56 protein-coding genes, 1 tRNA gene and 1 pseudogene (1 of these 58 only partly in view) are annotated in these 52,890 nt (G+C 66.9%); 31 read left to right on the forward strand and 27 right to left on the reverse strand.

Annotation, left to right across the window (positions count from 1 at the left end; genetic code table 11):
- Positions 1–483 (forward strand): annotated as a pseudogene (locus tag H1S04_RS17660) (RNA pseudouridine synthase); the annotation flags it as partial.
- Here the strand turns inward: H1S04_RS17660 and hemP are convergent.
- On the reverse strand, positions 484–660 hold the full coding sequence (hemP, locus tag H1S04_RS17665; protein ID WP_181746808.1) for a hemin uptake protein HemP: 177 nt from the start codon (positions 658–660) through the stop codon (positions 484–486).
- 72 nt (positions 661–732) lie between these two features.
- A complete protein-coding gene (locus tag H1S04_RS17670; RefSeq protein ID WP_181746809.1) occupies positions 733–1,644 on the reverse strand; it encodes a zinc ABC transporter substrate-binding protein in 912 nt (303 codons plus the stop codon).
- Positions 1,645–1,722: 78 nt separating this feature from the next.
- Between H1S04_RS17670 and H1S04_RS17675 the strand changes: the two genes are divergently transcribed.
- The 4 genes from H1S04_RS17675 (at position 1,723) to H1S04_RS17690 (ending at position 4,184) form a co-directional block, all read left to right on the forward strand.
- The gene (locus tag H1S04_RS17675) at positions 1,723–2,199 is read left to right on the forward strand and encodes a Fur family transcriptional regulator (protein ID WP_181746810.1); all 477 of its coding nucleotides are present in this window, start codon (positions 1,723–1,725) and stop codon (positions 2,197–2,199) included.
- Positions 2,196–2,981 carry a metal ABC transporter ATP-binding protein gene (locus H1S04_RS17680; RefSeq protein WP_181746811.1) on the forward strand — a complete coding sequence of 262 codons (786 nt, stop codon included), beginning with the start codon at positions 2,196–2,198 and terminating at the stop codon, positions 2,979–2,981. The genes H1S04_RS17675 and H1S04_RS17680 overlap by 4 nt, the downstream gene beginning before the upstream one ends.
- Complete coding sequence (locus tag H1S04_RS17685; protein WP_181746951.1) at positions 2,974–3,762, forward strand: metal ABC transporter permease; 789 nt, start codon at positions 2,974–2,976, stop codon at positions 3,760–3,762. The genes H1S04_RS17680 and H1S04_RS17685 overlap by 8 nt, the downstream gene beginning before the upstream one ends.
- A gap of 197 nt (positions 3,763–3,959) precedes the next feature.
- A complete protein-coding gene (locus tag H1S04_RS17690; RefSeq protein WP_370470502.1) occupies positions 3,960–4,184 on the forward strand; it encodes a hypothetical protein in 225 nt (74 codons plus the stop codon).
- 159 nt (positions 4,185–4,343) lie between these two features.
- Here H1S04_RS17690 and H1S04_RS17695 read toward each other — a convergent pair whose 3' ends face one another.
- From H1S04_RS17695 to H1S04_RS17705, 3 genes are all read right to left on the reverse strand, one after another.
- Positions 4,344–5,054, reverse strand: a complete 711-nt coding sequence (locus H1S04_RS17695; RefSeq protein WP_181746813.1) for a YjbF family lipoprotein — start codon at positions 5,052–5,054, stop codon at positions 4,344–4,346.
- Positions 5,051–7,180, reverse strand: coding sequence for a YjbH domain-containing protein (locus H1S04_RS17700; protein WP_181746814.1), 2,130 nt, complete (start codon positions 7,178–7,180; stop codon positions 5,051–5,053). Before H1S04_RS17700 ends, H1S04_RS17695 begins: the two co-directional genes overlap by 4 nt.
- 163 nt (positions 7,181–7,343) lie before the next feature.
- A complete protein-coding gene (locus H1S04_RS17705) occupies positions 7,344–7,949 on the reverse strand; it encodes a COG3650 family protein (RefSeq protein ID WP_181746815.1) in 606 nt (201 codons plus the stop codon).
- A gap of 308 nt (positions 7,950–8,257) precedes the next feature.
- Between H1S04_RS17705 and dusB the strand changes: the two genes are divergently transcribed.
- From dusB to H1S04_RS17730, 5 genes are all read left to right on the forward strand, one after another.
- Complete coding sequence (gene dusB, locus H1S04_RS17710) at positions 8,258–9,307, forward strand: tRNA dihydrouridine synthase DusB (RefSeq protein ID WP_255435690.1); 1,050 nt, start codon at positions 8,258–8,260, stop codon at positions 9,305–9,307.
- The gene (locus tag H1S04_RS17715; protein WP_181746816.1) at positions 9,304–10,425 is read left to right on the forward strand and encodes a nitrogen regulation protein NR(II); all 1,122 of its coding nucleotides are present in this window, start codon (positions 9,304–9,306) and stop codon (positions 10,423–10,425) included. Before dusB ends, H1S04_RS17715 begins: the two co-directional genes overlap by 4 nt.
- A gap of 4 nt (positions 10,426–10,429) precedes the next feature.
- The gene (locus tag H1S04_RS17720) at positions 10,430–11,836 is read left to right on the forward strand and encodes a sigma-54 dependent transcriptional regulator (protein WP_181746817.1); all 1,407 of its coding nucleotides are present in this window, start codon (positions 10,430–10,432) and stop codon (positions 11,834–11,836) included.
- An 82-nt stretch (positions 11,837–11,918) separates the two neighbouring features.
- Positions 11,919–14,183 carry a PAS domain-containing sensor histidine kinase gene (locus H1S04_RS17725; RefSeq protein ID WP_181746818.1) on the forward strand — a complete coding sequence of 755 codons (2,265 nt, stop codon included), beginning with the start codon at positions 11,919–11,921 and terminating at the stop codon, positions 14,181–14,183.
- On the forward strand, positions 14,180–15,565 hold the full coding sequence (locus tag H1S04_RS17730) for a sigma-54 dependent transcriptional regulator (RefSeq protein ID WP_181746819.1): 1,386 nt from the start codon (positions 14,180–14,182) through the stop codon (positions 15,563–15,565). The genes H1S04_RS17725 and H1S04_RS17730 overlap by 4 nt, the downstream gene beginning before the upstream one ends.
- Before the next feature lie 85 nt (positions 15,566–15,650).
- On the opposite strand, the gene H1S04_RS17735 is transcribed toward H1S04_RS17730, so the two are convergent.
- Complete coding sequence (locus H1S04_RS17735) at positions 15,651–16,907, reverse strand: lytic murein transglycosylase (protein ID WP_181746820.1); 1,257 nt, start codon at positions 16,905–16,907, stop codon at positions 15,651–15,653.
- Positions 16,908–17,023: 116 nt separating this feature from the next.
- On the reverse strand, positions 17,024–17,362 hold the full coding sequence (locus tag H1S04_RS17740) for a hypothetical protein (protein ID WP_181746821.1): 339 nt from the start codon (positions 17,360–17,362) through the stop codon (positions 17,024–17,026).
- Between the two features lie 41 nt (positions 17,363–17,403).
- Between H1S04_RS17740 and H1S04_RS17745 the strand changes: the two genes are divergently transcribed.
- Both H1S04_RS17745 and recO read left to right on the forward strand, forming a co-directional pair.
- The gene (locus H1S04_RS17745; protein WP_181746822.1) at positions 17,404–17,871 is read left to right on the forward strand and encodes a YbaK/EbsC family protein; all 468 of its coding nucleotides are present in this window, start codon (positions 17,404–17,406) and stop codon (positions 17,869–17,871) included.
- Complete coding sequence (gene recO, locus H1S04_RS17750) at positions 17,871–18,584, forward strand: DNA repair protein RecO (RefSeq protein ID WP_181746823.1); 714 nt, start codon at positions 17,871–17,873, stop codon at positions 18,582–18,584. The genes H1S04_RS17745 and recO overlap by 1 nt, the downstream gene beginning before the upstream one ends.
- On the opposite strand, the gene H1S04_RS17755 is transcribed toward recO, so the two are convergent.
- From H1S04_RS17755 to rpsU, 4 genes are all read right to left on the reverse strand, one after another.
- Entirely contained in the window at positions 18,571–18,942 is a 372-nt protein-coding gene (locus H1S04_RS17755) for an META domain-containing protein (RefSeq protein WP_181746824.1), read from the reverse strand. The genes recO and H1S04_RS17755 overlap by 14 nt on opposite strands.
- A complete protein-coding gene (locus H1S04_RS17760) occupies positions 18,929–19,345 on the reverse strand; it encodes an META domain-containing protein (protein ID WP_181746825.1) in 417 nt (138 codons plus the stop codon). The genes H1S04_RS17755 and H1S04_RS17760 overlap by 14 nt, the downstream gene beginning before the upstream one ends.
- A gap of 17 nt (positions 19,346–19,362) precedes the next feature.
- The gene (locus H1S04_RS17765) at positions 19,363–19,821 is read right to left on the reverse strand and encodes a carboxymuconolactone decarboxylase family protein (protein ID WP_220185289.1); all 459 of its coding nucleotides are present in this window, start codon (positions 19,819–19,821) and stop codon (positions 19,363–19,365) included.
- A gap of 165 nt (positions 19,822–19,986) precedes the next feature.
- Positions 19,987–20,193 carry a 30S ribosomal protein S21 gene (rpsU, locus tag H1S04_RS17770; RefSeq protein ID WP_166330881.1) on the reverse strand — a complete coding sequence of 69 codons (207 nt, stop codon included), beginning with the start codon at positions 20,191–20,193 and terminating at the stop codon, positions 19,987–19,989.
- 96 nt (positions 20,194–20,289) lie between these two features.
- Here rpsU and H1S04_RS17775 point away from each other — a divergent pair, with 96 nt between their 5' ends.
- Genes H1S04_RS17775 through H1S04_RS17785 form a run of 3 tightly spaced genes read left to right on the forward strand, consistent with a single transcriptional unit; the run spans position 20,290 to position 22,858 of the window.
- Positions 20,290–20,937, forward strand: a complete 648-nt coding sequence (locus H1S04_RS17775) for a COQ9 family protein (RefSeq protein WP_181746826.1) — start codon at positions 20,290–20,292, stop codon at positions 20,935–20,937.
- Positions 20,934–21,920, forward strand: coding sequence for an NAD(P)H-quinone oxidoreductase (locus H1S04_RS17780; protein ID WP_181746827.1), 987 nt, complete (start codon positions 20,934–20,936; stop codon positions 21,918–21,920). The genes H1S04_RS17775 and H1S04_RS17780 overlap by 4 nt, the downstream gene beginning before the upstream one ends.
- Before the next feature lie 8 nt (positions 21,921–21,928).
- Entirely contained in the window at positions 21,929–22,858 is a 930-nt protein-coding gene (locus H1S04_RS17785) for a hypothetical protein (protein WP_181746828.1), read from the forward strand.
- A gap of 3 nt (positions 22,859–22,861) precedes the next feature.
- On the opposite strand, the gene H1S04_RS17790 is transcribed toward H1S04_RS17785, so the two are convergent.
- Complete coding sequence (locus H1S04_RS17790; protein ID WP_181746829.1) at positions 22,862–23,509, reverse strand: ribonuclease T2; 648 nt, start codon at positions 23,507–23,509, stop codon at positions 22,862–22,864.
- A gap of 241 nt (positions 23,510–23,750) precedes the next feature.
- Between H1S04_RS17790 and H1S04_RS17795 the strand changes: the two genes are divergently transcribed.
- The gene (locus H1S04_RS17795; RefSeq protein WP_181746830.1) at positions 23,751–24,491 is read left to right on the forward strand and encodes a DUF1013 domain-containing protein; all 741 of its coding nucleotides are present in this window, start codon (positions 23,751–23,753) and stop codon (positions 24,489–24,491) included.
- Positions 24,492–24,585: 94 nt separating this feature from the next.
- Here the strand turns inward: H1S04_RS17795 and H1S04_RS17800 are convergent, their stop codons facing one another.
- The 6 genes from H1S04_RS17800 to H1S04_RS17825 form a co-directional block, all read right to left on the reverse strand.
- Positions 24,586–25,770: an SH3 domain-containing protein gene (locus H1S04_RS17800; protein WP_181746831.1), complete on the reverse strand. Its 1,185-nt coding sequence runs from the start codon at positions 25,768–25,770 to the stop codon at positions 24,586–24,588.
- A gap of 146 nt (positions 25,771–25,916) precedes the next feature.
- Positions 25,917–27,389: an NAD-dependent succinate-semialdehyde dehydrogenase gene (locus tag H1S04_RS17805; protein ID WP_181746832.1), complete on the reverse strand. Its 1,473-nt coding sequence runs from the start codon at positions 27,387–27,389 to the stop codon at positions 25,917–25,919.
- Between the two features lie 202 nt (positions 27,390–27,591).
- Entirely contained in the window at positions 27,592–28,581 is a 990-nt protein-coding gene (locus H1S04_RS17810) for a P1 family peptidase (RefSeq protein ID WP_181746833.1), read from the reverse strand.
- Positions 28,582–28,591: 10 nt separating this feature from the next.
- Positions 28,592–29,332, reverse strand: coding sequence for an SDR family oxidoreductase (locus H1S04_RS17815; RefSeq protein ID WP_181746834.1), 741 nt, complete (start codon positions 29,330–29,332; stop codon positions 28,592–28,594).
- A gap of 572 nt (positions 29,333–29,904) precedes the next feature.
- Entirely contained in the window at positions 29,905–30,534 is a 630-nt protein-coding gene (locus tag H1S04_RS17820) for an alpha/beta hydrolase (RefSeq protein WP_181746835.1), read from the reverse strand.
- Between the two features lie 12 nt (positions 30,535–30,546).
- Positions 30,547–31,476 (reverse strand): VOC family protein, encoded by a 930-nt coding sequence (locus H1S04_RS17825; RefSeq protein WP_181746836.1) that lies wholly within the window; start codon positions 31,474–31,476, stop codon positions 30,547–30,549.
- A gap of 73 nt (positions 31,477–31,549) precedes the next feature.
- Between H1S04_RS17825 and H1S04_RS17830 the strand changes: the two genes are divergently transcribed.
- The gene (locus tag H1S04_RS17830; protein WP_255435691.1) at positions 31,550–32,500 is read left to right on the forward strand and encodes a LysR family transcriptional regulator; all 951 of its coding nucleotides are present in this window, start codon (positions 31,550–31,552) and stop codon (positions 32,498–32,500) included.
- 440 nt (positions 32,501–32,940) lie between these two features.
- Here H1S04_RS17830 and H1S04_RS17835 read toward each other — a convergent pair.
- Positions 32,941–33,017 (reverse strand) — tRNA-Arg (locus tag H1S04_RS17835).
- 97 nt (positions 33,018–33,114) lie between these two features.
- On the opposite strand from H1S04_RS17835, the gene H1S04_RS17840 reads away from it, so the two are divergent.
- From H1S04_RS17840 to H1S04_RS17850, 3 genes are all read left to right on the forward strand, one after another.
- Positions 33,115–34,137 (forward strand): LacI family DNA-binding transcriptional regulator, encoded by a 1,023-nt coding sequence (locus tag H1S04_RS17840; protein ID WP_181746837.1) that lies wholly within the window; start codon positions 33,115–33,117, stop codon positions 34,135–34,137.
- A 362-nt stretch (positions 34,138–34,499) separates the two neighbouring features.
- Positions 34,500–35,258, forward strand: coding sequence for a DeoR/GlpR family DNA-binding transcription regulator (locus H1S04_RS17845; protein ID WP_181746838.1), 759 nt, complete (start codon positions 34,500–34,502; stop codon positions 35,256–35,258).
- Positions 35,251–36,441 carry an MFS transporter gene (locus H1S04_RS17850; protein ID WP_181746839.1) on the forward strand — a complete coding sequence of 397 codons (1,191 nt, stop codon included), beginning with the start codon at positions 35,251–35,253 and terminating at the stop codon, positions 36,439–36,441. The genes H1S04_RS17845 and H1S04_RS17850 overlap by 8 nt, the downstream gene beginning before the upstream one ends.
- Here H1S04_RS17850 and H1S04_RS17855 read toward each other — a convergent pair whose 3' ends face one another.
- Positions 36,442–37,062: a hypothetical protein gene (locus H1S04_RS17855; RefSeq protein ID WP_181746840.1), complete on the reverse strand. Its 621-nt coding sequence runs from the start codon at positions 37,060–37,062 to the stop codon at positions 36,442–36,444.
- 126 nt (positions 37,063–37,188) lie between these two features.
- Between H1S04_RS17855 and H1S04_RS17860 the strand changes: the two genes are divergently transcribed.
- Positions 37,189–37,821, forward strand: a complete 633-nt coding sequence (locus H1S04_RS17860) for a LysE family translocator (protein WP_181746841.1) — start codon at positions 37,189–37,191, stop codon at positions 37,819–37,821.
- 72 nt (positions 37,822–37,893) lie between these two features.
- Entirely contained in the window at positions 37,894–38,343 is a 450-nt protein-coding gene (locus tag H1S04_RS17865; protein WP_181746842.1) for an SRPBCC family protein, read from the forward strand.
- A gap of 42 nt (positions 38,344–38,385) precedes the next feature.
- On the opposite strand, the gene H1S04_RS17870 is transcribed toward H1S04_RS17865, so the two are convergent.
- The gene (locus H1S04_RS17870) at positions 38,386–39,246 is read right to left on the reverse strand and encodes a D-amino-acid transaminase (RefSeq protein WP_181746843.1); all 861 of its coding nucleotides are present in this window, start codon (positions 39,244–39,246) and stop codon (positions 38,386–38,388) included.
- A gap of 374 nt (positions 39,247–39,620) precedes the next feature.
- Here H1S04_RS17870 and H1S04_RS17875 point away from each other — a divergent pair, with 374 nt between their 5' ends.
- Positions 39,621–40,034 carry a VOC family protein gene (locus H1S04_RS17875; protein WP_181746844.1) on the forward strand — a complete coding sequence of 138 codons (414 nt, stop codon included), beginning with the start codon at positions 39,621–39,623 and terminating at the stop codon, positions 40,032–40,034.
- 120 nt (positions 40,035–40,154) lie between these two features.
- Complete coding sequence (locus H1S04_RS17880) at positions 40,155–40,751, forward strand: outer-membrane lipoprotein carrier protein LolA (protein WP_181746845.1); 597 nt, start codon at positions 40,155–40,157, stop codon at positions 40,749–40,751.
- Positions 40,752–40,886: 135 nt separating this feature from the next.
- Here H1S04_RS17880 and H1S04_RS17885 read toward each other — a convergent pair whose 3' ends face one another.
- The 3 genes from H1S04_RS17885 to H1S04_RS17895 all read right to left on the reverse strand — a co-directional run bounded on the left by H1S04_RS17885 (position 40,887) and on the right by H1S04_RS17895 (position 42,374).
- Positions 40,887–41,336: a DUF411 domain-containing protein gene (locus H1S04_RS17885; RefSeq protein ID WP_181746846.1), complete on the reverse strand. Its 450-nt coding sequence runs from the start codon at positions 41,334–41,336 to the stop codon at positions 40,887–40,889.
- A gap of 49 nt (positions 41,337–41,385) precedes the next feature.
- Positions 41,386–41,709, reverse strand: a complete 324-nt coding sequence (locus H1S04_RS17890; protein ID WP_181746847.1) for a hypothetical protein — start codon at positions 41,707–41,709, stop codon at positions 41,386–41,388.
- Positions 41,710–41,798: 89 nt separating this feature from the next.
- Positions 41,799–42,374, reverse strand: coding sequence for a lytic transglycosylase (locus H1S04_RS17895; RefSeq protein ID WP_181746848.1), 576 nt, complete (start codon positions 42,372–42,374; stop codon positions 41,799–41,801).
- Positions 42,375–42,576: 202 nt separating this feature from the next.
- Between H1S04_RS17895 and H1S04_RS17900 the strand changes: the two genes are divergently transcribed.
- Genes H1S04_RS17900 through H1S04_RS17915 form a run of 4 tightly spaced genes read left to right on the forward strand, consistent with a single transcriptional unit; the run spans position 42,577 to position 46,518 of the window.
- On the forward strand, positions 42,577–43,983 hold the full coding sequence (locus H1S04_RS17900; RefSeq protein WP_298948219.1) for a circularly permuted type 2 ATP-grasp protein: 1,407 nt from the start codon (positions 42,577–42,579) through the stop codon (positions 43,981–43,983).
- A 10-nt stretch (positions 43,984–43,993) separates the two neighbouring features.
- Positions 43,994–44,941, forward strand: a complete 948-nt coding sequence (locus tag H1S04_RS17905; protein ID WP_181746849.1) for an alpha-E domain-containing protein — start codon at positions 43,994–43,996, stop codon at positions 44,939–44,941.
- A gap of 2 nt (positions 44,942–44,943) precedes the next feature.
- Complete coding sequence (locus H1S04_RS17910; RefSeq protein ID WP_181746850.1) at positions 44,944–45,759, forward strand: transglutaminase family protein; 816 nt, start codon at positions 44,944–44,946, stop codon at positions 45,757–45,759.
- Between the two features lie 30 nt (positions 45,760–45,789).
- Positions 45,790–46,518, forward strand: coding sequence for a proteasome-type protease (locus H1S04_RS17915; protein ID WP_181746851.1), 729 nt, complete (start codon positions 45,790–45,792; stop codon positions 46,516–46,518).
- 6 nt (positions 46,519–46,524) lie between these two features.
- Here the strand turns inward: H1S04_RS17915 and H1S04_RS17920 are convergent, their stop codons facing one another.
- Together H1S04_RS17920 and mutS are read right to left on the reverse strand one after the other, a co-directional pair.
- Positions 46,525–47,160, reverse strand: a complete 636-nt coding sequence (locus H1S04_RS17920) for a LysE family translocator (RefSeq protein ID WP_181746852.1) — start codon at positions 47,158–47,160, stop codon at positions 46,525–46,527.
- Positions 47,160–49,793, reverse strand: coding sequence for a DNA mismatch repair protein MutS (gene mutS, locus H1S04_RS17925; protein ID WP_181746853.1), 2,634 nt, complete (start codon positions 49,791–49,793; stop codon positions 47,160–47,162). Before mutS ends, H1S04_RS17920 begins: the two co-directional genes overlap by 1 nt.
- Before the next feature lie 92 nt (positions 49,794–49,885).
- Here mutS and H1S04_RS17930 point away from each other — a divergent pair, with 92 nt between their 5' ends.
- From H1S04_RS17930 to H1S04_RS17940, 3 genes are all read left to right on the forward strand, one after another.
- Positions 49,886–50,722, forward strand: a complete 837-nt coding sequence (locus H1S04_RS17930) for a hydratase (RefSeq protein WP_181746854.1) — start codon at positions 49,886–49,888, stop codon at positions 50,720–50,722.
- A 105-nt stretch (positions 50,723–50,827) separates the two neighbouring features.
- Entirely contained in the window at positions 50,828–51,187 is a 360-nt protein-coding gene (locus H1S04_RS17935) for a helix-turn-helix transcriptional regulator (protein ID WP_181746855.1), read from the forward strand.
- Positions 51,165–51,683, forward strand: a complete 519-nt coding sequence (locus H1S04_RS17940; protein WP_181746856.1) for an SRPBCC family protein — start codon at positions 51,165–51,167, stop codon at positions 51,681–51,683. The genes H1S04_RS17935 and H1S04_RS17940 overlap by 23 nt, the downstream gene beginning before the upstream one ends.
- A gap of 7 nt (positions 51,684–51,690) precedes the next feature.
- Here H1S04_RS17940 and mtaB read toward each other — a convergent pair whose 3' ends face one another.
- On the reverse strand, positions 51,691–52,890 hold the 3' portion of the coding sequence (mtaB, locus tag H1S04_RS17945; RefSeq protein ID WP_181746857.1) for a tRNA (N(6)-L-threonylcarbamoyladenosine(37)-C(2))-methylthiotransferase MtaB. 51 nt of this gene lie beyond the right edge of the window; the window shows 1,200 of its 1,251 coding nt (coding positions 52–1,251); its start codon lies beyond the right edge, outside the window — the gene reads right to left on this strand; its stop codon occupies positions 51,691–51,693.

Genomic DNA, 52,890 nt, shown 5'->3' on the forward strand with positions numbered 1-52,890 from the left:
TTCGCCCGTCGCGAGGACGGCGACCGCAAGCCCTTCGCGCGTCGCGAGGATGGTGATCGCAAGCCCTTCGCGCGTCGCGAGGATGGTGATCGCAAACCCTTCGCCCGGCGCGAGGACGGTGACCGCAAGCCCTTCGCCCGTCGCGAGGATGGTGATCGCAAGCCCTTCGCCCGGCGCGAGGATGGCGACCGCAAGCCCTTCGCCCGCCGCGACGACGGCGACCGCAAGCCCTTCGCCCGCCGCGAGGACGGCGACCGCAAGCCCTTCGCCCGCCGCGAGGATGGTGATCGCAAGCCCTCGGGGCCGCGCGGCTTTGGGGGGGTGTCGGATCGGCCCGGTTCGGGGCCGCGCGGTGGCTTCAAGCCGGGCGGAAAGACATCGGGCGGAAAGGGACCGGGGGGCGGCCGTCCCTTTGCGCCGCGTGGCGGCAAGCCCGGTGGTGCGGCGGGTGGACCGAAGGGGCCGCGCCGGCCGAAGGGGTAATCACTTCGTCAGGATCAGCTTGCCTGCGCGGGTCACGCGCAGGTTATAGACCTGATCGTTCAGAACGATCAGCGCCTGATTGCCGCCTTTCGTCAGATCGATCGCGTCGTGAACGGGAAGGCCGTTCACGGCGGTAATTCCGGTCAGGCCGAATTCGGCGGGGCGGGTCGCGGTCATGGCGCATCCTTTGCTGAACTGTCGCCAGTAACCTGCGCGACGCGCCGACTAATGTCAAAGTATTTTTGTCAGCTATTGCGACGGGGCCGTCAGACAGGCGGTGAGCCGCTGCCCCAGCTGGTCGAGAAGTTGGCCGTAAAGCCCGGCACCGGCATCCAGTTCGGTGCCTTCCGGCGATAGCGGCTCCCCGATGCGCAGGTCGGTGCCGGCGGTCAGGTCCTCGATCAGGCGGTTGGGTTGATTCGCCTCTGGAAAGGCGCAGACGGCGCCGGCGGCGATGATCTGGTCCTGCACCTCGCGGATGCGCGCGGCCGAGGGGGCGGAGGCGTCGCCAAGGGTGACGGCGATGCCGGGCGCCAGCCCGTAATGGTCGGTGAAATAGCCATAGGCATCGTGGAAGGTGACGAAAGCCCTCCCCTTGGCGGGCGTCAACAACTGTGTCAGCGCCGCGTCGCGATCCGCCAGCGCCGTCCGGGCGGCCGTCGCATTGGCGCGATAGGCGGGGGTATGTTCGGGATCGGCCTCGGAGAGGCGCGCGGCGATCGCGTCCAGCCAGGCAGCGCCATTCTGGGGGTCGAGCCAGGCATGAGGGTCGAGGCCGTTATGATCGTGATCTGCCGAGGTGTGGGTGTCCTGCTCTTGCGCGGCGTCTGTGCCATAGCTGCGCCTCACCGGGCTGGCGGGCAGCAGCGGCAACTGTTTTTGCGGCGCGATGCGGGTGGCGGCGCGGTCCAGCCATGGGGTCAGTTCCGGGCCGACCCAAATCAGCAGATCGGCGCCCTGCAAGGCCCGCGCCTGACTGGGCCGCAATTGGAAATCATGCGGATCGGCCCCCTTGTCCAGCAGCAGCACCGGCTGGCCCAGATCGCCCATCACCTGCTGGACGAGCGATGCGGTGACCGGGGTGTCGGCCACGACAGCGGGCACCTCGGCCAGGGCAGGGGCGCCCAGCAAGACAAAGCTCAGCAGAAAATCGGGGCGCATCGCGGTTCCTTCCTTGAGAATGCGGCTGGAAGATGTATGTAATAACGTAACAGGTCAACCGAAATGTGATACAGTAACATGAAAACCGCCTTCGAACGCCATGACCACAGCGCCTGCGCCGATGCCGCCATGGCCCGCGCCACCGATCTGGCGGTGGCGCGGGGCCTGCGCCTGACGCCGGTGCGCCGCCGCGTGCTGGAGATCCTGCTGGAGCGCCACCGCGCATTCGGTGCCTATGAGGTGCTGGAGCGGCTGGCGGCGGAAGGTCTGGGCAAGCAGCCCCCGGTGGCCTACCGCGCGCTGGAATTTCTGGTCGAGAACGGCCTTGCCCACCGGATCCAGCGGCTGAATGCCTTCACCGCCTGCCAATCCGCGCATGCCGACGGTCAGGCCCCGGCCTTCCTGATCTGCCGCGAGTGCCAGACCGTGGACGAACTGGATGCCGCCACGCTGCGGGCCGAACTGTCGGCGGCGGCCGGGCAGGCGGGCTTTGCCGTCGAACGCGCCACCATCGAGGCGCTCGGCCTCTGCGCCGCCTGCGCGGGCCGCGCATGAGGGCCGAGATCACGCGCCCCGCGCCGCTGATCGAGGCGCGCGACCTGACCGTGCGCCTGCGCGGGGCGGATCAGCCGATCCTGAAAGATGTCAGTTTCAACGTCCTGCCGGGCGAGATCGTGACCGTGGTCGGGCCCAACGGCTCGGGCAAGTCGACACTGGTGCGCGCGGTACTGGGCCATGTCGCGGCGGAATCGGGCGAGGTCATCCGCCGCAAGGGCCTGCGCATCGGCTATGTCCCGCAACGCGTCCATGTCGATGACCGCATCCCGATGAGCGTGCGCCGCTTCCTGTCCCTGCCCGAACGTGTCAGCGATGCCGAGGCCGGCGCCGCCTTGGCGCGCACCGGCGTCGACGGGCTGCAGGATCGCCAGATCACCCGCTTGTCGGGCGGACAGTTCCAGCGCGTGCTGCTGGCGCGCGCGCTGCTGCACCGGCCCGAATTGCTGGTGCTGGATGAACCTACGCAGGGCCTCGACCAGCCCGGCATCGTCGCCTTCTACCGCCTGATCGAGGAGATCAGGCGCGCGACCGGCGCGGCGGTGCTGATGGTCAGCCATGACCTGCTGGTGGTGATGCGAGCCTCGGATCATGTGATCTGCCTGAACGGGCATGTCTGCTGCCATGGCACGCCGCAGGCGGTCAGCGAAGCGCCGGAATATCAGGCGCTGTTCGGGGCCGATTCGGCACAGACGCTGGCGCTGTATCGCCATCACCACGACCACGACCACGACGGGCGTGGCCACCATCGCCACCACGGGGACGCCCATCATCATGCTTGACGATTTTCTGGTGCGGGCGGGTCTCGCGGGCCTGGGCGTGGTGCTGGCGGCGGGGCCGCTGGGATGTTTCGTCGTCTGGCGGCGCATGGCCTATTTCGGCGATGCGACTGCCCATGCGGCCATTCTCGGGGTGGCGCTCAGCCTCGGTTTCGGGGCGCCGGTCTATCTGGGCACGCTGGGCGTGGCGATCGTCATGGCGTGGCTGGTCGCCCATCTCGCCGGGCGCGGCGAGGCGGTGGATACCGCGCTGGGGGTGCTGGCCCATGGGGCACTGGCGGTCGGGCTGGTCGCGGCCAGCTTCGTGCCGGGCCTGCGCAACGACCTGAATGCCTGGCTGTTCGGCGATATCCTGCTGGTGCAGCCGACGGATCTGGCCTGGGTCTGGGGCGGGGCGCTGCTGGTGCTGGGGCTGCTGATATGGCGCTGGCAGGCGATGGTGACCGCGACCGTGAATGAGGAACTGGCCATGGCCGCCGGCATCAATCCCGCGCGCGAGCGGCTGATCCTGACGCTCGCGATGGCGATCATCGTCGCGGTCGCGATTCGTGTGGTGGGCGCATTGCTGGTTTCGGCCCTGCTGGTGATTCCCGCCGCCGCTGCGCGGGGAATCGCCCGCAGCCCCGAGCATATGGCGGTGATGGCGACCCTGATCGGGGCGGTTTCGGTCGGGCTAGGGCTGATCGCAAGCCTTTACGCCGACACCCCTGCAGGTCCTTCGGTCATTGTCGCGGCGACGGCGATATTCCTGTGTTTGCTGCCTCTCAGGCGGGGGCTGGCATAACTGCCACAGGGCCTTTCAGAGCGCCAATCACGGGGGGAACCCTATCCCTCGGAAGGTGTTGTGAAATATGCAACAGTCGGGGCAAACCCGCGCGGCAAGGGAATTAATCCGGCTTTCAAAGCCCCGCGGATTGTGAGACTGTCGCCTCGATGTTGCTGGATACGGCAGCTTTCAACAAGACCTAACGGAGCATGATCATGACCAAATTTGCTACCTTCGCACTGGCCCTCGGCCTGACCGCTTCCTCGGCTCTGGCCGGTGGCTACGTTGCCCCCGTCGTGGAAGTCGAGCCCGTCGTCGTTGACGCCGCCAAACCGGCTTCGTCGAACGCTGGCCTGGTTGTCCCGGCTCTGCTGCTGCTGGGCGTCATCGCCGCCGTCGCTTCGGACGACGACGATGATGATGACGACTCGACCAACTAATCATTGTCCGCAAGGACTTGATTTGGAAGGGCTGGCGCTTCGCCAGCCCTTTTCCATTGTTCCTCCGGCCGGGTCAGCGCCGGGTGCTGGCCTCCCCCGGTCACAAAAAAACGCCCGACCGCTGAGGCCGGGCGTCATGGGTGCATCGCGTCCCGACGATCAGGGGCGGATGGTCTGGATCGTCACATAGCCGAGCGCCGGGCTGATCCACTGGCGTGAAACGGGGATCTGCCCCGAAGCGCTGACCAGATAGGAGTTCTGCACCTCGACGCCGCCACCCTCGCAGGTCTCGACCACCTGCGTGGCGTTCCAGCTGGTGCCGGCGAAGGCGAAGCCCTTGCCGCCGCCGATGGCGACGGTGCAGGTCATCTGCAGCGGGCGCTCAACCCCGTCGCCGCCCAGATAGCGGTTGATCCGCGTCGTCTGACCGGCGCGGCGCGACCGGATCAGGGCGGCAACATTGTCGACCTCGGCCACGGACAGATCATGTCCCAGCCCCTTGGTGCCGGTCAGCATCCCGCCGCGGATGATCAGGGCCTGCTCGTTCGGGGTCATGTAGGTGCGCATGCCGCTATTGTCGCCCACCATGGCCATGACCTGGGTGGCGCCGCTGCTTTCCAGCCCGACCAGGATCAGCGGGGCCGGGTTGGCGGCAAGCGCGCGTGCGGCCATTTCATCGGCGCTGAGGGGCGCTGCGGCGGCAGCCGGGGCCTCGGCGCCGCGACCGGTGGCGCGGGTCACCGTCGGGCCGACGGCCTGGCGCAACTGGCCAAGAATGGTGCCCTGGGCTTCGTCGTTCGGCGTGCCGCAAGCAGCCAGCAACAGCGCAGTGGCCATCAGCCCCGCCACGTTCTTCATCACGCGAGTCATCGCCAGAATTTCCCCCATCCGTCGTAGAGTTTGTTGGTTTGGTTCTGGCGCACCAGTTCATACAGCCGCCCGTCGACCCGCACCCGCGAGCCGCCGTCGCGCGACAGCGAACGGATATCGCCGCCGATGCGTCGGGTCGAGGGCTGCCCGATCGCCCAGGTCAGCGGGATCGACAGCTTTATGCCCTTGTCGAACGAGCCTTCGCCGTATTCTTCCTCGCTGAGGTCGGTCTTGCTGGCATAGGCGCCGACGCGCCAGCCGTTCTCGAATTCACGGTTGAGCGCCACGGTGGCGCCGACATCGCCCGCAAGGTATTGCCCCACGTCTATCTGGCCCCAGATCCCGCTGCCAAAGTCGTAATAGGCCGAGACATGGCCGGTGGTGACCTCGTAATCGCGGAATTCAAAGGCCTTCTCGAAGTCGCGCTTGCGCACGCGGTTGATCTCGGCACCAAGCGCCAGGCGACTGTCGACCGGCTTCCACAGGATTTCGCCCGAGACCCCGCCATAGGCGCGTTCCAGCAGGCCGACGGTGACGCGCGAATAGGTGGTGGGGGTCGGCTTGGCATACCAGGCAAGGGTCAGCCTCGGCACGGTCGGGCGGTTATTGCCCGCATACATGCGGCTGTCCGAACGCACGCGCGGCACGCCATATTCGTTTTCATCGATGCCGAGATCATCATATTCGTCCGGCGTCATGTTGCCGGGGGCTTTCTGGTCGCTGTTGCCGAAGGCGCGCTGGCGGATGGTACCCGACAGGATCAGGCCCGGCGCGATCTCGTATTTGGCCGAGAGCTCGGCGCCGACCTCGTAGCGGAGCGGGTCGTCGGGATCGAACATCCCCAGCGACAGATAGGGTTTGATTCCCCAGTTGAATTTCGGATAGATTCCGGGCGAATAGACCAGATCGGCCGGGCGCGGCTCGCCGTCAACGATCTGGGCGCGCTGCGCAATATGGGCCGAAGCGGTGTTTTCCAGCCGCTCGATATCCGAGCGTCGCAGCACCACCGACGAGGTGGCCAGCCCGTTTTCCATCGAGGTGATCACGAAGGTCTCGACCGAGGGCGGCAGCGCGCGGGTCATCAGTCGTGCGGTGCGGCCAATGGCCTCGGCCTGCATGTTATAGCGCAGGTTGCGGATGCGGACCTCGGCCCGATTGGACGACAGCGCCATCGATTCCAGCACCTGACCCTCGCCCTTCAGCGCCTTGCTCAGCGCGGTCTGGATGGCGGGCTGCGCGGTCGGATCGGCGGACCATGCGCCCGACCAGCCCTCGGGATCGGCCGAAGGCGCCGGGCGCGGGCGCACCGGCGCTGGCGCCGGTTCCAGGCCGGAAGGGAAGGCAGATTTGCGGGCGTTCAGCGCCACCGTGCCCTTGATGCCGAAGGTCTTGCCGCCGATGGTATAGGCGCCCAGTTGATAGGTGTCGCCGATACGGTAATTGATGCCGAGATTCAGCTTGCTGTCGACCTCATCGGCACCGCCCTCGACCTCGGGGAGGTAGTCGTCATAGGAATATTCGGCCAGCACCGACAGGTTGTCCGTGGCCTGCCACTCGACCGAGGCGAAGGGCTTGGCGCTGCCGGTGAACCAGTCGTCGACATTCGGCTTGCCGCCTTCGTCGGTGTAGTCGGTGCGCCGCCACGCTCCCGCCAGCCGGCCCCAGCCGATCCCCGCCGAGACCCGCACCCGCGGGGTGACGGTCTTGGTGGCAACCAGGTATTCGCCCGAATAGACGCCCGTGCCCATGAAATCGCGCAGACCGATCGCCAGCGAAGGCTGCCAGCCCGGCTGTTCGTTCAGCAGCTGGAACTGCAGGTCGAAGCTGCGGTCGTACAGCGCGTCGCGCTTGGGATCGATACCGTCGATCTTCGCATAGCGCAGCGCCGTGGTCAGGCGCGGCACCGGCTGGAAGCTCAGCGTGACGCGGCGGCCGTAATCGCTGTTGCTGACGGTCGCCGACAGCTCGCCCTCGGGCGGGGCGACGGCGGTAGGGGTATCGATCGCGCCGGGCATGCCGTAGCTGTTCAGGGTCTGCCCGAATGTGGGCGCGGCGACCCCCACGGCCGTCACCGAAGCGGACAGCAGCGCGGTAGAGGTCAGTAGCAGCGGGCGGAAGCGGCGCATGAATGGTTCCTCGGCATCTTTTTTGTTGCGGGGACTATAGGGCCGTGCCCCGGTCGCGCCAATGGCAGGTGGCCCGATTGCGGCGGGATTTCGCAACCTGTTGCTCTGCTGCCTGCGCGCAGAAAGGCCGGCCCCGGAAGTGGGGCCGGATTATGCCGCGATATCAGCTGCGTGCGGGCTTCGAAGCCGGGGATTTGTCAGCGGCGGCCGGGGCCGATGCCGTAGCGGCAGGGGCGACTTCTGCCGGGCTTGCGCAACCGCTGGTTGTGCGCGAGCCGATCCGCAGCGATGCCGTCATCGGGAATTTCTCGCCCGACATGTTGTCGACGCAATCCTTGCCGTTGATGTTCAGCGAGAAGGGCGCCCCGTCCAGCACGCCGATATATTCGACGCCCCCAGCATAGACCAATCGGTTGACCTTGATATTGCGGCCCTTCTGGTTTTCCGGGGTCTGGTATTTGGCGGTGCCCGCGGCGACGTCGATACGCCAGAAGGGTTCGTTGCCGCGGGCGACGAAGGCGGCGGTGTTCAGCGTCTCGGATTCGGCGGTGGCCACGGCCTTCTGATCGCCGGCGGTCTCGATCGGGACATCGCGCGGGGACACGGCCGGATCGACCAGCGGCGTCTTCATCGGATCGACCGGCGGTGTGGTCGCGGCCGGGGTCGCGTCCAGCGGCTTGTCCCAGGGCATGCGCAGGTCTTTCATGGCCTGTTCGTCACAGGCTGCCAGCGCCAGCGGCAGCAGCACCAGGGCGAGACGGAGTTTCATCGAGCTGTCCTTCATTCTGTTTGGGGTCATATCGGACTTGGGCGGCGGGCGCCGATCCTGTATCCGACCCGGATCGGAGCGTGCAAATTGGCCCTGCAATAACCCATCGCCCCCTGACCCGGCAAGCGTCGCGCCTGATCGCGGCAAATCGCAGGCGCCGAAGGCAGTCGTGATCCGCTGATATTCTAGTCAATGGGCGGTTATGTGCCTATTATATGGGCAAGCGCTGCGGTTTTTCCGCGCCACTCCGCCCCAATCTGCTTGAGAAAACCGCAGCCGCGCATTCTGGAAGGCATAAGGCAATAATGATGACGATGCAGAAAACCGATGAAAATAGCCCCGCACTCCACCTGCCGGACGCGATCCGGCTGGGGGCGGTGACGCTTGGCGCACCGGTTTTCCTGGCGCCGATGGCCGGCATCACCGACCTGCCGTTCCGCCGCGCGGTGGCGCGCTTTGGCGCCGGGCTGGTGGTGAGCGAGATGGTCGCCTCAAGCGAGATGGTGACGGCCCGGCCCTCGCCCAAAGCCTCGGTCCGGGCGCGGGCACTGACCGAGGGCGCGACGCCGGTTTCGGTCCAGATCGCCGGGCGCGAGGCCGGGCCGATGGCGGAAACAGCGCGGATCGTCGCCGGAATGGGTGCGCGGATCGTCGATATCAACATGGGCTGCCCGGCCAAGAAGGTGACGGGCGGGTTGTCGGGGGCGGCGCTGATGCGCGACCTCGACCACGCGCTCGGGCTGATCGACGCCGTCGTGGCGGCGGTTGATCTGCCGGTGACGCTGAAGATGCGGCTGGGCTGGGACGGCGATTGCCTGAACGCGGCCGAGCTTTCGGCGCGGGCGCGCGATGCGGGGGTGCGGATGCTGACCGTCCACGGACGCACGCGGGCGCAGTTCTATACCGGCAGCGCCGATTGGGCGGCGGTGCGGGGGGTGGCGAACCTGCCCGGCCGGCCGCCGCTGGTCGTCAACGGCGATATCGTCGATGTGGGCAGCGCGCGGGCGGCGCTTGCGGCCTCGGGTGCCGAGGCGGTGATGGTCGGGCGCGGCGCGCAGGGGGCGCCCTGGCGGCTGGCGCAGATCGCGCATCAGCTTTACGGCACGCCTGCGCCGGTGGTCCCGGAAGGCCAGGCGCTCGCCGATCTGGTGGCCGGGCATTACGAAGACATGATGTCCTTCTATGGCACCGATCCGGGCCTGCGCGTGGCGCGCAAGCATCTGGGCTGGTATGCCGAGGCGACGGGCGCCACTGGTCGCGAGCTGCTGTTCCGCGCCCCCAGTCCGGCGGAAACGCTGCGCCTGATCCGCAGCATCTTCGCCGATGCGCCCGGCCCGGAAAACAGGGCCGCGGCATGAATGTCGTTCCCGCCTTCGCCCCCGGTCCCAGCTTCGATGCGCTGCCGCTGCCGGGGCTGATGCTGGACGGGCATAACCGGCTGGTGGGGGTGAATGACGCGGCCGAACTGTGGCTGAACCTGTCGCGCCGCACCGCCCTTGGCCATCGCCTGGACGAGGAGGTGATCCAGTCCCGCCTGCGCATCGATCCGCCGATCTGTCCGCTGATCGACCGGGTGCGACTGGCGCAGGGCGCGCTTGGCTTGCCGCGCGTCCGCTTTGATCTGGGCGACCGCTCGGGCGGGCACCAGCCGCGTTTCGGCGACATCCATCTGGGTCCCGCGCCCGAGGCGCTGGCGGGCGGCGTCACCGTGCTGATCGCGCCGACCGAACCGGCCGAGCGGATGGAGCCGGGCCACGCCGCCCGCAAGGCCGCCCGTCAGGCGATCGGCATGGCCGAGATGCTGGCCCACGAAATCAAGAACCCCCTTGCCGGCATTCGCGGGGCGGCGCAGCTTCTGTCGATGAACGCGACCGAGGAGGATCGCGAGTTCACCGATCTCATCGTCGAAGAATCGCGGCGGATCGTGGCCTTGCTGGATCAGGTGGAACGCTTCGGCGACACCACCGCGCCCGATCTGCGGCCGGTCAATCTTCACGACATCCTCGAACGTGCCCGCCGCTCGGCCGAACTGGGATTTGCGCGCAATGTCGAGGTCATAACCGAATACGACCCCTCGCTGCCCGACGCTCTGGGTGATGACGACCAACTGATGCAGGTGGCGCTGAACCTGCTGAAGAACGCGACCGAGGCACTGGCCCGTGGACAGGCCGAAGGCACCGGCGGGCGCACCATCCGCATCCACAGCTTCTATGACGGCGCCCTGCGCGTCGACCGCAGCGAGACCAGCCCGCAAGGCCGCGTGCTGCCGCTGCAGATCGAGATCGAGGATGACGGTCCTGGCATCCCCGAAGGCATCGCCGGCCAGATCTTCGAGCCCTTCGTCTCGGGCCGCGAAAACGGCACCGGGCTGGGGCTGGCGCTGGTGTCGAAGATCGTCACCGACCACGGCGGCTGGCTGCGGGTGGATTCGCGCCCCGGTCGCACCGTTTTCCGCATTTCATTACCGAAGGCTTGACCCCATGGACGGAACCATCCTGATCGCCGACGACGACCGCAGCATCCGCACGGTGCTGACGCAGGCGCTCAGCCGGGCGGGGTGCCGCGTTCATGCCACCGGCAGCCTGCAGCAGCTGCTGAAATGGGTCGAGGAGGGACGCGGCGATCTGGTTGTGACCGACGTGATGATGCCCGACGGCAATGGTATCGAGACCATTCCGGCCATTCGCCGGATGCGCCCGGACCTGCCGGTGATCGTCATCTCGGCCCAGAATACCATCGTCACCGCCATTCGCGCGACCGAGGCCGAGGCCTTCGACTATCTGCCCAAACCCTTCGATCTGCCGGATCTGCTGACCCGCTCGCGCGAGGCGCTGTCGCGCCGGCCGCGCAAATCCGATCTGGTGCCCGAGGCGCGCGCGATCCCGAGTTCGGTGGGCGGCGCCGATCCCGAACTGCCACTGATCGGGCATGCCCAGGCGATGCAGGCGCTGTTCCGGCTGGTGGCCAAGGTGCTGAATGCCGACCTGCCGGTGATGGTGACCGGGCAGGCCGGGGTTGGCAAATCCACCATCGCGCGGGCGCTGCACGAATATTCCGACCGCTCCAGCGGGCCGCTGGTGGTGGTGACGCCGGCCGATGGCGGCGCCGAAAGCCTGTCCCGCGCCGTGCAGGACGCGCAGGGGGGCACCCTGCTGATCGAAAACCCGGCGGGCTTCGATGCCATCGCCCAGACCCGGCTGCTGGCGCTGCTGGAACAGGCCGATGGCGCGGGCGAGGCGCCGCGCCTCGTCTCGACCAGCGGTCCCGCCCCGCAGGAGGACATGGACGAAGGCCGGCTGCGCCCGGACCTCTATTATCGCCTCGCCGGGGCAACGATTGCGGTGCCGCCGCTGTCGGCGCGCCGCGACGACATCCCGGCCTTGGCGCGGCATCTGATGGCGCGCACGGCGGGGCAGGGCCTGGCCGAACGTCCGCTGCCCGAGGATGTGCTGGCCGATCTGCGCGGCCAGGATTATCCGGGCAATGTGCGCCAGCTGGAAAATCTGGTGCGCCGGCTGGCGCTGACCGGCGCCGGTCCGGTGACGCTGGCAGAGTTGCGCGACGCCCCCGGACCGGCGACACCGGCGCAGTCCGCTGCGGGGCGCCCGGCCAATCGCGGTGCTGCGGGGGGGGCGGGGCAGCTTTCCGCTTCGGTTGCGGATCACCTGCAGCGCTATTTCGACCTGCATGGCGATCAGCTTCCGCCGCCCGGCCTTTACGACCGGATCCTGCGCGAAATCGAGGTGCCGCTGCTGGAAATCGCGCTGGATGCGACCGGCGGAAACCAGTTGCGCTGTGCCGAACTGCTGGGCATCAACCGCAATACGCTGCGCAAGAAACTGTCGGACCTGAATATTCAGGTGACACGCCGCCGCCGGGTGATGTAAAACGGTCACAGCGACGCGCATTTCGTCGCGTCGAAGCAACAGAGACGCCGCTCCGAACGGCGCAGGACCGAGCAGAACGAGCATGTCGGCACCCGGCCTGACATCCCTACGCGCCTCGCGGCTGGCCGACCGGCTGGCCCGGCTGACCGCACGCCGCCGCTGGCGGACGGTGGCGACGCTGGCCGTTGTCATGGCCGCGCCGGTTCTGGCGATGCTGACCGTCATCGTGCTGGGCACGGTGGGAGTCACCGGCGGCTCGCGCGGGCTCAGCCTGGTTCTGGTGCTGGATTTCGTCTATCTGCTGCTGCTGCTGGGACTGGTGCTGATGCGGCTGGCGCAGATGATCGCCGCGCGCCGCCGGGCGCGGGCGGGCTCGCGTCTGCATGCGCGGCTGGTCGGCATCTTCGCGCTGATCGCCATGGTGCCGACGGTGCTGGTGGCGCTGTTCGCCGGCGTGGTCATCAATATCGGGCTGGAGGGCTGGTTCTCGGACCGGGTGCGCGAGGTGGTGGGCAATGCCCAATCCGCCGCCGTCGCCTATCAGGAGGAACACCGTGTCGACCTGACCGAGGATGCCACCACCATCGCCATCGTGCTGCGTCAGGCGGCAGCGGCCGATCCGCTGATCGACGACGGCGACCTGCGCCTGATCCTGACCGATCAGCAGGCGCGCACCCAACGCGGCCTGCGCGAGGCCTATGTCATCGACGGCGCCGGCGCCATTCACGCCCGTGGCGAACGTTCCTATGATTTCTGGTACGAACGCCCCGATCCGGCACAGTTTGACGCCGCCCGCAGCGATGGGGTGATCCTGATGGAGGACTGGTCGCAGAACGAGTTCCGCGCGCTGGTGGCGCTGCCGCCGCTCGCCGATCGCTTCCTGTATGTGACCCGCGATGTCGATGGACGACTGCTGAGCCTTCTGGACGACACCCGCGAGACCATCGGCGAATACCAGCAGCTGGAACGCGATCGTGGTCGGGTGCTGTTCGAATTTTCGCTCGTCTATCTTGGCTTTGCGCTGCTGCTGATCGCCGCCGCGATGTGGCTGGCGCTGTGGTTCGCCGAGCGTCTTTCGCGCCCCATCGGCCATCTTGCCGAAGCGTCCGAGCGCGTGGGCCAGGGCGATCTGGACCTGCAGATTCCCGAGGCCGATACCGGGGACGAAATCCAGACGCTTGGCCAAAGCTTCAACCGCATGACCCGCCAACTGAAACAGCAGCGCGAGGAACTGGTCCAGAGCCATCGCGCCAGCGACGAACAGCGCCGCCTGTTCGATTCCGTGCTGTCCAGCGTCACTGCGGGGGTGATCGGGCTGGATGCGGAGGGGGATGTCGATTTCCTGAACCGCTCGGCCGTGCGGATGCTGGGGGTGGACCCGGCCCGCGCCCATGATCGCCCGCTGGCCGAGGTGGTGCCGGAATTCGCCCCGCTGCTGGCGCGTCTGGAAGGATCGGTGGCCGAGGCGGTGCAGGACGAGATTCGCCTCGCGCGCGAGGGGCACATGGAAAACCTGCTGGTCCGGCTGGCGGTGCGGCGCAGCGCCGATGGCGGGCTGGAAGGCTATGTCGTGGCCTTCGATGATGTCACCGACCTGGTCAGCGCGCAGCGCATGGCGGCATGGGGCGACGTGGCCCGGCGCGTGGCCCATGAGATCAAGAACCCGCTGACGCCGATCCAGCTTTCGGCCGAACGGCTGCGGCGCAAATTCGCCAAGGCCGTGCCCAACCCCGAGGAACGCGAATCCGTCGACAGTTATGTCGATGTCATCATCCGCCAGACCAACGACCTGCGCCGGATCGTCGATGAATTCTCGCGTTTCGCGCGGATGCCCGAACCCGACCGGCGCGAAACCGACATCGCCAAACTGCTGCGCGACACGGTTCTTCTGCAACAGGACGCCGTCAAGGCCGACATCATCGCCGATATTCCCGCCACCCCGGTGCGGGTCGATTGCGACGCCACGATGATGGCGCAGGTCTTCACCAACCTGCTGAAAAACGCCTCGGAAGCGATCGACGAATGCCGCGATGACCCGCCCGAGGGCTGGCGCCCCGAAATCCGCGTGGCCCTGGCCGAGGATCACGACGCCGTCACCATCACCATCGCCGATAATGGGCCGGGCCTGCCCGAGGACCGCTCGCGCCTGTTCGAACCTTACGTGACGCTGAAGCCGGGGGGCACCGGACTTGGCCTGCCCATCGTCAAGAAGATCGTCGAGGAACATGGCGGCAGCTTCACCCTGACCGACGCCCCCGGCACCGGTGCCTTGGCTGAACTGCGCCTTCCCCGCGAACGCCACCCCATCCGAATTGCAAGAAAAAACAAAGAGCAGGACGTGACATGAGCGACATTCTGATCGTCGATGACGAACGGGACATCCGCGAGCTGATCGCCGATATCCTTCAGGACGAGGGTTTTCCCACACGCACGGCCGCCAATTCCGACGAGGCGATTGCGGCGCTGAACGAGGCCGAACCCGCGCTGATGATCCTCGACATCTGGCTGAAGGACAGCCGGATGGACGGGATCGACATCCTCAAGCAGGTCAAGCGCAACAATCCCGATGTGCCGGTCATCATCATTTCGGGGCACGGCAATATCGAAATCGCCGTCGCCGCGATCAAGCAGGGCGCCTACGACTTCATCGAAAAGCCCTTCAACATCGATCAGCTGATGGTGGTGCTGAACCGGGCGCTGGAAACCAACCGGCTGCGGCGCGAAAACGCCCAGCTGAAGCGGGGCGAGGTGAAGGCGGCGGAGATGCTCGGCGGCTCGGCGGCGTTCAAGCGCATGCGCGACCAGCTCGACAAGCTGTCGAAATCCAACGGCCGGGTGATGCTGACCGGCGAGCCGGGGGCGGGCAAGGAATTGGCCGCGCGCTATATCCACGCCCACAGCCCGCGCAGCAACGCCCCCTTCGTCGTCGTCCCCTGCGCCACCATCGAGCCGGAGCGCATGGAGGAGGTCCTGTTCGGCCGCGAAAGCACCGATCGCGGCGTCGAACCGGGGCTGCTGGAACAGGCCCATGGCGGGTCGATCTATTTCGACGAGGTTTCGGACATGCCGCTGGGCACCCAGCCGAAGATCCTGCGGGTGCTGACCGAACAGCAATTCGCCCGCGCCGGCGGCTCGGACAAGGTGCGGGTGGACCTGCGGGTGATTTCCTCGACCAACCGCGACCTGCCGGCCGAAATCGCCGCCGGCCGCTTCCGGCAGGAATTGTATGACCGGCTGAACGTGGTGCCGCTGGCGGTGCCGTCGCTGGCCGACCGGCGCGAGGATATCCCGATGCTCGCCGCCTATTTCATGGCGCAGGTCCATGACGAACAGGGCCTGCCGATCCGCGATCTGTCCGAAGAAAGCGCCGCCGCCCTGCAGGCGATGGACTGGCCGGGCAACATTCGCCAGTTGCGCAATGTCATCGAACGGGTGCTGATCCTCGCCGAGGATAACGGCCCCATCCGTCCCGAAGAATTGCAGGGCCAGGGCGCGCCGCAGGGCGAGGGGGCCGATACCCTGACGCTTGGTCCCCGCATCACCGCGCTGCCGCTGCGCGAGGCGCGCGAGCTGTTCGAGCGCGAATATCTGCTGAACCAGATCAATCGCTTCGGCGGCAATATCAGCCGCACCGCGCAATTCGTGGGGATGGAGCGCAGCGCGCTGCATCGCAAGCTGAAATCGCTGGGCGTGGTCGGCGGCCGCGCCATCGACGACGAGGACGAATAAGCAGAAGGGCGCGGCTTCTACACCGCGCCCTTCCCAACTTCAGTGTCCAAATACCTTTGGGGTCCGGCGGCAAGGCGCCCGGTCGTCAGCTCGCCGCCTGCAGTTGCTTCAGCAGCGTCGCATTGGCATAGCCGTCCGGGTTGACCCCGATCCGCTGCTGGAACGACTTGATGGCCGCCATGGTCTTTTCGCCGATGGCGCCGTCGGGCTCGCCCACGTTATAGCCCATGCGGTTCAGCAGGCGCTGCACTTCCTCTTTCTGGTTATGGGTCAGCGCCCCCGCCTCGCGCGGGAAGGCGCCGACGATGCCCGGTCCGCCGCCGATGCGGTTGCCCAGCATCGCCACGCCAAGCGCATAATTGTCCGAGGCGTTATAGGCGCGGATCGCCATGAAATTCTTGGTCACCAGGAAGGCCGGGCCCTGTGCGCCCGCCGGCGCGATGATCCCGCCCGCCGGCAGGCTGCGCCCATTGACCGCAACCACCCCTTGCGAGGCCCAGGTCGCGCCCGATTTCACATTGCTGCGCCCGGTCTGGCCATAGTTGAAATTGCCGGGAAGGCGCACTTCGACCACCGCCGGCAGCCCCGGCACCCAGCCCGAGCGCGCCAGATAGGCTGCGGTCGAGGCGAGCGAGTCCGTCGGATCATCCGACCAGATGTCGCGCCGGCCGTCGCCGTTGAAATCCACCGCATAGGACAGATACGAGGTCGGCATGAACTGGGTATGCCCCATTGCGCCCGCCCAGCTGCCCAGCATGTGCTGGGGATCGGTATCGCCCGCCTGCAGGATCTTCAGCGCCGCGATCAGCTGGCCCTGGAACATCTCGCCGCGCCGCCCGTCATAGGCCAGCGTGGCCAGCGACGGAATGATCTGCATCTTGCCGCGATTGGCGCCGAAGTTGGATTCCATCCCCCAGACCGCCATGACGATATTTCGGTCGACGCCGTAGCGCCCCTCGATCTGGCTCAGCACGCCGCCATAGGTGCGTGCCAGCCCGCGCCCCTTGGTGGTGCGGCTGTCCGAGGCGGCGCTGTCCAGATACTCCCACACGGGGCGCGAGAATTCCGCCTGCTTGCGGTCCAGCCGGATCACTTCGGGGTTGTAGCGCGCGATGCGCATGGCGTTGTCATAGGTGGCCGCGCTGATCCCCTGCGACAGGGCGCGCGGGCGGAAGGACTGGATCCATGCCTGCAGGCCCGCCTCGGATGCGGGCGAGGCCGCCGGGATCGGCGCCACCGTGACGGAGGATCCGGTCGAGACCGATCCGACCGGCGCCCCACAGGCTGCGAGGATCGCGAGCGCTGCGGCCGAAAGGGTGAGTTTGGTGAATCTGCTGCTCATTCTGTCCCTGCCTTTTGGGTGATTTGCAGCGAAGATAGCGCAGCCGAGGGCCGAGGAAAACGGGGTGATTCGCGGCCCCCGGCATCGGCGGAAATCCGCACAATCTTGGGGCGAGTTCACTCCTCGTCCGCGTCGCTCACCGTTTCGCCGTCGAAGAAGGGCTGCATCTGGGCGACGATCACCGCGTTTTCCGCCAGCGCGCGGGCCATCAGGTCGCGGTCCTCGTCGCCGATTTCCTCGCCTTCGGCCTCGCGCTCGGCCAGGGTGCCGTAGCCGGTGACATCCAGCGGCGCCAATTCCGCCTGTTTCAGGATCGCCACGGTCTCGCGCACGGCCTCGGCCTCGTCCGCGCCGGCGGCATAGACCAGCAGCCCCGCGCCGGTCGCGCCCTCAGGCAGGCCGTCGCCTTCGCTCCGGCCGACCTGCACCAGCAGCGTATAGACTTGTTGCGCCATCCCGGCCCCCTTACAAAATCCCTAAGAAACGGGAGTGCGCGATGAGCAAGAGTTTGGCAAGGGTCGAAGCGGCCCTGCGCGATGCGGGGCTGGACGCCGAGATCCGCGAGATGGGCGATACCCGCACGGCGGTGGACGCGGCCACGGCGGTGGGTTGCGAGGTCGACCAGATCGCGAAATCCATCATCTTCCGGGGCGAGGAGAACGGCCATGTGGTGCTGTTCCTGACCGCCGGCGGCAACCGCGTCGATGCGGCCAAGGCCACCCTGCTGGCGGGCCAGCCGCTGGGCAAGGCCGATGCGAACCTGATCCGCGCGGAAACCGGCTTCGCCATCGGCGGGGTGGCTCCGGTCGGTCATCTGACCGAGATCACGGCCTTCATCGACCCGCGCCTGCTGGAATTCGGCACCGTCTGGGCCGCCGCCGGCACGCCCCGGCATGTCTTCGCCATCGCCCCCGCTGATCTGGTCCGGGTCAGCGGCGCCCAGGCGGCGGATTTCACCCTCTGATGGATTGGCGGGGCGCGGGCACGGTGATCGCGCGCCGCCCGCATGGGGAACATGCGGTCATCCTTGACATTCTTTCGTCCGAGGCGGGGCGCATCTCGGGCATGGTGCCGGGCGGGGCGAGCCGCAAAAGGGCGGCGATGCTGCAACCGGGCAACCGCGTCGCGGCCACATGGCGCGCCCGGCTGGAGGATCAGCTGGGCACCTTCACCGTCGAACCCGAGCGCGCCCGGCCGGGGCTGCTGACCAGTGCCGCAGCGCTTGACGGAATGAATGCCACGGCGGCGCTGCTGCGCGTCGCGCTGCCCGAACGCGACCCCCATCCGCGTCTGTCGGCGGCCTCGGAGGCGCTGTGGGACGCGATGGATGCAGGCGCCGACTGGGGCGGCGATTATGTCCGGTGGGAGCTGTTGTTGCTGGACGAGATGGGGTTTGGGCTGGACCTGTCCAGCTGCGCCGTGACCGGTGCGCGGCAGGGGCTGGCCTATGTCAGCCCGACCTCGGGCCGGGCGGTGACGGCGGAAGGGGCGGGGGAATATGCGCCACGCCTGCTGCGGCTGCCCGCCATGCTCGGCGGCACGCCCAGCAATGATGATCTGGCGCATGCCCTGGCGCTGACCGGGCATTTTCTGGACGCCTGGCTGGCCCGGACCCATGTCGGGCGCCCCCTGCCTGCCGCCCGTGACCGGCTGGTGGCCCGGCTTACTCGGCGGTGAAGCGCAGCTTGTGGTCGGGACCGACCAGCACCAGCCCGTCCGCATTGCGTTCGGCCGTCGTGACCTGCCCGAGCGCAGCATGGAACGCGCTTTCGCCGCCTTCGATGATGCAGGCGCGCCGGGTCGTGGCCAGGGGCGACAGATCGACCGCAGGCCAGACGGCACGGTTCTGGCCGTGATAGGCATTGCACGGCCCCTGACCCGAGATCTTGTTGCCCGCAATCTCCAGCGTCGCCGTGCCGGGAATGGCCGCGCCGTCGATATCGACCAGCCTATAGCTGCCATCCATGCCCGGTGCGTCCTGCGCACAGGCCGCCATCAACAACAGCCCCAGAACCGCCACATCAGAAAACCTCATCGCCGCGCGCCTCTCGTTTCGCGAAAATCATCTCGGTGCCCGGACCGGTCAGCACCAGGCGGGAACCGTCCCGCCGCATCGCCTCGACCCGGCCCAGACGGTCGATATACTCGGCTTCGGCCCGGCGCCGTTCGGAATCCGCGCAGGGCAGGTCGGTCGGCTCGATTCCCCGCGCCGCAAAGCCGGGCGGCGTGGCCGCCTGCGCCGCCGCATAGGCGTTGCACGGCCCGACCCCGGTCAGCCGGTCGCCGTCGATCCTGAGCGACACATCTGCCCCCCAGGGCAGGCCGTCCATCTCGACAAGAATCCAGTCGACGCCGTTGATCCGCTGCGCCTCGGGCAGTTCCGGGGTGCTGCACGCGCTCATCAGCAGAAGCGGGATCAGTTTCGGCCAGGATGTCATCAGCCTGCCTGCCACGATCAGGATTCTGTGGATTCGTTGCGGATCGGATGGACGGCACGGAAGCTCACCGCGAAGCGGTTCCAGGTGTTGATCGAGGTGATGACGAAGGTGACTTCGGCGCGCTCCTGTTCGGAGAACACCGCCGCAAGGGCCTCGTAGTCGGCATCGGGGGCGCCGGTGGCCTCGATCCGGGTCAGCGCCTCGGTCCAGCCGAGTGCGGCGCGTTCGCGGGTGTCGAAGGCGGGGCTTTCGCGCCATGCCGCCAGCACGTCCAGCTTTTGCTGGGAAAGCCCGGCGCGCCGCGCGGCCGGGGCATGGATGTCAAGGCAATAGGCGCAGCCGTTGATCTGCGAAGCCCGCATCTTGATCAGCTCGCGCAGGGCGACGGGGATCGACAGGTCCTTTCCGGCCTCATCCATGGCCATCAGCGCTTTTGCGACCTTCGGGGCCGCGCGGAAATAGTTCATCCTCGCCATCGCCGGATCCTCTCCTCGGGGCATGGGGAATTATAGGGTGGCGCGGACGGCGGCGCAAAGGTCCAGGAACGGCGGCCAAAATAAAACCCCCGCAGATCGAAACCTGCGGGGGTTTTGAACCTCATCCGGTTCGCTTTTGCCTAACAGAGCGCTTCCGCGCGACCGTCAGAGCGCGCCTTCGCGCTGTGCCTTCTTACGCGCCAGCTTCCGGGCGCGGCGGACGGCCTCGGCCTTTTCACGGGCCTTCTTGACGGACGGTTTCTCGAAATGTTGCTGAAGCTTCATCTCGCGGAACACGCCTTCGCGCTGAAGTTTCTTCTTCAGTGCGCGCATCGCCTGTTCGACGTTATTGTCGCGAACGTTCACCTGCATGTGGTTGTCACCACCTTCCTAGGTTAGAGTTGATCGAAATTGCAGGAAGCCGCCCTATATCGGCCGCTTGCCCATTTGTCCAGCCCGGAGGCGAAGATGACCGACACGCGTGACAGACTGGCCGAGGCCGCCATCCCCCATATCCCCTTCGACGGCATGAACATGGCCAGTCTGCGCGCCGCTGCTCGCGATCTGGGCCTTTCAGAGGATGTGGCGGTCGCGTTTTTCCCCGGCGGCGGCGCCGATCTGGCCGCCTGGATCCACAAGCGCGGCGACGACAGCCTGGCGCTGTGGCTGGCCGATGCCCCGTCCGAAGGCCGCTTCCGCGACCGCATCGCCGCCGCCATCTGGCAGCGGCTTGCCTTCGCCGATGCGGAACTGGTGCGCGCAGCCTCGGCGGTGCTGGCGCTGCCGCAGAACCAGCCGCTGGCGGCGAAGCTGCTGTGGGGAACCGCCGATGTGATCTGGTCGGGGCTGGGGGACAGTTCGCGCGATGTGAACTGGTATTCGAAACGCGCCACCCTGTCGGCGGTCTATGCTGCCAGCGTCCTCTATTGGCTGGGCGATCAGTCCGAAGGGCGGCGCGACACCCGTGATTTCATCGACCGCCGTATTGACAGCGTGATGCAGTTCGAGAAACTCAAGGCCTCGGCACGGAAGATTCCGGGCGTGTCGATGCTGACCGATCTGGCGTTCGGCTGGGTTCGGGCCCCGAAAGCCGCCGAAGAAAAGGAAAAGGCATGACCCTTCCTGACACCATGCGCGCGGTCGAAATCACCGAAGCCGGCGGCCCCGAGGTTCTGGTTGAAACCACCCGTCCGGTCCCGATGCCCGGCCATGACCAGATCGTTATCCGGCTGGCCTATGCCGGTGTGAACCGCCCCGATGTCGCGCAGCGGCAGGGCACCTATGCGCCGCCGCCCGGTGCATCCGATCTGCCGGGGCTGGAAGGCGCGGGCGAAGTGGTTGCGGTGGGGCGCGGGGTGACGATGTGGAAGCCCGGCGACCGCGTCTGCGCGCTGCTGCCCGGCGGCGGTTACGCCGAATATGTCGCCTGCGATCAGACCCATGCCCTGCCCATCCCCGAAGGCATGACCCTGCGCGAGGCCGCGGCCCTGCCCGAGACCGCCTTCACCGTCTGGTCGAACGTGGTCATGCGCGGCGGCTTGCAGGCGGGCGAGCGGTTTCTGGTCCATGGCGGCAGCTCGGGCATCGGCACCATGGCGATTCAGGTGGCGCGGGCCCTGGGCGCGCGGGTCTGGGCGACCGCCGGGTCGGCCGAGAAATGCGACGCCATCGCCGCGCTCGGCGCGACCCCGATCAATTACCGCGAGGCCGATTACGTCAAGATCCTGCAGGAGGCCGGGGGCGCGAACCTGATCCTCGACATGGTCGGCGGCAGCTACATCGAGCGCAATCTGAAGGCGCTGGACCTGGACGGCCGGCTGGTGATGATCGCCTTTCTGGGCGGGGCCAAGGCGGAAATCAACTTCGCCTATGTGATGATGCGGCGGCTGACGATCACCGGATCGACCCTGCGGCCGCAATCGGATGCCGCCAAGGCCCGCATCGCCGACGCGCTGCGCACGCATCTGTGGCCGCTGATCGGTGCCGGCAAGGTGCGTATCCTGATCGACAGCGAATATCCGCTGGCCGAAGCCGCCGCCGCCCATCAACGGATGGAAAGCAGCGCGCATATCGGCAAGATCGTCCTGAACATTCGCTGAGGTCCCCCATGATTGCGAAACCCGAATTCCTGACCCTCGATGCCGAGGTCTTCTATAACGGCCCCGCATTGGAGGCCGCCGGCATCGGCCCCGACATGTGGGACGAGGACCGTCTGGCCGAATATCTGGAGGACGGCGTGGCCTTCGAGGCCGCCGACGACCCCAACAGCGCAATTGTGCAATACCCCTCCGAAGAAGGCGGGTTGGCGATGCTGCTGCGCTGGGATGATGAAGCTTACGAGCTGCTGAATGCCTGGCCCTTCCTGCCCGAGGTGGTCAGCACCCCGGCGTCGCCCTTCCGCATCGGCGAATCGCCCGAAGGCGATCAGGCTTTCGTCACCTGCCAGATCGGCGGCGCCGCACTGGTCTATTTCGAGGATTCCTATCTGCTGTCCCGCGACGAATATCGCGCCGGCGAGATCGAGTTCGCCCAGTTCTACGCCATCGGCGCCCAGTTTCGCCCCGCCGGAACCGGACTGCTGGAAATCGGTCCGGACGATCCGGCCTATGCCAGCCTGGTGGAAAACGGCGCGACCCTCAATTCCAGCGGCAATCTGGAATTCAGCCTGGCAGGCGCGGCCCTGATGGCGCCGCGCTTCGACATCGCGCCAAATGCCTATGAATTCCGGGGCGAGGTGGTGTCGCTGGCCGAGTTGAACGACTGGATCGTGCCAGACGCGGCCATCGCCCGCGTCACCGTCATGCGCCCCTTCGAGGACGAGGACGGCGAGCCCGATGCCGAGGGGCTGGACCTGCCGATCCTGCTGCGCAAGCCGCTTCTGGAAGCCGAGGACTGGCCGCAGCCCGGCGACGAGGTCGAGGGGGTCATCTATGTCTATGGCTCGGGCTTTGCGGCGCCCTTCGACGATGACGATGACGACGACAATGAGGATGACGGCGCGGGGGATGCCGAGGAGGGCGTGCCGATCCTGCGCTGAGGTTCAGCGCACCTTTTCCATGATGACCGCATCGCGCGAACAGTCGCGTCGGGCATCCGGCGCGCAGTCGCGCGGTTGCAGGTCCTTCGTCAGGCAGATGCGGACCTCCTGCAGGTCCTCGCCCTGGCAGGCGACGGTGATGCCGTCGGCGGACATGCCGGGGTTGGCTTCCATGAAGGCCTGTTCGATCAGCGCCGGCGGGATCGAGATGTCGCGGTCGAGATCGACGAAATAGTCGGGCAGGGTGACAGCCTCGAACGCATCGCGCGAGAGATCCAGATAGGCCGCCGCCGACAGGCCGGTGCAGCGCCCGTGCTTCTGCCACTGATACCAGGCCAGCCCGTCCGAGCCCATGATGTCCGCCATCGCCTGACTTTCCCGGCGCGAGGGGTCGCGTTCGTTGGTGCGGCAATTCTGCGGCCAGCCATTTTCATATTGCGGCCACAGCCCGTGCAGCACGAAATCGACCTTGCCACCGCGATCGCATTGACGCGCACCGCGCTTGTCGCCGGTGCCCCGGCACCAGCTGGGCGACCAGCTGAGCGCCAGCACGTAATAGTCGAACTGACCGACGCGCCGGGCCTGCGCGGCGGCGGGCAGGGCAGGGGTGGACAGAAGGGCGGCGGTCAGGATGGCGGCGATGGGGCGCATGAAATCCTCTGGTCGGGTGATGCCTTGATAGCGGGCGCGGCAGGCGAGGCCAAGCAGGGGGCTGTCTGCCCCCTGCGACCCCCGAGGATATTGGGACCAGAATGAAGGAAACGCCTGCAAATTGCGCTTTCACTTTGCCGCGGGCGGCGCTATATAAGCGGCCAATTCCCCGAAAACGTGACTGGCCCCGCCGAAACGCCGTTTTCCCCGGCCGGATAAGATATGCGCAAGGAGTGATCCGATGAACAAACCGCTGATGGCCAAGGCCACCGCCGTCTGGCTGATCGACAACACCACGCTGAGCTTCAAGCAGATCGCAGATTTTGTCGGCATGCACGAATTGGAGATCCAGGGCATTGCCGATGGCGATGTGGCGACCGGCGTGAAGGGCTTCGACCCCATCGCCTCGCATCAGCTGGATGCGGTCGAGATCGAGAAGGGCCAGAAGAACCCGGCCTACAAGCTGAAGCTGAAGCACAACCCCGCCGCGGAAGGCGAGGAAAAGCGTCGCGGTCCGCGCTACACGCCGCTGTCCAAGCGTCAGGACCGCCCGGCCGCAATCCTGTGGCTGGTGAAATTCCACCCGGAACTGGCGGATTCGCAGATCGCCAAGCTGGTCGGCACCACCAAGCCGACCATCCAGGCCATCCGCGAGCGCACGCATTGGAATATCGCCAACATCCAGCCGATCGACCCGGTGGCGCTGGGCCTGTCCAAGCAGTCGGAACTGGACGCGGCCGTCCAGAAGGCGGCGAAGAAGGGCGGCGCGGACGGCGGAGTGATGTCGGATGACGAGCGCCGCAAGCTGGTCTCGACCGAAACTTCGCTGGCGATGTCGGATGAGCCGCGGCTGCCCAGCTCGATGGCCGGGCTGGAAAATTTCAGCCTGTCGCGCGAAGACAAGAAACCCGAGCCGGAACTGGATGCCGACAGCTTCTTCAACCTGCCCGATGCGGATGAGGAAGACGACGAGGATAACTGATCCTCGCAGCTTCCGCGCCAGTGGTTGTTGCAGATCCTGCGCAAAAGGCCCTCGGGAAACCGAGGGCCTTTTTCGTGGTCAGCCGCCATTCACCTCAGTCGCCATTCACCACGGCGTCGGGGATTTCATAGCGCTCATTGCCGAGGTTGATGACGGTCAGGTGGCCGCGGCGCTCGGTCCGCAGGCCCTCGCGCGGGGCCGGGGCACCCCCGGTGAAGCTGATGGCGCGGCTGCCGCCATCGGGCCAGCTGATGGTGACGGTGGCGTTGCCTTCACCCTGCCGGGTGACGGTGAAGCTGCAATCGCGGGTTGGCATTCCCAGCGCGGTCGAGCAGGGCAGGCTGCCCCGTGTAGTGCCGCGTTGGCCGGGCTTTGGCGCGGGCTTTTCGGCCGAGACGGCGGTGCTGGGTGGCGGCGTCTCGGATTCGGACAACGCTTTCGAGGGGGCGGGCACGGGCGGCCGGGCCGAGCTGCCGATGCGGGCGGCTGGCGCGGGCGCGGTCGGCGCGGGCGTGGCCGCGTCCGTGGCGCCCCCGGGCGCAGCGCCTTCGCGCAGATATTGGTTGACTGTCCAGCCCGACTGGCCGGCGGCGGTTTCCACTTTGCACCAGGTCCGGCCGTCGACGGTTTTGCAGCCCTGATTGCGCAGGCTGTCGCCATTGCCGACGGTGGTGGCGATGGCGGCGGCGGTCGAGGCCTCGGCGCGGATGTTCAGGCGCCCCGCGATCCCGGTGACCTGCCAATAGTCCGGTCCGCCGCTGAGGTTGTCGGCCATATCGCCCGACGGGGCGGGCGGTGTGCTGGCGGGCGTACTGGCGGCGGTGCTGGCCGGTGGCGTGGCCGGGGCGGCGGTTGGCGCCTTTTGTGCCGTACCGCCCACATCGATCGTCAACGAGAAGCGTGCGGTTGCATTCGTGGCGCCGTCAGTTGGCGTCAGATAGGTGCGGATCAGATAGGTGCCCGTGGTGGGCAGGGTGATGCTGGCGAACAGACCGGCGCTGCTGCCGACGAACAGCGCCTGCGATTCGCCCGGAACGGCGCCGGGGGCATAGATGTCGAAATAGCTGGCGGGATTGTTGGTGATCATCTGCACCGACATCGTCTGTCCGGCATTGGCTGCGACGGTGAAATCCGCCGTGTCGCGCCCGGCGAGCTGGCCCGTCACCGCGGTGCCGCTGGCGCCGTCGCCGAAATGGACGGGGGTGGTGGTGCTTTCCGCCCAGACCGGCGCCGCCAGCACGGCTGCCAGAGCGGCGCTGCGAAGCATCTTGCCCAACATGTTCTGCCTCATTCTTTCTTGACTTGTGGGGGCGCGTCCGCAGGGGGCCGGACGCGGGTAACCTGCATAAGATTTGCGCCGGAAGCGCCGGCTGCGTCACGCGCAAACGGGCGCTGTCGCGGAACTGTGTTCGCTCGTGAGCCGCCTTACACCGAGAGGCAGATATATTTCAGCTCCAGATAGTCGTCGATCCCGTAATGGCTGCCCTCGCGGCCCAGACCCGATTGCTTGACGCCGCCGAAGGGCGCAACCTCGGTCGAGATGATCCCGGTATTCACGCCGACGATGCCATATTCCAGCCCCTCCTGCACGCGGGTGATGCGGCCGATGTCGCGGGCATAGAAATAGCTGGCCAGCCCGAAGATGGTATTGTTGGCCTTGTCGATGGCTTCCTGCTCGGTCTCGAAGCGGAACAGGGGGGCGAGGGGGCCGAAGGTCTCCTCGGTTGCGACCTTCATCTGGTCGGTCACGCCGGTCACCACGGTGGGTTCGAAGAACAGCCCGTCCTTGCGCTTGCCGCCGGTGACGACCGTGCCGCCGCCGTCCAGAACGTCCCGGATGTGCTCCTCGACCTTTTCGACGGCGTCTTCGTTGATCAGCGGGCCGGTGGTCACGCCGGCTTCCAGCCCGTCGCCCACGCGCAGCTTTTCCACGGCCGCCGCCAGCTTTTCGGCGAAAGCGTCATAGACGCCTGCCTGCACATAGATGCGGTTCGCGCAGACGCAGGTCTGGCCGTTGTTGCGGAATTTCGATGCCATCGCGCCTTCGACGGCGGCATCCAGATCGGCATCGTCGAAGACGATGAACGGGGCATTCCCGCCCAGTTCCATGCTGCATTTCAGCACCTGATCGGCGGCCTGGCGCAGCAGGATGCGCCCCACCTCGGTGGAGCCGGTGAAAGTCAGCTTGCGGATATGGGGGTTCTCGCAGAACTCCTTGCCGATATCGCTGCTGCGCGACGAGGTGACGATGCTGAAGATCCCCTTCGGCAATCCGGCGCGTTCGCCCAGCACCGCCAGCGCCAGTGCCGACAGCGGCGTCTCGGCGGCGGGGCGGCCAACGAAGCCGCAGCCGGCGGCGATGGCAGGGCCGCATTTGCGCGTGATCATCGCGTTGGGGAAGTTCCACGGCGTGATCGAGCCGACGACCCCGATCGGCTGGCGGATCACGGTCAGCCGTTTGTCGGCCATATGGCCGGGAATGGTCTCGCCATAGACGCGCTTGGCTTCCTCGCCGAACCATTCGATGAAGCTGGCGCCGTAAGCGATCTCGCCTTTGGCTTCGGCCAGCGGCTTGCCCATCTCGGCGGTCAGGATGGTGCCGAGGTCGTCCTGGTTCGCCATCATCAGGTCGAACCAGCGCCGCATGATCTGGGCGCGTTCCTTGGCCGGGCGGGCGGCCCAGTCCTTCATGGCGAGGGCGGCGGCCTCGATGGCGCGGGCGACCTCGGCGCGGGACAGGTCGGCCACCTGCGCGATCACGTCGCCGCGCGCGGGGTTGATCACGTCGAAGGTGCGGCCGTCGTCGGCGTCGATCCATTCGCCCGCGACATAGGCGCGGGTTTCCAGCAGGCTCGGGTCCTTGAGCAGCGATTTCAGTCCGGTGATGTCTTTCGGCATGTTGTCCTCCGCAGGGTTGGCGAGATCATCATCACGACGCGGGCGACTTGTCAAAGCTGGCCTGCACAGCGCGATCACGAGGCTGTGTCAGCCGGGATGCATTTATTTATGAACCCGATCGGGTTTCGGATCGTTTATCTGCAACGCGAAGTTCCCTCTTGGCGTACAAATGGAGGGGCGGGGACGGTGCCTCGCCCCTTTTTCACGGCCGCAGATCAGACCAGCAAAGTTGCAGGTCGCCCGGCATCGGGGTGGCGGCATGAACGCCGCGCGCGATGGCGCGGGCGAGGCAGCTCGCCGCGGCGTGACCCAGTGCGAAAACATCCTGTGCGGGGTCAGTCATCGCGCGCGCGCCGGTCGAGACCGCGAAGATCAGGTCGCCGTCGAAAGGCGTGTGGCTGGGCAGCAGCGCGCGCGCCATGCCGTCATGGGCCGCGGTCGCCAGCCGCTGCAGCGCGGGCTTGCCCAGGCGGGCGTCGGTGGCGACGATGGCGATGGTGGTCGCCTCGCCCAGCCGCTTGGCGGGCTTGGGTTCGAAACCGGGATCGAAATCGCGGGCGGGTCCGAGGCCGCCGAACTCGGCCGCCATTTCCCACGGGGCAGCCCAGAAATGGCGGCTTTCGCCGACGGTGGCCGATCCCAGCGCATTCACCACCACCAGCGCCCCCACGGTGATGCCGCTGTCCAGCACCGCCGAAGCGGAGCCGAGCCCGCCCTTGAACCGTGCCGTCATAGCGCCCATTCCCGCACCGGCCGAGCCGATGGCAAAATCTCCGGCCGCACTTTCCAGCGCCCTCCGGCCAAGCGCGGGATAGGGATTGTCGGTCCAGCCCTTGTCGCCGCCGTTCAGCAGGTCGAAGACGATGGCGCCGGGGACGATCGGCACCCGCGCCTCGCCCACCGCAAAGCCGCGTCCCATGGCGCGCAGGCCGGCCATCACCCCGTCCCCCGCCGACAGTCCGAAGGCCGAGCCGCCCGAGAGAAAGATCGCGTCGACCGCCTCGACCAGCTTGTCCGGCGCCAGCAGGTCGGTTTCGCGGGTGCCCGGCGCGCCGCCCATGACATGGACGGCGGCGGCGAAAGGGGCATCCCCCGTCAGCACCGTCGTGCCGGATCTGAGCGTCGCGTCATCGGCATTGCCGACGCGCAGGCCGCTTACATCGGTGATGAGGTTGCGGGGTCCGGGGCGCATCGCGTTTCCCTTATATGCAACGGCCGCCGTCGACTTCCATGGCGACGCCGGTGATCATGGAGGCCTCGTCCGAAGCAAGGAAGCAGGCCGCATTGCCCAGATCCTCAGGCGTGGAGAAGCGGCCGATCGGGATGGTGGACAGGAATTTTGCCCGCATTTCCGGGGTATCTTCCCCCATGAAGCTGGCCAGCAGCGGCGTTTCCCCGGCCACCGGGTTCAGCGCGTTGACGCGGATGCCGAAGGGCGCAAGCTCGACCGCCATCGCCCGCGTGGCGGTGATGACCCAGCCTTTCGAGGCGTTATACCAGCTGAGCCGCGGCCGCGGCGACACGCCGGCGGTCGAGGCGATATTGACGATGGCACCGGATTTCTGCGCCTTCATCAGCGGCACGATGGTCTTCGCGGCCAGAAAGATCGCCTTGCAGTTCACCGCCAGGATGCGATCGAAATCCGCTTCCGAGACCTCCTCCATCGGGCTGGGCAGATGGGTCACGCCGGCATTGTTGACCAGGATGTCGATGCGCCCACCGAGGCGCAGCGTGGCCTCGGTCATGGCGCGGATGCCGTCTTCGGTGGCAACATCGGCGGTGACGGGGGTGCCGCCGATCTCCTCGGCGATGGCGCGGGCAGCGTCGCCGTTGCGGTCCGCCACCACGACCCGGGCGCCCTCGGCGGCGAATTTCCGCGCGATCCCGGCGCCGAAGCCCGAGCCCGCTCCGGTCACGATGGCGATCTTGTCCTGAAGTCTCATGCGGTCCCCCCTGCTGCGGGGTGGACTGTGGCGCGAAGCGGGGCCGGGGGCAAGCCATGCGGTCGGACGGCCCGGCGCCGCCCCGCAGGCAGCGCGTCAACGGCACCATGGACGCCGAAGGTCTGGATCTGGGTGCCTCTTGCGTCGATGTCGGGGCCGGACTCGGCCGCGGCATGAGTGAGCAAGGGGCGGTTTGGGGCGCAGGTTTTGTGGGCGGCCCGAAGACCTGGCCCGGCTCATCGCCTCGGCCGTTTCTGCCCCATGCCCCCGACCGGAATCGGCAGCAAGACCGCCGAGGCCGCAAATCTGTCGATTACCACCTCGCGGATCGAATGCAGCAGGAAATCAGTGCCGATAGGCATTCCTGTCTGATCCAAACGCTTGCCGCGCCCGCCTTGCAGGGGGCAGTCAGTGCGGTGTTCACCGTGACTTCCGCCGGGACGAATGATGCCGCATGTCGCCCCGCTTTTCACGTCATCCGACGCCCGCAAAGCCGCGAGGGCGGTGCAGACACCGCCCTCGGGCCATCATCGTGCCGGTCCCGGCGCCGCCCGAGACGGCAGGGATTCGGGTTACGCCGCCGTCGCCGGATGGGGCGCGCTGCGCAGAAACTCGACCAACGCACCCAATTCCTCGCGCCGGATCTCGTGGCCGCCGTCGTGATAGGAGGTGGCGAGCAACCCACCCTGCGCACGGGTCCAGTCCGCCAGCCGCTCGGTCATCGGCCAGGGGCAGATCGGATCATTGTGCCCGGCGGTGATCAGCACCTGCCGACCCTTCAGGCCGGGCGCCGGTGCAGGCTGCCACGGGATCAGCGGGTGCAGCAGGCCCACACGGTCGAACAGATCGGGACGAGCGATCATCACCGAGGCGAGGATATTCGCCCCGTTGGAATAGCCGAAGCCGTAGAGGGGGCGGCCCGGATGTTGCGCCCTGAAGCCCTCGACATAGCTGGCCAGCTTGTCGGTCGCCCGCGCCAGATCGGCCATGTCATAGACGCCCTCGCCGGTGCGGCGAAAGAAGCGCGCCGCACCCATTTCCGACACGTCACCGCGCGGTGAGACGACGCCGGCGCCGGGCAGCAGGTCCTGCGCCAGACCGAAGAACTGATTTTCGTCGCCGCCGGTCCCGTGAAAGGCAAAGACCAGCGGGGCGTCTCCCTGCGGCTGTTTGATCAGGGCGTGATAGCTGTCATTGGGCATGTTCCGTCCTCCTCAGACGATTTCCGGCAGCCGGCGTTCGATCTGCGCGCGGAAGGGGCGATAGCGCTCGGGCAGCATCAGCGACTGGCCGAGGTTCGCGGTATCCTCGTCGCGGTCGAAACCGGGTTCATTGGTGGCGATCTCGAACAGCACCCCGCCGGGCGTGCGGAAATAGATCGCCCAGAAATAATCGCGGTCGATCACCGGCGTCACCTGATAGCCGGTGTCCAGCAGGGCCTTGCGGACCGCCAGCTGAGCGGCACGATCCTCGACCGCAAAGGCGATGTGATGGACCGAACCCGCGCCCTGATGGGCGTGACCGGCATCGGGCAGTTCCTCAAGGTCGATGGTCCGGGCTGCGTTGCCGCCCTCGATCCGATAGCGGGTGATGGCGCCCTGCGTTTCGTCCTTCTGATAGCCCATGAAGGTCAGAAGCTCGCCCGTGGCGGCCGCGTCGCGCAGCCGGAAGCGCGCACCGTGAAAGCCTAAGATTCCCTCGGCATCGCCGATGCCCTCGCCGGTCCAGGCGGTTCGGCCATCGGCCTCGGCCTCGACAAGGGCGAAGTTGTCGGCATCAGGCCCGGCGAATTCCAGCCGGCTTTCGCCAAGGAAGCTGTCCTCTTTCAGGCCGGTGACGCCCTTCCCGGCCAGATGGTCTTTCCAGAACCCCAGCGAGCCCTTGGGCACGGCGAATTCGGTCACCCCGACCTCGCCCACGCCGCGCTTGCCGCGCGGCATCTGACCGAAGGGGAAATAGGTCATGACCGAGCCGGGGGTGCCGATCTCGTCACCGTAATAGAGGTGATAGACCTCGGGCGCGTCGAAATTCACGGTTTTCTTGACCCGGCGCAGCCCCAGTGTCCTGGTGAAGAACTGGTTGTTTTCGTTCGCGTCCGCCGCCATCGAGGTGACGTGGTGCAGGCCCTTGATGTGCTTTTCCATGATCGTCTCCGATTGGGATGAATTCCTGTTGCCATGAAAATAGGGCGGCGGTTATGAAAGACCATAGCAATGAATGGGCATTGATTATTGCGAAGAAGGTAATAATCAGGCGATGCAGGACCTGAAACCGATCCGCGTTTTTCTGGAGGTTGCCCGGCAGCAGAGCTTTGCCGGCGCGGCGCGCAGGCTGCATCTGACACCCGCCTCGGTCACACGCATCGTCGCCCGGCTGGAGGAGGATCTGGGCCAGCAATTGCTGGTGCGGACGACGCGCAAGGTCTCGCTGACCTCGGCCGGGGCACTGGTCGCCACCCGCTATCAGTCGCTGATCGAGGCCTTCGACCGCGTGGCCGAGGATCTGAACCGCGAGATGCAGCCCTTTCGCGGGCGGATCGCGATCAATGCGCCGGTCTCATTCGGGCTGCGGCTGCTGCCCTCGCTGCTGGAGCGTTTCACGCTCGCCTATCCGAATGTCGATCTGTCCATCCAGCTGACCGACCGGCTGGTCGATATCGTCACCGAAGACTGCGACCTGTCGATCCGGCTTTCGTCGCCGCCAACGGACAAGTCGACGATCTGGCGCCGGCTGTGCAAGGTGCCGCTGCGCGCGGTCGCTGCGCCCCGGTTGTTCGACCGCCATCCGGTGCCCCGGACGCCCGATGATCTGGAGCCGCGCCTGTGCCTGTCCTATGGCGCCGACGAAAGCCCGGAAGTGTGGAGTTTCCGCAAGGGCGCGCTGAAACAGGCCGTGACGGCCGGCACCGCGATCCGCACCAATAACGGCGATCTGCTTTACGCCCTGGCGCGGGAGGGCGTGGGCATCGTCGTGCTGCCCGAATTCCTTGTCGCCGAAGGGCTGCGGCAGGGCGAGGTGGTGCCGGTGCTGCCGGACTGGTCGCTGCCGCAGCTGTGGCTGTCGCTGTTCTATCCACCCTACGAGGCGCTGCCGCCGCTCGTTGCGACCTTCAGCGATTTTATGGAAGCCTATCTTGCTGATGCGATCGGGTTTGACTTCACAAGCTGAGAGTGCCGCCGGACGGCGCTGCGCGCAAGCTTGATGAAGCCGCGCGGGACCTCGCTTGCAGGCCTGTGCGAGCTGGCTGGCAGGGCTTTGCCGGTGTGAAGAAAGATCATCTTGTGACAGACCCAAATGGCGACCTGCCCACAGCGGCTGGCAGGCAAGGTGTTGCGTGCAATGGCACTGCGCATCGGACCGTCCAACTCTGAAGTCCGTCGATGTTAGTGTCCACATCCGAGCGTGCGGAGCTCATTCGCATATTTATGGTTCTTGTCTGGCATCACCCAAGCGCCAGCACCGAACCATTGCCGACGGGCTTAAGCGCGGCAATGCGGGCAGTTGAAGGGCAATGCGGGCAGGGTGAAGGCAGTCTCTTGAGCAGAAGGCGCTTCATGCGTCATGATGCTGATGACGCCGACTTACTCGGCAGGAAAGCGCAAGAAAATTGGTGACCCCGGCAGGATTTGAACCTGCAACCTGCCCCTTAGGAGGGGGCTGCTCTATCCAGTTGAGCCACGGGGCCGCCGCCCTCCTTCTGCCGGTCTGCGCGTCATTTGGCAAGATGCTTGCCCTAGGAGGCTGTCATGCGCTAACTCAAGCAAACTACTCAGGACAAATGAATGCCCCAACGCAAGAAACGCCGTCCGCTGACGTTGCGCGACGTATCCGAAGCCTCGGGCGTGTCCGAAATGACTGTCAGCCGGGTCCTGCGCAATCGGGGCGACGTTTCGGCCGCCACGCGCGAAAAGGTGCTGACCGCCGCCAAGACCCTGGGATATGTACCCAACAAGATCGCCGGCGGCCTGGCCAGCCAGCATGTGAACCTTGTCGCCGTGGTCATTCCGTCGCTGGCCAATCTGGTCTTTCCCGATGTGCTGAGCGGCATCTCGGCCGAGCTGGACGATACCCCCTTCCAGCCGGTGATCGGCGTCACGAATTACTCTCTCTCGCGCGAGGAGGCGGTGCTCTATGACATGCTGTCCTGGCGGCCTTCGGGGGTGATCCTGGCCGGGCTGGAGCACAGCCGCACCTCGCGTGCAATGCTGGAGGCGGCCTCGATCCCGGTGGTCGAGATCATGGATATCGACGGCGATGTGATCGATACGGCGGTCGGCATCAGCCATCTGGAGGCCGGGCGTCAGATGGCGGCCGAGATTCTGGGTGCGGGCTACCGCCGGATCGGCTTCATCGGCACGCATATGCCCGAAGACCATCGCGCCAAGAAGCGTCTGGCCGGGCTGGAGGCCGCGCTTCAGCAGGCGGGGGTGCCGCTGGCGGCGCGCGAATTCTATCAGGGCGGTTCGTCGCTGGCGAAGGGGGTAGAGCTGACCGAGCGTATCCTCACGCGCGAACCGGATCTTGATTTTCTCTATTACTCCAATGACATGATCGGTGCTGGCGGCCTTTTATGGTGCCGCGAGCAGGGCTATGACATTCCCGGCAAGCTGGGGCTGGCCGGGTTCAATGGCGTCGATCTGCTGGACGGCCTGCCGATGCGGCTGGCCACCACCGACGCACGCCGGGTCGATATCGGACGCCGCGCCGCGCGTATCGTCGCCGGCAAGGAGCCGCGTCCCGAAAGCGACAAGCTGATCCTGACGCCCTATTTCATTCCCGGCGACACCATCCGCAGTCCTGCCTGACCGCCGCCACGCGGTATCCGTGGAAGGGGCAGCCGGGCGCGAAAGCCTGGAGGGGCCCGGTCGTCGCGATCCCCCGGACCGCCCTGCAGAGCGCGAAGCGTTTCGGTTCACCGCACAAAGCCCTGATCGCCGGGGCGCAGTCCTGCTGAATCTGCGCAGGACGTCGTAAAGCGCCACCCCTGCCGGGCGTTCAGCCGGATGCGGATGGGCGCGCCTCGGGGCCGGGCGCGACCGGAAAAAATGCGGCCTTCGCCAATCATTTGCGCCAGAAATCGCTATCTCCGCCGATCGGGTGTCCTGCGCAGGCTTGCAAGTTTCCTTACTTTTCTGCAATAAACTGCAAAACCATGTAGATTATTGCAATGCTCGATCTCAATTGCCCGCAGACCCGTCAGTCGCTGATTGCCGCCAGAATGGAGGCGGGCCAGCCGCTGATCGCCGCCGCTCTGGCCGAGGAACTCGGTATTTCCGTCGATACCTTGCGGCGCGACCTGATCGCGCTGGAACAGCGCGGGATGCTGCGGCGGGTGCGCGGCGGGGCGGTTCCGGTGACGCCGCCCCTGCCGCCTTATGCCATACGAGCCGAAGCGCCGGAACCTGCGCTTGGCCAACTGGCACAGGCGGTGGCGCCGATGCTGGCGGGGCTGGGCACGGTCTTTCTGGACGGCGGCACCACCATGAATGCGGTCGCGGCGCAACTACCGGATGGCTTTGAGGGGCTGGTGGTGACGCCAGCGCCCTCGGTCGCGCTGGCGGCGCTGTCGCGGGGCGCGCGGGTGCATCTGATTGGCGGCGCGCTGTGCCCGGACGGGGCCATGGCCACCGGCGGCGATGCGGAACGCGCCATCGGCGCCATCGCCGCGGATCTCTGCCTGCTGGGCGCCTGCGGGCTATGGCCGTCCTTCGGCCTCAGCGCCGAGGACAGCGCCGAGGCCGGGGTGAAGCGGGCGATGGCGCGGGCGTCGGGCCGGGTGGCGGTGATCGCGGCGGCGGGCAAACTGGCCCGGCACGGGCGTCACCACGTTCTGGGGCTTGAGGAAATCGATGTTCTGGTGACTGATGCGGACAAGACCGCGACCGCGCCATTCCGTGCGGCAGGTGTAGAGGTGAAACATGTCTGATGTCGCCAATTCGGCCGGCGCAGGCCGGGGTGCATTGTGGAACGATGCCGGCTGGCGCGCGGTGACCGCCGCCTTCACCCTTTGCGGGATGCTGTTCGGGGTCTGGGCGTCGCGGGTGCCGGGCTTCAAGGAAAGCTTCGCCCTGTCCGATGCAACGCTTGGCTTTCTGCTGTTGGCACTGGCAGGCGGCGCGATCGTGTCCTTCCCGCTGGCAGGGGGGCTGAGCGAGCGGTGGGGCGCGTCGCGCATGACCATTCTTTGCGCGGTCTTCTATTGTCCGGCGCTGATCGGTCTGGCGCTGGCGCCGTCTCCCCTTTTGCTGGGGGTGGCGCTGTTCATCTTCGGAGCGCTGCATGGCGCCATGGATGTCTGCATGAACGGCTGGGGGGCGCAGGTCGAAAACCGGATGAAGCGGCCGACCATGTCGATCTTCCATGCCATGTTCAGCCTTGGCGCCGGGCTGGGTGCGGCCAGCGGCTATGTCGCCGTGCGCATGGGGGTGGCGCCTTTGGGGCATTTCGCTACCGTCGCCCTGCTGGGGGGCGCGCTGGCGCTGTGGCTGATGATCCCCGAGCGCGGGCCGAAGCCCACTGCCGTCGCCGCGAAGGGCAAGGGCAGCTTTCTGGCGCTGCCCTCGGGGCGGCTGGCACTGGTGGGGTTGGTCGCCTTCTGCGTCTCCATGGGCGAAGGCGCCATGGCCGATTGGAGCGCCGTTTTCATGGAGCATCTGATCAGGGTCAGCGAGGCGCAGGCCGCTCTCGGCTATGCTGCCTTCAGTGCCACCATGGTGCTGACGCGGCTGTCGGGCGGCATCCTCGTGCAGTGGATGGGTCCGGTGAAGGTGACGCGTGCCAGCGGGCTGACCGCCTTTGCCGGGCTGGTGGTCGTGCTGACGACCACCAGCCTGGTCGTGGCGCTGCTGGGCTTTGCGATGATCGGGGTGGGCTATGCGGTGATCATGCCGCTGGTTTTCTCGCGCGCGGCCAACGATCCCGACGTGGCCTCGGGCCCGGCGATCGCCAGCGTGGCGACGGTGGGCTATGGCGGCATGCTGCTGGGGCCGCCGGTGGTGGGCTTCGTGGCGCAGATGGTGGGGCTGCGGGGCTCGTTCGCGCTGCTGGCGCTGCTGGCGCTGCTGGCGGCGGCGCTCGCCCCGGTGCTGCGGATCACCCCCCGCCGCTGATTATTGCGGCAGCCGGAAGGTGCCGCGTTCATAGCGCGTATCGGTCGGCCGGCAATTGGTCGGCAGGTCATTGCCCGAGACCTTGAAATCCTCGCAGGTCATGAAAAGGTCGTTGCGATAGCCGATTGCGAAGGACGCGACCGCGATCGCCACCGTCAGCACCAGCAGGTTCAGGGTCTGGCGGCGGCCGCGCACGGCCATCACCTCGGGCATGGCGATGGGCATGACGATGCGGATGATATGGGGCACCGAAAAGAAGGCCGTCATGAACATCAGCGCGTCGTTCAGCACCCGCATGAGGCCGCCGCCTTCTTCGAAATGCAGCATGGTGGTCAGCAGCCACAGGCTGGGTAGCGCCAGCAGGATCTGGTCGGTGCGGCTGAGCACGTCCTGATCGCGCCCTCGGTCGACCAGCAGCCCGGCCAGCAGCGCCGCGATCGAGATGGCCCAGATCTCCAGCAGGCGATCGAAGAAGATCGTCCCGAACGCGCCCAGGTTGAAGCCGATGGGCCAGATCGTCACCGCCAATGCGATCGCGGCGATGAAGAAATGCGTGCCCGGCTGGGTCGTACCCGGTTCGGCCGTATCCGGTTTGGTTGTGTCCGGTTGGGTCTGGACCATGCTCCGCCTCTCCTGTCCGGGGCAGAGTGACAGGTTGGCGCGCGCGATCAAGGCCTCAAATGGCCGCTGGCGCCGGGGCGCCGTCCGGGTAATCTGCGACGGACATCCCGCATCGGGAGAATCGCCATGCCTGACCTCGCGCATCTGCTGGCCTTTGGCGCCATCGCCTTCGGCATGGTGCTGACGCCTGGGCCGAACATGATCTACCTGATTTCGCGGTCGATCTCGCAGGGGGCGGGGGCGGGGCTGATCTCGCTGGCCGGGGTGGCGACGGGGTTTCTGATCTATATGCTGGGGGCGGCCCTCGGGATCACCACGGTGGTGATGGCGGTGCCTTACGCCTATGACGCGCTGCGTTTCGCCGGCGCCGGGTATCTTCTGTATCTGGCCTGGCAGGCGGTAAAGCCCGGCGGGCAGTCGCCGTTTCAGGTGCGCAGCCTCCCCAGGGACGGTGCGCGCAAGCTGTATCTGATGGGGCTGCTGACCAATCTGCTGAACCCCAAGGTGGCGGTGCTGTATCTGTCGCTGCTGCCGCAATTCATCGACCCAAGCGCCGGCAATGTGCTGGGGCAGGCCGTTGCGCTGGGGGCGCTCCAGATCGCGATCAGCGTGACCGTCAATGCCGCCATTGCCGTGGCGGCGGGCAGCATCGCGCTGTTTCTGATGCGCCATCCGGGCTGGATGGTGGCGCAGCGCTGGCTGATGGGATCGGTGCTGGCCGGTCTCGCCCTGCGCATGGCGACCGAGGCGCGGCGCTGATCCGCTCTTGCGCGCGCCCGACCGGGACTGGCAGGATCGCGGACGGAAACGCCACGTGAAAGGAAGATCGCCATGACCGGCACCGTCCGTCTGCACCGCGTCCTGACCGCCTCGCCGCAGAAGATCTATCGCGCCTTCACCGAAGCTGATGCCATCGCCAGCTGGCTGCCGCCCTTCGGCTTTCTGTGCACCGTCCATCAGCTTGACGCCAAGGTCGGCGGCCAGCACCGGATGTCCTTCCGCAATTTCACCACCGGCGGCAGCCATTCTTTCGGGGGCACCTATCTGGAACTGATCCCCGGTGAAAAGCTGGTCTATACCGACCGCTTCGACGACCCGAACCTGCCGGGCGAGATGACGGTCACGGTGGATCTGCGCGCCGTCCCGGTCGGCACCGAACTCGAGATCACCCAAGCGGGCATCCCGGATATCATTCCGGTGGATGCCTGCTATCTGGGCTGGCAGGAATCGCTGCGCAAGCTGGCCAAACTGGTCGAGCCGAACATCCCCGACGGCGCCTGAGCGCCAAGGAAAAGGCCCGGCCGATGCGCCGGGCCTTGCGGATCACAGTGCGGTCTTGCGCATCTCGTCCAGATAGATCTCGCGCAGGCGCGCGGCGATCTTGCCGGGTTTGCCGTCGCCGATCTCGGCCCCGTCAATCGATACCACCGGCATCACGAAGGCCGAGGCCGAGGTCACGAATGCCTCATCCGCCGCGGAGGCCTCCTCGGGGGTGAAGCCGCGCTCCTCGATCTGCAGCTGGGCCTCGCGGGCCAGACGCAGCACCGCCGCGCGGGTGATGCCGTGCAGGATATCGTGGGACAGCTCGCGCGTGACGATGGTGTTTCCCTTGACGATATAGGCGTTGTTCGAGGTGCCTTCGGTCACCTTGCCGTCTTCGACCAGCCAGGCATCGTCGGCGCCCTGCGCCTTCGCCGCCATCTTGGCCATCGACGGATACAGCAGTTGCACCGTCTTGATGTCGCGCCGCCCCCAGCGTTGGTCGGGCAGGGTGACGATCTTCCAGCCCGTCTGCGCGGCGGGATTTTCTGCCAGCCCCGGCTTGGCCTGCGTGAAGGCCACCACCGTCTGCGGCGTGTCCTTCGGGGGATAGGCGAAATCGCGGTCGCCCGGATTGCCACGGGTCACCTGCAGATAGATCAGCCCGTCGCCGATCTGGTTGCGGGTCACCAGTTCGCGGAACATCGCCAGATAATCCTCATCCGAGAGCGGCTGGCCGATCTCCAGCGCGTCAAGCGAGCGGTTCAGTCGCGCCTGATGGCCGGGAAAGTCGATCAACTTGCCGTCCAGAACGCTGACCACCTCGTATACGCCATCGGCCATCACGAAGCCGCGGTCGAAGATCGAGATCTTGGCCTCACCCTCGGGCAGGTATTCGCCGTTGACGTAGACGGTGCGGGACATGCGCGGCTCCTGTTCTTTTTGGCACGCTGCCGTCATGCGCCCGCCGGGACAGGGCGTCAAGCGTCAGAAATATGACGGGACGACAACAGGACCGTTGACAGGATGCCGCACCGTCAGGCAGAAGTGATCGGGCGTCAGGCAGCCGTGAACGGTCTGGGCGCAACGGAATACGCAGGGTGCCGGGCGGGGAGGCCATGGCGCCCATCTGCGGGAGGAGACAGGCCCTTCGCCGAGCCGGCGGGGGGCCTGTTTCCTTTCGCGTTCTCTTCGCGCCTGCCGAGACCAACCGTATTCGAGGCCGATGGTATTGCCGGTTTCCTTTCGGCCGGGCGGCGGGCAAGCTGCGCCCGAACCGGCCGCAGGAAGGACCCCCGATGGAGACCCGCTTTCACCTCGCCTATCACATCCGCGATCTGGACGAGGCACGTGCCTTTTATGGCGCGATCCTCGGCTGCGAGGAGGGCCGCAGCACCGACACCTGGGTCGATTTCGATTTCTTCGGCCACCAGATCAGCCTGCATCTGGGCGAGCCCTTCGCCACCGCCAATACCGGCAAGGTCGGCGACCACATGGTGCCGATGCCGCATCTGGGGCTGGTGATGCGCCAGGCCGATTGGCGTGCCCTTGCCGACCGGCTTGAGGCTGCGGGCGTCCCCTTCATCCTGCCGCCCCAGACCCGTTTCAAGGGCGAGCCGGGCGAGCAGTCGACCATGTTCTTCACCGATCCCTCGGGCAATCCGATCGAGGTGAAGGGCTTCGCCGATTGGGACGGCATTTTCGCGCGCTAGCACCGCGCGCTGCGGTCGGACCTGCGGCACCGGAACAGTAACGACGGCGTGCGCGTTCGGCTTGCACCCATCGCTGCAAGGTGATGTGCAAGACCCACAAAGGACTGCCATACAGGACGCATGAAAAAACTCGCTCTCGCTGTCGCGCCCGTCATCGCCCTTCTTGCCACGGCCCCGGCCGCGTTGGCCGAGAAGATTCCGCTGAACACCATCTCGAACTACCTGAACGGCCTGAGCACGCTGCAATCGGAGTTTACCCAGGTGAACCCCGATGGCACCATCTCGGCCGGGACGGTCTATATCCAGCGGCCCGGTCGGGTGCGCTTCGAATACAAGAACTCCCGGCAACTGATGCTGGCCTCGGGCGGCCAGGTGGCGGTGTTCGACGCCAAGTCGAATCAGGGCCCGCAGATCTATCCGCTGGGCCAGACGCCGCTGTCGATCATCCTCGACCAGAACGTCAACCTCGCCCGCAAGGGGATGGTGACCGGCCATTCCGAACGCAAGAACACCACCGTGGTGAAGGCGCAAGACCCGGCCCGTCCGCAATATGGCAGCATCGAGATGGTCTTCACCTCGCCGACCGAGTTGCGCCAATGGGTCGTGACCGATGACACCGGCAAGAAGACCACGGTGATCCTGGGCGAAATGAAGAAAGGCGTCCGCTTCAAGCCCTCGACCTTCGCCATCCAGAACGAGATCAATCGCCGCAAATAACCGGATCGGGATCGAAATAAGGGGCCGCAGCGATGCGGCCCCTTCTGCATTCGTCTTCAGCGCCCGGATATCCCGGGGTTCGGGGCGCCCGGAAAATTACGGGGGACCCTTCCCGCGAGGCGGGGGCGGCAGCCCTCATCGGGGGGCGCCGGCGCGGTGGAACAGCCGGCCTTCACCTGCGGCGCCGCCCCAGGCCACCACGTCATAGCGCGCGCCGGGATCATCGCCCATGCCGGGCGAGCCTTCGGGCATGCCGGGCACGGCGATGCCGGTCACGTCGGGCCGGGTCTTTAGCAGGCGGGCGAGGGCGTCGAAGGGGACATGGCCCTCGACGACATAGCCTTCGACCATGGCGGTGTGGCAGGACCAGAGCGGCGCCGGCACCCCGGCCCTGTCCTTGACGGCGCCGATATCAGGGCTGTCGATCAGCGTTACCTGATAGCCGGCCGCGCGGGCGAGATCGGCCCAGGCGGTGCAGCAGCCGCAGGATGGATCCTTGAGGATGCGCGTGGCGGGGCCTTCGGCGAAGGCGGGGGCGGACAGGGCCAGCAGCAGGGCGGCAAGCCCGAAACTTCTGCGGTTCATGGATATTCTCCGTAATCTGATGAGGATGCGCCTGTCGGCGCGGCGATCATCAGATCCGGCGCGGGGGCGGCAACGCGGGGCCGGGCACGCGCCCGGTCAGACGCGACGCCACCGGCGGGGTCCGCAGCGGCCGGGCGGCACACAGCGGCGCGGCCAGCCACAGCGGATCGCGCAGATCGGTCTGCATCTGGCAGGCAGGGCTCCGGTGGCTGCCATCTTCGCAGCAATCGGCCATCGCCACCGGGGCCATGGCCACCGCCGCGGGCACCGTGGCCGTGGCGGCATCCGAAGGCGGCATCGGCATTCCGGCGGCCGAGGCCGCATGAACCGGGGTCATCGCCAGCATCAGCAGGATCAGGAATGCGCGCAGCATGAACATGGCGCGAGGCTACGTCGCCGGGTCGCGAACTGGCAAGGGCTGCCGCGCGTCCGCGCCCTGCGACGCAATGTCCGCGCGCGTCCTCAGCGGCAGCTGTTCAACTGGGCGTGATACATCTCGGCGCGGGCCTGAACGCGGTTCGATACGTCGACCAGCCAGGCCTTCGACCGATAGGATCCGCGCGCAAAGCCCGAGCGCCCCTCGTGATAGGCCAGATATTGCGCCCGCGCATCCCATTTCGAGATGCCCAGCCGCCGGGTCGAGCCGTCCATGTACCAGCCCATGAAATCGGTGGCGTCGCGGATATCATCGCGCGAGGCGCGGCGGTTGCCGGTTTCCTTCTGGTATTCCTCCCAGGTGCCATCCAGCGCCTGGCTGTAACCGTAGGCCGAGCTTTGCCGCCCGATCGGGATGATCCCCAGCGCATATTGGTGCGGGGTTCGCGCATCGCCGATGAATTTCGACTCCTGATGGATCGACGCCATCTGCACCGCCACCGGCACCCCCCAGCGGCGTTCGGTCTGCTGCATGGCGCGGTAATAGGCCGGACGCTCGCGGATGATGGCGCAGGCGTTGTCCAGTTGGCGCGGCGCGGAATAGTTCCCGCCGCCGCAGGACGCGACCAGCATCAGGATCGCCAGTTTCAGAAACCTGTTCATGACTGCCTCTTGTTCTTTTGCCTGCATGTTAAGGGATTTGGCGGCGCGGATAAACATCCCCCTCCACGAGCAGATTGCACAAGGAAGCGGCAGGCGCGGAAATCCGCGCAACCGGCAATGGGAAAAGATCAGCCCTGCCGCCTTTTCAATGCCGGCAAGCCGCGTCATGCTGACCCTCGGCTCGGGCGGCGAGGGGGCTCTGATGTATTACAACGAAATGTTCGACGGCACGAAGGTGCGCGAGGCCTACGCGGGCCTTGCGGACTGGATCGATCACATGCCCGCCGAAATCCGCCAGATGAAACAGGCCGAGGCCGAGGCCCTGTTCCGTCGCATCGGCATCACCTTCGCAGTCTATGGCGAGGGCGGCGACCCCGACCGGCTGATCCCCTTCGACATGATGCCGCGCATCTTCACCCAAAGCGAATGGCGGCGGCTGGAACGCGGCATCAAGCAGCGCGCCCGCGCGTTGAACGCCTTCCTGCGCGATGTCTATGGCCGGGGCGAGATCGTCCGCGCCGGCCGCATTCCCGCCCGTCTGGTCTATCAGAACGACGCCTACGAAAGGGCCGTGGTGGGGTTCGTGCCGCCGCGCGGCGTCTACAGCCACATCATCGGCATCGACCTCGTGCGCACGGGCCGCGACGAGTTCTTCGTGCTGGAGGATAACTGCCGCACGCCGTCCGGCGTCAGCTATATGCTGGAAAACCGCGAGATCATGATGCGGATGTTCCCCGAACTGTTCCGCGGCAACCGGATCGAACCGGTCGACGGCTATCCCGACCTGCTTCGCCGCACCCTGGAAAGCGTGGCGCCGGCGAAATGCCAGGGCCGCCCGCGCGTGGTTATCCTGACGCCCGGCCATTTCAACAGCGCCTATTACGAACACAGCTTCCTCGCCAATCTGATGGGGGTCGAACTGGTTGAGGGCGCCGATCTGTTCGTCGAGGGCGAGTTCGTCTACATGCGCACCACCGAAGGCCCCAAGCGCGTCGATGTGATCTATCGCCGCATCGACGATGCCTTCATCGACCCGCTGACCTTCCGGCGCGATTCCATGCTGGGCGTGCCGGGGCTGATGGATGTCTACCGTTCGGGCGGCGTCTCGATCTGTTCGGCGCCGGGCGCGGGCGTGGCCGATGACAAGGCCATCTATACCTTCGTGCCCGAAATGGTCCGCTTTTATCTGGGCGAGGAACCGATCCTGAAAAACGTCGATACATGGACGCTGTGGAAGGACGACGATTACAGATACGTCATGGACAATCTCGGCGATCTGGTCGTGAAGGAAGTGCACGGCTCGGGCGGTTACGGGATGCTGGTCGGCCCCCGCTCCACCAAGGCCGAGATCGAGGATTTCCGGCTGCGCATTCAGGCCAACCCCTCCAACTATATCGCCCAGCCGACGCTGTCGCTGTCGACCTGTCCGACCTTCGTGAACGAAGGCGTCGCGCCCCGCCATGTCGATCTGCGCCCCTATTGCCTGTGCGGTGAGCGGATCGAACTGGTGCCCGGCGGCTTGACCCGCGTGGCGCTGAAGGAAGGCAGTCTGGTGGTGAACTCGTCGCAGGGCGGGGGTGTCAAGGACACCTGGGTCCTGTCGGAATAGGGGGAAGATCATGCTCAGCCGCACCGCATCGAACCTGTTCTGGCTTGGCCGCCACATGGAACGCGCTGAAACTGCATCCCGCCTGTTCGAGGTGGGTGCGCGCATCACGCTGCTGCCCAACACCGCCGAGGGCTATCAGAACGAATGGCAGTCGCTTCTGCGCGCCACCGGCGTCGCCGACAGCTATGCTGTGCGCTATGGCGATGTGACCGAGGAGAACATGGAGAAATTCATGGTCTTCGACCGCGACAACCCCTCCTCGGTCGCCAGTTGCATGCATGAGGCGCGCGAATCCGGCCGCATCGTGCGCACGGCGCTGACCAGCCGGGTCTGGGACGCGCTGAACGTGTCCTGGCAGGAAATGCGCGCCATGAAGCCGGGGCAGGAAGACGCTGCCGATCTGGCCGATTTCGTCGCACGCCATGCCGCCACCGTTCACGGTGCCATCGACGGCACGCAATTGCGCAATGACGGCTTTCACTTCATGAAGCTTGGCTATGCGCTGGAACGTGCGGATTCGACCGCCCGCGTGCTGGACGTGAAGTATTTCGTGCTGCTGCCGCGGGTCGAGTTCGTGGGCTCCGGCCTCGACAGCTATCAATGGCATGTGATCCTGCGGGCGCTCTCGGCCCATCGGTCTTTTCACTGGGCCTATGGCGAGGATGTCAGCGCCGCGCGGGTGGCGCATTTCCTGATCCTGAACCACGAATCCCCACGCTCTCTGATGACCTCCGTGCAGGAGGCGCTGGCGCATCTGGACGCGCTCGTCCGCCGCTACGGCGAAGACGTGCCCCATACCGCCCGTGACCGGGCGCGCGCTTTGGCCGATCGGCTGGCCGGCACCGATATCGATGACATCTTCGACGAGGGGCTGCACGAATTCCTGTCGGATTTCATCCGCGAGATCGGCGTGATCGCCAACCATGTGCAGGCCGATTATTTTCACGGAAGGGGCTGAGGATGCGTCTGAAGATCACCCACCACTCGGTGTACCGCTATGACGCGCCGGTCGGCTTCGTCGTTCAAAGCCTGCGCACGACGCCTTCGGTCTTCGAGGGCCAGAAGGTCATTGACTGGAAGGTCAGCATCGACGGTGCCGATGCCGGCCCCGGCTTCCGCGACGGCGCGGGCGACTGGGTGCAGGTCTGGACCATTCGCGGCCCGGTGACCGAAGTGCCCGTCCGCATCGACGGCGAGGTCGAAACGACCGATCTCGCCGGTGTTCTGCGCGGCCACCGCGAGATGGTGCATCCGATGGTCTATCTGCAGTCGACCGAAGCCACCGAACCCGACGCCGCGCTGCGCGCCCTGGCCGCCGAACCCGCCGAGGATCTGGCCCCCCTGCATCTCGCCCATGCGCTGTCGGGTTTGGTGTCCGACGCCATCGCCTATCGCCCCGGCGTGACCCATCTGAACACTTCCGCCGCCGAGGCGCTGGCACTGGGCGAAGGCGTCTGTCAGGACCACGCCCATGTGCTGATCGCGCTGGCGCGGGTGCGCGGGCTGCCCGCGCGCTATGTCTCGGGCTATCTTTACGCCGATCCTGATGGCGCCCCGCACGAGGCCGCCCATGCCTGGGCGGAAATCCATATCGGCGGACTCGGCTGGGTGGGCTTCGATGCCGCCAACCGGACCTGCCCGGATGACCGCTATGTCCGCACCGGATCGGGCCTGGACGCGCGCGACGCCGCGCCCATCCGGGGCGTCCGGGCCAGCACCGGCATGGGGGCGGAAGAACTCGATGTGACGGTTGCGGTCGAGGCGGTGGCGCCGTAGATTGCGGGGCTGAGGAGTCCTGGACTGCCAATGACCTATTGCGTCGCGCTGAAACTGAATGCCGGGCTGGTGCTGCTGTCGGACACCCGCACCAATGCCGGTCTGGACAATATCGCCACCTATCGGAAGATGTTCTTCTTCGAACAGCCGGGCGAGCGGGTGATCGGCATCATGACGGCGGGCAGCCTGTCGGTCACGCAGACCACCATCTCGCGCCTGCGCGAAGCGATCGAGGACCCTGAGGCGGGCGAGCGGCATTCGATCATGAAGGCCCATACCATGCTGGGCGTCGTCGATATCGTGGGTGAGACGCTGGCCCGGACCCGGCACGAGATCGCCACCCAATGCGCCGAACTGAAGCAAAGTCAGGCAAGCGCCAGCATGATCGTGGCCGGCCAGCGGGTGGGTGGCGACATGCGGCTGTTTCTCGTCTATCCCGAGGGCAACCATATCGAGGCGACCGAGGACACGCCCTATCTGCAGATCGGCGAGCACAAATACGGCAAGCCGATCCTAGACCGGGTGGTGACGCCCGCGACCAGCCTCGAGGACGCGCAGAAGGCGGCGCTTCTGTCGATGGATTCGACGATGAAATCGAACCTGTCGGTCGGGATGCCGCTGGATCTGGCGGTGATCGAGAAGGATGCCTGCCGGGTCAGCGCCAAGCGCCGGATCATGAAGGAAGACCCGCAATTCGCCGAGATGTCGCATGCCTGGTCCGAGGCGCTGCGCGACGCTTTCGTGAAGATGCCGCTTTAGGGGCGGTCACTTCACGCTCAGCGCCAGTTTCAGACCCAGACCGACCAGCAGCGTCCCCAGCGTGCGGTCGATCCACCGCCCGATGCGCGGGCTGGCCCGCAACCGCGCCGTCAATCTGTCGCCGATGAGAACCAGCGGCGGCTCGATCAGGGCCGCCACGGCGATGATCAGCACACCGTGCAGGACCAGTTGCGCGCTCACCGGACCGGCGCCAGGCACGACGAATTGCGGCAGGAAGGCCAGAAAGAAGATCGCCACCTTCGGGTTCAGAAGCGAGATCATGACGCCCTGCCGGATGATGCGCCGGGGGCTGGCGACGGGCTGCTGGGCACTTGGCAGCAAGGTCTCGCCGCCCGACCGCAGGGCGGCGATGCCCAGCCAGATCAGATAGGCCGCGCCCAGCCATTTCACCACCGAGAAGGCCAGCGCCGAACTGGCGAGGATCGCCGCCAGCCCGAGCGCGGCAAAGCCCACATGACACAGCGCGCCCAGCCAGACCCCGGCCATGGCGGCGAAACCTGCCCGTTGGCCGCCGCGCAGGGTCTGGCCAAGGATGAAGGCCATGTCGGGACCGGGCGACAGATTCAACAGCGCTGCCGCCGTCAGGAAGGTGCTCCAGTGCAGGATCGTATAGTCGAACATCACGCTTCCTCGACCAGCCCCTTCAGCTCATAGATCAGATCCAGCGCCGCGCGCGGGGTCAGGCAGTCCGGGGAGAGATCCTTCAGCCGCGCCTCGACGGCGCTGTCCTTTGCCTTGGCGGGCGTCGGCGCAGCGGGGGCGGCGCGGAACAGCGGCAGGTCGTCGATGATGGCGGCGGGTTTCGCTGCGCCCTCGCGCTCGCCGGATTCGAGGCTGGCGAGGATGTCGCGGGCGCGGGTCACCACCGCATCCGGCAGCCCGGCCAGCCGCGCGACCTGCACGCCATAGGAACGGTCGGCTGCGCCCTTGACGACTTCGTGCAGGAAGATCACCTCGCCTTCCCATTCGCGCACGGCGACAGTGGCGTTCTCGACGCCTTCGAGGCGCGCGGCGAGGGCCGTCAGCTCGTGATAATGGGTGGCAAACAGCGCCCGGCAGCGGTTGATGGCCTGCAAATGCTCCATCACCGCCCAGGCGATGCTGAGCCCGTCCCAGGTCGCGGTGCCGCGCCCGATCTCGTCGAGGATCACCAGCGCGCGGTCGTCGGCCTGATTGAGGATGGCGGCAGTTTCCACCATCTCGACCATGAAAGTCGACCGGCCGCGCGCCAGATCGTCGGCGGCGCCCACGCGGCTGAACAACTGGCTGACCAGCCCGATATGGGCGCGGGCTGCGGGCACGAAGGAACCGGCCTGCGCGAGGATGGCAATCAGCGCGTTCTGGCGCAGAAAGGTCGATTTCCCGGCCATGTTCGGCCCGGTCAGCAGCCAGATGGCGGGTGTCTCGCCTGCGGTCAGGGCGCAGTCATTGGCGACAAAGCTTTCCGCCTTGCGCCGCAGCGCGCGTTCGACGACCGGGTGGCGGCCGGCCTCGATCTCGAAGGCGCGGCTGTTGTCGATGCGGGGCCGCGTCCAGCCCTCACCGGTGGCGAGGTCGGCGAAGGCGGCGGTCAGGTCGATGTCCGCCAGCGCCCGCGCGGCCTGCCCGATGGGGGCGGCGGCGGCCAGTACCGCGTCGCGCAGGCGGGAGAAGATGGTCCGCTCGATCTCCAGCGCGCGGTCGCGGGCGTTGAGGATGCGGGTCTCCAGCTCCGACAGCCCTACGGTGGTGAAGCGGATCTGGTTGGCGGTGGTCTGGCGGTGGATGAAGACCTCGTTCAGCGGCGGGGCCAGCATCTTTTCGGCGTGGGTCGTGGTGGTTTCGATGAAGTAGCCCAGCACGTTATTGTGCTTGATCTTCAGGCTTTGCACGCCGGTCTGGGCAATGAAGTCGCCTTGCATCCCGGCGATCACGCCCCGGCCCTCGTCGCGCAACCGGCGGGTCTCGTCCAGATCCGCGTCGTAATCGCTGGCGACGAAGCCGCCGTCGCGGGCCAGAAGCGGCGGCTCGGCCACGAGCGCCTCGTCCAGCAGGTCGATCAGCGCGTCATGGCCGAGCAGATCGCGGGCGGCCCCCGCCAGCACGGAGACCGTGTCATCGCCCAGCAGGGCGGCGATGCTGATCGCTTGCGTCAGCCCGGCCCGGATCGCCGCCAGATCGCGCGGCCCGCCCCGGTCGAGCGCCAGCCGCGACAGTGCCCGGTCCATGTCGGGCACGCGGGTCAGCGCCTCGCGCAGATCGGCGGTCAGGCGGGCATCCTCGGCCAGATGAGCCACGGCGTCATGGCGGGCATGGATCACGCCAAGATCGCGCGAGGGCGCGGAAATCCGGCGTTCCAGCAGCCGCGCGCCGGCGGCGGTGGCGGTGCGGTCGATGGCCGCCAGCAGCGAGCCCTCGCGCCCGCCAGACAGCGCCTGCGTCAGTTCCAGATTGCGCCGTGTCGCCGCGTCGATCTGCATCGCCCCGGCGATCTGTTCGCGCAGCGGCGGCCGGATCAGCGGCAGCTGCGATTTCTGCGTCAGTTCCAGATAGTCGGCGATGGCCCCCATGGCGGCGATCTCGGCGCGGGAGAAGCTGCCGAACCCGTCCAGCGTATCGACCTTGAACAGCGCCGCCAGCCGCCGCGTACCGGCGGTCGAATCGAAGCTGCCGGCGAAAAGTTCGGTCAGCGCCATCCCCATCTCGGCCGCCAGATCGTCAAGTCCGCTGCCCTCGGCCACCAGCAATTCGCGCGGCGCGATGCGCGCCAGTTCCGGGGCCAGCCGCGCGGGCGGGCAGGTCATCACCCGAAGCGCGCCGGTCGAGATATCGACCCAGGCGAGCGCCGCCTCCTCGCGCACGGTGGCGAAAGCGGCGAGGAAATTGTGCCGCCGGGCCTCCAGCAGCGATTCCTCGGTCAGGGTGCCGGGGGTGACAAGGCGCACCACGTCGCGGGCGACCACGGATTTCGAACCGCGCTTCTTCGCCTCGGCCGGGTCCTCCATCTGTTCGGCGATGGCGACGCGGAACCCTTTGCGGATCAGCGTCAGCAGGTAGGATTCGGCGGCATGGACGGGGACGCCGCACATTGGAATCGGCTCGCCCAGATGGGTGCCGCGCTTGGTCAGCGCGATATCGAGCGCAGCGGCGGCGGCGACCGCATCGTCGAAGAACATCTCGTAGAAATCGCCCATGCGATAGAACAGCAGCGCCCCCGGATTGGCCTCGCGGATCGCGAGATACTGGGCCATCATCGGGGTCGGCTGGTCGGTCATCGGTCTCTCCTTCGCCGCATGGTTCTAGCGGATCGCGTGGCGATTGCCAGAGCGGGGCGGCTGGGGCAGGCTGCGCTGAGGGAGGAACCGAGATGAAATATGCGATTGCGATTCTGGCCTTGACCGCTGGCCCGGCACTGGCGGTATGTCCGGCGCCCGAGGCGATGCAGCGCGCCGCCCAAGGCTGGCTTCAGGGCGAAAGGCTGCCCGATCCCGGCGTGGCCAGCATGGAGGACGCCGCCTGCGCCTATGCCGCCTATCGCGCCCGGCTGGAACAGGAACTGGGCGCGCCGGTGGGCGTGAAGGTCGGCTTCACCTCGAAACCCGCGCAGGAGCGGTTCGGAGTCGACGGGCCGGTTGCCGGGGCGCTGTTCCAGCCGATGCTGGCCGAGAATGGCGGCGAGGTCAGCCTCGCCGGGTCACGCTCGCCGCTTTACGAGGCCGATCTGGTGGTGACGGTGGCCGATCCAGTTGCGCTTGCGGCAGCCAAGACGCGCGAGGAGGCAGCAGCGGCCCTTGGCGATGTGCAGGCCTTCGTCGAGATGCCCGACATGGCGCTGGCGGAGGGGTTGAAGCCCAACGGCCCGATCATGGCCTCTTACGGAGTGATCCCGTGGCGCGGTGTGCTGGGCGACAAGATCGCGATTGCCGATCTCGCCGATCCGGTGGCGGATCTGGGGTCGCTCACGGCCGTGCTGAAAGCCGATGGTCAGGTGATGGACGAGGCGAGCGGCGCGGCGCTTCTGGGCCATCCGCTGGATGTGGTGCTGTGGCTGGTTGGGCAGCGCGGCTATGACCTGTCCGAAGGCTCGATCATCTCGCTGGGGTCGCTTGGCCAGTTGCATCCGGCGACGCCGGGGCTGGCGATCGAGGCGGATTACATGGTCGGCGGCAAGCCGTTGAAGGTGGCGTTTACCACGGTCGAGTGACCGCAGCAGCCTTCAGACCGCCCGCCATGCGCCGATAGGATGGCGGGTGGCCAAGTCTGAAAATAAGGTATTTACCTAACTATTGCCGACATGATACTTAGGCATATGCCTAAGTATCATGCTTCACTTGAAAACGCCTTCGCCGCGCTCGCCGATCCGACCCGGCGGGCGGTGGTCGAGGCATTGTCGAACGGACCTGCGACGGTCTCGCAACTCGCCAGCCCGTTCGCGATGGCGCTGCCGTCTTTCACGCAGCATCTGGGCATTCTGGAACGCGCCGGCCTTGTCACGTCGAGACGCGAGGGGCGGGCGCGCATCTGCGCGCTCAATCCGCAGGGTTTGCGGGCGGCGGAGGATTGGCTTGCGCTGAACCGGCAGCAATGGGAGGCGCGGCTTGATCGGTTCGAGGCGCATCTGGCGAATGAAGGAAAGGACACAGATGATGGACAGGAACCTGCAGGATAAGATCACCGACTGGACCTCGTGGCCGCTGGACCGCGAGGTCGTCATATCCCGTGTCGTCAACGCGGATCGCGAGACGGCCTTTCGCGCATGGGTGGATCCGGCGCAAATCGTGAAGTGGTTCGGACCCGAAGGTTTCGTGATCGAATCGCGGAACATCGACATCCGCGCGGGCGGAGACTGGCAGTTCGATATGGTCGCGCCGGACGGCACGCGCTTTCCCAACCGCATGGATTTTCTGCGGATCGAGCCGCCGAAGCTGATCGAGATCGATTATGGCACCGGCGATGACAACGACCCGAACCGGTTCCGTATGCTGGTCACGTTCGACGCGCAAAGTGACCGCAAGACGGTCGTGACCCTGCGCCAACTGCACCCGAGCGCCGAACGCCGCGCCATCGTGATCGGCTTTGGCGCGGTCGAGTATGGCGCCCAGACGCTGAACAAGCTGGCCCGTCACGTGGCGGCTCTGTCGGGCGAGGCCGGAGGCGGGCGCTGACGGCACGTCAGGCCGTCAGCCGTCCCCCGTCATGGCCGATAATGGTCAGGTCCATCAACGCGCCCTCGGGCATGTCGCGGTCGAAGCTGACCTCGGCGAATTGCTCGGTCCGGCCGAGGCGGGGGCCTTCGGTCAGCACCCGATGCACGCGGCCAGTCTGTGCATCGAGATGCCTGCGCAGGGCCGCGTCGCCCGCGGCGCGCAGGCGGCCGGCGCGGTCCTTGATGGCCGCCCCGTTCACCGCCGGCATCCGGGCGGCGGGGGTGCCTTTGCGCGCCGAATAGGGGAAGACGTGCAGGAAGGTCAGGCCGCAATCCTGAACCAGTTTCAGCGAGTTCTGGAACATCGCCTCGGTTTCCGTGGGGAAGCCCGCGATGATGTCGGCGCCGAAGACGATCTCGGGGCGCAGGCGGCGGGCGTCTTCGCAGAAGCGGATGGCATCGTCGCGCAGGTGACGGCGCTTCATGCGCTTCAGGATCATGTCATCGCCCGCCTGCAATGACAGGTGCAGATGCGGCATCAGGCGCGGCTCGGTCGCGATGGCGAGCATCAGGTTCTCATCCGCTTCGATCGAGTCGATGGAAGAAATGCGCAGGCGCGGCAGGTCCGGGACCAGCCTTAGAATGCGCATGACCAGATCGCCGAGGCGCGGTGTGCCGGGAAGATCGGCGCCCCAGCTGGTCAGGTCGACGCCGGTCAGCACCACCTCGTTGAAGCCGCGGTCGCGCAGGCGCTTGATCTGGTCGACGACCACGCCCGCCGGCACGCTGCGGGAATTGCCGCGCCCATAGGGGATGATGCAGAAGGTGCAGCGGTGGTCGCAGCCGTTCTGGACCTGCACATAGGCGCGGTGGCGCCCGAAGCCGTCGATCAGGTGGCCGGCGGTTTCCTTCACCGACATGATGTCATCGACGACGACACGCTCGGTCTGGCCGATCAGGTCGGGCGTCAGGCTGGCCCATGTCTCGGGCTGCATCTTCTCGGTATTGCCGATGACGCGGGTGACCTCGGGCATGGCGGCGAAGGTCTCGGGCTCGGTCTGGGCGGCGCAGCCGGTGACGATGATCGGCGCGCCCGGATTGTCGCGCGCCAGGCGGCGGATGTCCTGACGGGCTTTTCGAACCGCCTCGGCAGTCACCGCGCAGGTGTTCACGATCACCGCGCCCTGCAGGCCGGCGGCCTCGGCCATCTCGCGCATCGCCTCGGA

Origin of the sequence: Paracoccus sp. S1E-3 (assembly GCF_013868135.1) — a bacterium.
GTDB lineage: Bacteria > Pseudomonadota > Alphaproteobacteria > Rhodobacterales > Rhodobacteraceae > Paracoccus.

What these genes read in the sequence shown, in the direction of transcription:
- H1S04_RS17760 (WP_181746825.1), bottom strand. Translation starts at nt 19,345, where the DNA reads ATGACATCCTGGCCGAAACTGATCCCGCTTCTGCTGATGAGCGCGTGC.
- H1S04_RS17915 (WP_181746851.1), top strand. Translation starts at nt 45,790, where the DNA reads ATGACCTATTGCGTCGCGCTGAAACTGAATGCCGGGCTGGTGCTGCTG.
- H1S04_RS17775 (WP_181746826.1), top strand. Translation starts at nt 20,290, where the DNA reads ATGACCGACACGCGTGACAGACTGGCCGAGGCCGCCATCCCCCATATC.
- H1S04_RS17675 (WP_181746810.1), top strand. Translation starts at nt 1,723, where the DNA reads ATGAAAACCGCCTTCGAACGCCATGACCACAGCGCCTGCGCCGATGCC.
- H1S04_RS17860 (WP_181746841.1), top strand. Translation starts at nt 37,189, where the DNA reads ATGCCTGACCTCGCGCATCTGCTGGCCTTTGGCGCCATCGCCTTCGGC.
- H1S04_RS17670 (WP_181746809.1), bottom strand. Translation starts at nt 1,644, where the DNA reads ATGCGCCCCGATTTTCTGCTGAGCTTTGTCTTGCTGGGCGCCCCTGCC.
- H1S04_RS17855 (WP_181746840.1), bottom strand. Translation starts at nt 37,062, where the DNA reads ATGGTCCAGACCCAACCGGACACAACCAAACCGGATACGGCCGAACCG.
- H1S04_RS17850 (WP_181746839.1), top strand. Translation starts at nt 35,251, where the DNA reads ATGTCTGATGTCGCCAATTCGGCCGGCGCAGGCCGGGGTGCATTGTGG.
- H1S04_RS17755 (WP_181746824.1), bottom strand. Translation starts at nt 18,942, where the DNA reads ATGAGGTTTTCTGATGTGGCGGTTCTGGGGCTGTTGTTGATGGCGGCC.
- H1S04_RS17690 (WP_370470502.1), top strand. Translation starts at nt 3,960, where the DNA reads ATGACCAAATTTGCTACCTTCGCACTGGCCCTCGGCCTGACCGCTTCC.
- H1S04_RS17885 (WP_181746846.1), bottom strand. Translation starts at nt 41,336, where the DNA reads ATGAACCGCAGAAGTTTCGGGCTTGCCGCCCTGCTGCTGGCCCTGTCC.
- H1S04_RS17695 (WP_181746813.1), bottom strand. Translation starts at nt 5,054, where the DNA reads ATGACTCGCGTGATGAAGAACGTGGCGGGGCTGATGGCCACTGCGCTG.
- H1S04_RS17890 (WP_181746847.1), bottom strand. Translation starts at nt 41,709, where the DNA reads ATGCTGCGCGCATTCCTGATCCTGCTGATGCTGGCGATGACCCCGGTT.
- H1S04_RS17875 (WP_181746844.1), top strand. Translation starts at nt 39,621, where the DNA reads ATGGAGACCCGCTTTCACCTCGCCTATCACATCCGCGATCTGGACGAG.
- H1S04_RS17815 (WP_181746834.1), bottom strand. Translation starts at nt 29,332, where the DNA reads ATGAGACTTCAGGACAAGATCGCCATCGTGACCGGAGCGGGCTCGGGC.
- H1S04_RS17900 (WP_298948219.1), top strand. Translation starts at nt 42,577, where the DNA reads ATGTATTACAACGAAATGTTCGACGGCACGAAGGTGCGCGAGGCCTAC.
- H1S04_RS17730 (WP_181746819.1), top strand. Translation starts at nt 14,180, where the DNA reads ATGAGCGACATTCTGATCGTCGATGACGAACGGGACATCCGCGAGCTG.
- H1S04_RS17845 (WP_181746838.1), top strand. Translation starts at nt 34,500, where the DNA reads ATGCTCGATCTCAATTGCCCGCAGACCCGTCAGTCGCTGATTGCCGCC.
- hemP (WP_181746808.1), bottom strand. Translation starts at nt 660, where the DNA reads ATGACCGCGACCCGCCCCGCCGAATTCGGCCTGACCGGAATTACCGCC.
- H1S04_RS17880 (WP_181746845.1), top strand. Translation starts at nt 40,155, where the DNA reads ATGAAAAAACTCGCTCTCGCTGTCGCGCCCGTCATCGCCCTTCTTGCC.
- H1S04_RS17825 (WP_181746836.1), bottom strand. Translation starts at nt 31,476, where the DNA reads ATGGAAAAGCACATCAAGGGCCTGCACCACGTCACCTCGATGGCGGCG.
- H1S04_RS17780 (WP_181746827.1), top strand. Translation starts at nt 20,934, where the DNA reads ATGACCCTTCCTGACACCATGCGCGCGGTCGAAATCACCGAAGCCGGC.
- H1S04_RS17895 (WP_181746848.1), bottom strand. Translation starts at nt 42,374, where the DNA reads ATGAACAGGTTTCTGAAACTGGCGATCCTGATGCTGGTCGCGTCCTGC.
- rpsU (WP_166330881.1), bottom strand. Translation starts at nt 20,193, where the DNA reads ATGCAGGTGAACGTTCGCGACAATAACGTCGAACAGGCGATGCGCGCA.
- H1S04_RS17745 (WP_181746822.1), top strand. Translation starts at nt 17,404, where the DNA reads ATGAGCAAGAGTTTGGCAAGGGTCGAAGCGGCCCTGCGCGATGCGGGG.
- H1S04_RS17685 (WP_181746951.1), top strand. Translation starts at nt 2,974, where the DNA reads ATGCTTGACGATTTTCTGGTGCGGGCGGGTCTCGCGGGCCTGGGCGTG.
- H1S04_RS17935 (WP_181746855.1), top strand. Translation starts at nt 50,828, where the DNA reads ATGCCTAAGTATCATGCTTCACTTGAAAACGCCTTCGCCGCGCTCGCC.
- H1S04_RS17870 (WP_181746843.1), bottom strand. Translation starts at nt 39,246, where the DNA reads ATGTCCCGCACCGTCTACGTCAACGGCGAATACCTGCCCGAGGGTGAG.
- H1S04_RS17810 (WP_181746833.1), bottom strand. Translation starts at nt 28,581, where the DNA reads ATGCGCCCCGGACCCCGCAACCTCATCACCGATGTAAGCGGCCTGCGC.
- H1S04_RS17740 (WP_181746821.1), bottom strand. Translation starts at nt 17,362, where the DNA reads ATGGCGCAACAAGTCTATACGCTGCTGGTGCAGGTCGGCCGGAGCGAA.
- H1S04_RS17680 (WP_181746811.1), top strand. Translation starts at nt 2,196, where the DNA reads ATGAGGGCCGAGATCACGCGCCCCGCGCCGCTGATCGAGGCGCGCGAC.
- H1S04_RS17905 (WP_181746849.1), top strand. Translation starts at nt 43,994, where the DNA reads ATGCTCAGCCGCACCGCATCGAACCTGTTCTGGCTTGGCCGCCACATG.
- H1S04_RS17715 (WP_181746816.1), top strand. Translation starts at nt 9,304, where the DNA reads ATGAATGTCGTTCCCGCCTTCGCCCCCGGTCCCAGCTTCGATGCGCTG.
- H1S04_RS17720 (WP_181746817.1), top strand. Translation starts at nt 10,430, where the DNA reads ATGGACGGAACCATCCTGATCGCCGACGACGACCGCAGCATCCGCACG.
- H1S04_RS17700 (WP_181746814.1), bottom strand. Translation starts at nt 7,180, where the DNA reads ATGCGCCGCTTCCGCCCGCTGCTACTGACCTCTACCGCGCTGCTGTCC.
- H1S04_RS17920 (WP_181746852.1), bottom strand. Translation starts at nt 47,160, where the DNA reads ATGTTCGACTATACGATCCTGCACTGGAGCACCTTCCTGACGGCGGCA.
- H1S04_RS17930 (WP_181746854.1), top strand. Translation starts at nt 49,886, where the DNA reads ATGAAATATGCGATTGCGATTCTGGCCTTGACCGCTGGCCCGGCACTG.
- H1S04_RS17800 (WP_181746831.1), bottom strand. Translation starts at nt 25,770, where the DNA reads ATGTTGGGCAAGATGCTTCGCAGCGCCGCTCTGGCAGCCGTGCTGGCG.
- H1S04_RS17805 (WP_181746832.1), bottom strand. Translation starts at nt 27,389, where the DNA reads ATGCCGAAAGACATCACCGGACTGAAATCGCTGCTCAAGGACCCGAGC.
- H1S04_RS17940 (WP_181746856.1), top strand. Translation starts at nt 51,165, where the DNA reads ATGGACAGGAACCTGCAGGATAAGATCACCGACTGGACCTCGTGGCCG.
- H1S04_RS17785 (WP_181746828.1), top strand. Translation starts at nt 21,929, where the DNA reads ATGATTGCGAAACCCGAATTCCTGACCCTCGATGCCGAGGTCTTCTAT.
- H1S04_RS17910 (WP_181746850.1), top strand. Translation starts at nt 44,944, where the DNA reads ATGCGTCTGAAGATCACCCACCACTCGGTGTACCGCTATGACGCGCCG.
- H1S04_RS17840 (WP_181746837.1), top strand. Translation starts at nt 33,115, where the DNA reads ATGCCCCAACGCAAGAAACGCCGTCCGCTGACGTTGCGCGACGTATCC.
- dusB (WP_255435690.1), top strand. Translation starts at nt 8,258, where the DNA reads ATGACGATGCAGAAAACCGATGAAAATAGCCCCGCACTCCACCTGCCG.
- H1S04_RS17795 (WP_181746830.1), top strand. Translation starts at nt 23,751, where the DNA reads ATGAACAAACCGCTGATGGCCAAGGCCACCGCCGTCTGGCTGATCGAC.
- H1S04_RS17735 (WP_181746820.1), bottom strand. Translation starts at nt 16,907, where the DNA reads ATGAGCAGCAGATTCACCAAACTCACCCTTTCGGCCGCAGCGCTCGCG.
- recO (WP_181746823.1), top strand. Translation starts at nt 17,871, where the DNA reads ATGGATTGGCGGGGCGCGGGCACGGTGATCGCGCGCCGCCCGCATGGG.
- H1S04_RS17820 (WP_181746835.1), bottom strand. Translation starts at nt 30,534, where the DNA reads ATGCCCAATGACAGCTATCACGCCCTGATCAAACAGCCGCAGGGAGAC.
- H1S04_RS17790 (WP_181746829.1), bottom strand. Translation starts at nt 23,509, where the DNA reads ATGCGCCCCATCGCCGCCATCCTGACCGCCGCCCTTCTGTCCACCCCT.
- H1S04_RS17830 (WP_255435691.1), top strand. Translation starts at nt 31,550, where the DNA reads ATGGGCATTGATTATTGCGAAGAAGGTAATAATCAGGCGATGCAGGAC.
- H1S04_RS17705 (WP_181746815.1), bottom strand. Translation starts at nt 7,949, where the DNA reads ATGAAACTCCGTCTCGCCCTGGTGCTGCTGCCGCTGGCGCTGGCAGCC.
- mutS (WP_181746853.1), bottom strand. Translation starts at nt 49,793, where the DNA reads ATGACCGACCAGCCGACCCCGATGATGGCCCAGTATCTCGCGATCCGC.
- H1S04_RS17865 (WP_181746842.1), top strand. Translation starts at nt 37,894, where the DNA reads ATGACCGGCACCGTCCGTCTGCACCGCGTCCTGACCGCCTCGCCGCAG.
- H1S04_RS17725 (WP_181746818.1), top strand. Translation starts at nt 11,919, where the DNA reads ATGTCGGCACCCGGCCTGACATCCCTACGCGCCTCGCGGCTGGCCGAC.
- H1S04_RS17765 (WP_220185289.1), bottom strand. Translation starts at nt 19,821, where the DNA reads ATGGCGAGGATGAACTATTTCCGCGCGGCCCCGAAGGTCGCAAAAGCG.